Origin of the sequence: Methylobacterium aerolatum, from assembly GCF_022179085.1 — a bacterium.
In the GTDB taxonomy this organism is placed as follows: Bacteria; Pseudomonadota; Alphaproteobacteria; order Rhizobiales; family Beijerinckiaceae; genus Methylobacterium; species Methylobacterium aerolatum.
The window spans coordinates 113,648-154,423 of sequence record NZ_BPQE01000016.1 but is presented as its reverse complement, the minus strand read 5'-3'; the positions used below and the strand labels follow the sequence as shown (position 1 = coordinate 154,423).

Genomic DNA, 40,776 nt, shown 5'->3' with positions numbered 1-40,776 from the left:
GGCCGGAGCCTCCGGCCCCCCCAGCACACAGGAGCGCACACGATGAGCAGCACCACCGACAAGCTCAAGGGTCTGGCCAACGAGGCCGTCGGCAACGTCAAGCAGGCGGTGGGCAACGCCACCGGCAACGACAAGCTCGTCGCCGAGGGCAAGGCCCAGGAACTGAAGGGCGAGACCCAGAAGACCGTCGGCGACGTCAAGGACGGCGCCAAGAACATCGCCGACAAGATCACCGGCAAGCACTGACGCCGGGGCCGGCGCCGGTCACGGCCGGCGCCGCCCTCGTTTCATCAGACGACACAGGAGAAATTCCATGAATCGCGACCAGATCCGTGGCGCGTCCCGTCACCTGAAGGGTCGCGCCCAGACCGCGCTGGGCGGCCTTACCGGCGACCCGGCCCGCCAAGTACGCGGCGCCGTGAACCAAGTTGCCGGCGGCGCGCAATATGCCTACGGCCGCGCTCGGGACCGGGCGGAGGACTTCGCGGAGGACGGCCGCCACCTCGCACACGAAGCCTGGGAGCGCGCCGACGGCCTGATCGAGGACGGGCGCCACTACGCCGGAGAGGCCCGCCGCCGGGTGACGACCCAGGGCCGTCAGGCCCTCCGCTACGCCGACGCCAACCGCGCGACCACCCTCCTCGCCTTCGTGGGCGTGGCCTTCGCCTTCGGCTGGATCGCGCGTTCCTCGCGGTCGGCGTCGCGCTGAGGCGCGGCCCCCGACCTGTTTCTCAGAATCTCCGGGAGATCCCCATGATCCGCAAGCTTCTTACCCTCTTCGTGCTGCCGCGCGTCATCGCCTTCGTCACGCGCCGCCTCACCGGCCGCGCCGCCACCCCGCCGCGCCGGGGCTACTGAGCCCTCCGCCACGCGACTTCCCCCCGATCCACCACCGCCGAGGACGTGACATGAGCAAGGGTTACCCGTCGATGACCGCCCTGCTGGGCCTGCTCGCCGTGGCGGGCTTCCAGAACCGCGACAAGCTCGCGGAACTGTTCAAGACCCACGCGCCCCATCCCCTCGACACGACGCGGCCTCCGGTGGTGCCCGCCCCCGCGCGCACCGGCGGATCGAGCACCGGCGGATCGAGCACCCTTGGCAACCTCGCGAGCCTGCTGGGCGGCGTGAGCGCGGGCGGCGCCGGCGGGCTGATCGCCAGCGGCCTCGGGGAGCTGATCGATCATTTCACCAAGGGCGGTCACGGCGAGACCGCGAAGTCCTGGATCGACCACGGCCCCAACCGGGACATCCCTGAGGAGGACCTCGCCCGGGCGATCGGGCCGGAGACCCTCGATTACCTCACCCAGCAGACCGGCCTGAGCCGGGCCGCGCTGCTGTCGCGATTGTCGCGGGAACTGCCGGGGGCGGTTGATCGCTATTCGCCGGACGGTCGCCTGCCGCTCCACGGCTGAGGCGGTCCCGCCACCGTTCCTTTGTCCGCGGGGCCTTCGGACAGGCCCCGCGGTCGTCCCGGCCGGTGCCCCCGTCCCGAGAGCCCCCAGGTTCCACAAGCCTCCAAAAGGATTGCCCGCATGACACGTCGCCTGTTGCCCGCCTTGCTCGTCGCCGGCATCGTCATGACCGGGCCGGCGCTCGCCAAGCGCGGCAACGACGAACTCAAGCGCTACTGCACGGGCGACGCCACGACCTACTGCGGCGACATCGATCCGGACAGCAAGGACATGGATGCGTGTTTCACCAAGCATCGCGCCGAACTCTCGGAGAACTGCCGCAAGGCGATCGACGCCTACCAAGCCTCGGGTGGCGGCAAATGATCAGGGCGCGGCTCCCCCTCGTGGTGGCCGCCGTGGTGGCCGCGGGCCTTTCCCAGGCCCGCGCGCAGGAGCAGCCGATCACCAGCCCCCAGGACGCGCAGTGCCGCGAGGAGGCGCGCAACCGCGTCTTCTCGGCGCCCAACCCCAAGGGTCTGAGCCTCTACAACCTCGGCTCCGAGATCTACTTCGCCTGCATGCGCCGACTCGGCGCGGACACCCGGCGCCCCTCGCGGCGGCAGTAGCCCGGGCGGAGGTGACGCCTCCCCCGCCCGGATGCCGCGGCCTCAATTCGCCCGCGTGACCTCCACGAGGTTGTCCGAGAAGGACGGGGCGTGGCCCATGTCGGTGAAGGCGGCGGACGAGATGCTGTTGACCGTCCCCTCGTTGAGCTGGCGCCAGTAGCCGAGCGTCGCCACCACGACGCCCGCCTTCACGTCGTCCGTGACACGGGCCACGCCCTTGAAGGCGCCCCGCCCGTTGCCGACCTGCACCCGGTCGCCGTCCACGATGTCCCGCGCCCGCGCGTCGTGCGGGCTGATCATCACGAACTGCTCGCCCTGGCCCCTCTGCTTGTCCTCCATGTTCGCGTAGCAGGAGTTCAGGAAGTAATGGCTCTTGGGCGAGACGATGTTGAGCGGGTAGCGCTTGGCAAGGTCCGGGTCGGCCGTGTGGGATTCCCGGGCGCCGACGTAATCCGGCAGCGGATCGAGGGCCTCGCCGGGCTGGAACGCCTCGTACATCTGGCGGAAGGGTGGAGCGACGAAGTTCGTCGCGCCCTCGACCTTCAACATGCACTTGCCGGTGGGCGTCGGGAAGTTGCCCTCCCGGTGGGGCGCCCGGTCGTCCGGCGTGCCGACCTTGAGCCGGGCGAAGCCGTGCTCGCGCATGTAGGCGAGGTCGATGCCCTCGCAGGCGGGCGAGGACCAATCGACGTAGTGCTCGAGGCACTCGGCGTCGGTCCACCGGAAGTTCTCGTCCTCGAAGCCGAAGCGCGCGGCGAGCCGCCGGAAGATCTCGTTGTTCGGGATCGCCTCGCCCGGCGCCTCGGCGCACTTGGTGTTGTAGGTCAGGTAGAGGTGGCCCCAGGAGAGGATCATGTCCTCCATCTCGGCGCCCATCGCGGCGGGCAGCAGGATGTCGGCGTAGGAGGCGGTGTCCGAGATGAAGTGCTCGGCCGAGACGAGGAACAGGTCCTCGCGCAGCAGGCCCTGGACGATCTTGTCGGTCTCCGGCGCCTGCGTCACGGGGTTCGAGTTCCAGCACATCATCGACATGACCGGCGGGTCCAGCGGCATCTCGCCGGTGAGTGCGCGGCCGATCTGCAGGTTCGAGATCACCCGTGTGCCCTCGGGGATCAGGTCCGGCCGGCACATCACGTCGAACTTGTAGGGGTGCTCCCAGACGGGGAACTGCGTGACGCCGCCGCCCACATGGCGCCACGCGCCGGTGAGCGCCGGGATGCAGGTGACCGCGCGGATGGTCTGGCCGCCGCCGAAATGCCGCTCCAGCGCCACGCCCATGCGGATGCCCACGGGCTGGGCGGTGGCCATCTCGTAGGCGAGCTTGCGGATGTCCTCGGCAGGGACCCCGGTGATGCCCTCCGCCCATTCGGGCGTGCGCGGGGCGGCCCGCTCCTTCAGGTCCTCGAAGCCGACCGTGTGGTTGTCGACGTAGTCCTGATCGACCAAGCCCTGCGCGATGATCGACTGGATGAGCGCCATGGCGAGCGCGCCGTCCGTGCCGGGCTTGGGCGCGATGTGCCAGTCGGCGGCCTTGGCGGTGCGCGAGGCGTAGGCATCGATGACGACGACCTTGGCGCCGAGCTTCTGCGCGTCCTTCACGATCGCCCAATGGTGCAGGTTGGTGCTGACCGAGTTGCAGGCCCAGATGACGATGTACTTGGAGTGGATGTAGCTCTCTGGGTCGAGCCCCGCCGTGGGACCGACGGTGAGGAGCCACGCGGTGCAGGAGCCCTCGCCGCAGAAGGTCCGCTCCGTGACGGTGGCGCCGAGGCGGTTGAAGAAGGCGTCGCCCCCGTTCAGCCCATGCACGAGGCCCTGGTTGCCGAGGTAGCTGTAGGGAACGATGGCTTCCGGGCCGTACTGCGCGATGATCGCCTTCCAGCGGGTGACGATCTCGTCCAGCGCCTCGTCCCAGGTGATCCGCTCGAACTGCTTCGCGCCCTTCGGGCCGACCCGGCGCATCGGGTAGAGCAGCCGGTCCGGGTGGTAGTGCCGCTTCTCGTAGTCCTTCAGCTTCACGCAGAGGCCGCCCCGGGTCATCGGGTGGTCGGGGTTGCCGCGCACGCTCAGGAGTTCGCCGTCCTTTACCTCGAAGAGCATCGAGCAGGTGTCGGGGCAATCGTGGGGGCAGGCGCCGTAGAAGACCTCGGACACGGCCTCGGGCTTGACGAACTCGTTCATGGCTTCCTCCCCGGCCGCGTTGCGCGGTCCCATTATTGTTCATGGATCGCCGGTCGATCCGGAAGGCAGCCTACCCTGGAATGAAAAAAAGTTCTAACGCCGATCGGTGAGGGGCGGCGTCGGACGGCTCACGGCGCCAGGGCGACGAGCTGGGCGGTCCGCTGCGCGGTCAGCACGGCCTTCAGCACCTCCGGCGGCACCGACGGTGCGGCCAGGGCGGCGAAGGCGGCGAAGCGGTCGCGATAGGCGAGCCAAGCCCGCTGCGTGGCGCGGACGTCGTCCCTCGTGACCGTTCCGCCGGAAAAGGGGGCCGGCGCCTTCATCAGGCGGCCGTAGGCGGTGTTGAGCGCCCTGTCGGCGGCCGGAAGGGGTTGTGCGGCGGTGAGCGTGCCGCCGAGGAGCTGCTTGAGCGTGGCCAGGAATGCGTCCGCCTGGGCGCGCTCCGCCTCGATCGCGAAGACCGGCGCCGCCGTGCCCGACCGATCGACCTCGTTCCCGGCCACGGCCGAGGCGAAGGCCCGCGCGCCGTCCCGCAGGATGGCGAGCCGGTCCCGGGCGGGGGCGGAGAGCGTGGCCGCGATGTCGGCGAAGCTGTCCTCGTCACGGGCGGCCCTGTCCGCCTCCTGCCGCACGGCGCAGGCGGTGCCGAGCAAGGCGGAGGTGGCGTGGTCGCAGACCGCGAAGGGGGCTACCCTGCCTCCCGCCGCGCGCATGGCCGCGAGGGCATCGAGCATCCCCTCCTGTTCCGCCTCGGCGAGGCCCGCCCGGCACACGAAGGCGCCGGCCCGGTCGAGGTCGCGCGGCACGCCGAGTCCGTTGGCGTAGAGGGTGGCGAGGATCGCGCTGCCGCCGAGGATCTCCTCGGAGGCCGGATCGGCGGCGGAGGCGCAGGCGAGGGCGGCCTTCGGATCCGGCGGGCGGCCGGAGCGGCCCGGGATGCCGTAGGTCAGGGCGTAGGCGTCGCACGGTCCCTTCGGCGGGGGCAAGGCCGGCGGCAGGGCCGTGCGCGCGGCGATGGCCCGGCAGCGGGCTTCGACCGAGTCCGCCGCCGACGCGGCCGGGAGGACCAGCAACAGGGCCGGAAGGGCCAAACGCCAATGCCGGGAAGAGGTCATCGCTGTCGGATTCCGTCTGATGCGCGGACGCCAGGGTCGGCGGGAGCGGCCGGGATGTCGAGTCCGGCAGGGGTTCGGCTCATCGGGCCGGGTTCACCGGGCCGGGCAACGCCGGACCCGCCCCCGCTCCTGGCTCGCCGTAAGCTCAAGCATCCATCGTCGCCGCGCGCGATCAGGCCGAGACGCACCCCAGTGGCGAAAAATAGTAATGCATGCTGCGAGTGTATTGGCGGCGCCCGACCGGACACCGTCCAGTGGCTAAGACGACGAACCGTGCGAACTTTTCCACGGTTGCGTCGTTCTTATCCCATGGCAAATGCGCGCTCCTCTCTTGACCGGGTCAGTTTACGGCTGCGCCAGCAGATCGCCATGAGCACGCTCATGGACGATCTGGTGGTCGGCGCCCTTGCGTCGGTCGTCGCCACGATGCGCGACGCCGGCCACCCGGATGTCGCCGCCCTGGAGCACGCCATCCGCGCGCACCGCATCGCCACGATGAAGCAGACGGCGCTGTTCGCCGCCGCGGGGATCGACGCGTGAGCACGGCCCGTCGCTTCTACGTCGTGAGCGGCAGGGCCAGCCACGGCGCCATCACCCACAAGTGCCCCACCGCCGGCATGGCCCTCGACACGCTGCGGCGGTTCACGCAGGACGCGGTGCAGAACATCACCATCCTCGACCCCGACGGCCTTCCCCTGTCGGAGGAAGCGCTGACCGTGCTGGGCGAGGAACCCGTCCCTGCGTCCGCCGTGGTGGCCTGAGGGCACCGCCCGCGCGGCGGCCGGACGGCGATCGCCGCTCCGGGAACTTCTCGACCGGTTGAACGTCTGTGATCGATCCAGTCGTTCGAGCGGGGGAAGCTCATGTTGAAGCAGGCAATACTCGTGTTCACCCTCTCCGCCGGGGTCTCGGCTGCCGCCGTCGCGGCGCCCGTCGACACGACCGGCACCGGCGGTGGCCCGGCCTCGACGGCCAAGGCGCCCTACACGACCTCCACGGGGGCCACGGTGCCGCGTCCGGGCGCGATCGACCGTCAGGAGGCCGAGAACATCCAGCGTCCGACCAAGCAGGACCGGATCGACAATTCCATCACCAACGGCATCTGCATCGGCTGCGCGCCGAAATAGCATCAGTCGTCGCCACGGCGTCCGCCGCCCGGTCTACCGGTCGCGGCGGCGGAGCGCGAAATCAGACATCGCAGAGGGCGAATTGAGTTTTCAAGTCATTAGATATTGCTTTGATTTATGAAGGTTCAGTCGAACTGAAAATTCTAATTGAACAGACTATACAATAGATATTCAAAAAATATCAGACCGGAAAATGCCGATCATCGGGCATTCGATCGGTCAGTGACGGATTTTTAGGTCTTGCCATCCTAGACAAGGGACTGTCGGCGCGCGGCGGTGCGGCGCATCGGTGCGTCTGTCTGGGTGATCGAGATGGCGATTACATCGCAGAATGTTGAGCTGAGTTTGCTCATCATCCTCACGGGGGTGATCAGTCTTCTCTATATCCAGTTCAATCTATCGCGTCAGATTGCCAGATCGTGCGATCTGGACGACCGGGCGCCGCGGGGTGCCGAGCCGCCTCGGCCGTCCGGCGCCCGGATTGCCGCGCGGGAGACCACGCCGTCATGAGCACGATCTACCGCCTCGTCTACGCGAGCAAGAACCTGATCGTGGGCCCGGCCGCCGACGCGCGGCGGGAACTCGACGGGATCCTCGCGGTCTCCCGGCGCAACAACGCGCGGATGGGGGTGAACGGCGCCCTCATCTTCAACGGGGCGGCCTTCGGTCATGGGCTCGAGGGTCCCCGCAGGACCCTGGAGGAAACCTTCGAGCGGATCCAGCGCGACATCCGCCACGGCGAGGTGACGGTGCTGGCCTGGGGGCCGGTGGCGGTGCCGGGCTTCCGTCGGCCCCTGGACTTCGTCGGGGGGACCGTCCGGGCCCGCGCGCTGTGGAGCGATCTCCTCTCGGCCAGCGGCTTCGATCTCGCCCGCCTCGACGGGGGGGCGGTCGCCGCGCTGTTGCAGCGCCTCGTGGGCGAGCAGGGGCCGGCGGCCCAAACCTCCGGGCCGGATCTGCCCACGCATCCCGCGCCCTCCGCGCCGCCGGCCCCTCCGGTCGCGGCTGCTCCGCTCACGGATGCGGCGACCAAGGTCTCGCCGCCCCGGCCAGCTGCGCCCAGTTCGGCTGCGTCCATGCCCTCTCCCGCATCGTCCGCCACCGGCGCGGGAACCTGGGACCTCCCGCCGCCGCAGGCCGCGCCCGGCCCGCCGAAGTCCGTCCCGCCTCAGCCGAAGGCCATGGAGCCGCCGTCGCAGAGCCGGAGCGAGCGCCATGCGGCGGTGGCGGTGGCGATCCTGAAGGCGGCGCTGGCCGACGAGCGCAGCCGCACGAGCGCGTTGCGGGCCGAGGTCGATGAATTGCGCATCACCCTCACCGCCGGGCGGGCGGAGATCGCGAGCCTGCGTGCGGAGCGGGATCTGTGGGCCGAGCGGGCACGCCTGATGGCGGCGGCCCTGCGCGACAACCCCAGGGAGATCCGCTCCCTTGTGCGCAGCACGGCGGATGCGCTGATGACCCGCGACGGGGCGGTCCAAAGCCCCCTCCTGGCCTGACCGGCAGGGTCTTGGAGCCTGTCACGACACTTCTGCTGCGCCGTCATGGCCAGTGGGGAGAACTCCCGGTGGTCGGGAGTTTTGTGAGGAACTCTCAGCCGAGGACGCGGCCGCTGCGGGCGCGGACGAAGGCGATGCAATCCCGGCGCGCCTGCGGGTCCGTTACGTCGGCAAAGGCCGCCAGCAGCTCCGCCGTGTCAGAGAGCGTCTCCCGCTCCGTGGAACGGGCTCGACAGCCGTACCCCTCCGCGAAGTCCTGCGGCAGCAGGTTCAGCACGGCCGCGATCTTCTGCAGGGCCTCGTGGGTCCGGTCGTGGTGGGTCCGGTCATGGATCATGCCCCTGCGTGGCCCAGACGGCGCCGGGTGTGAACCCCCAATCGACTCGGCGAATAAAATGTCACGCAATCTTGTTCGTCCCCTGGTCTTCTGGATTTGTACTAGTATAAAATCTTCATCGGCCACGAGGATTGGTTTCGGCGCAAGCGATAGTCCGGGAACGCACCGGCACCCGGCACCCGGGATCCGCGGATCGCGGGGCCGAGTTGGTATCGCGGCGTTCACCGCAGCGTTCCGCGTCGAGCCGGGGCCTGTGCCGTGGAGGGCTGGTCTGGGTGAGGAACGGAATGCCGTCGAACGCCGTGATGGATCCCACGCTCCGGGCGGCCGGCATCATCGGCTTCTGGAGTACGGACGTCCCCGCGGCCTCGTCCATCCTCGACGAGGGGGCGGCGGAGACGATGGCGGGCGATGCGCGGCTCGCTGGCCAGCCGGTCTCCCTGGAGGTCGCCCTGGGCCGGACGCATCCCGAGGACCGCCCCTGGGTGTTCGAGGGAATCCGCCGGGTCCGGCGGACGGGCGGCCCGGTCTCGACGGAGTTCCGGATCCTCACGCAGGGTGGCGACGTGCGGTGGGTGCTGGTCCAGGGCCAGCTCATGGCCGACGAGAACGGGGTAATGCGTGGGCGCGGGGCCTATATCGATACGACCGCCCACCACACCGCGGCGTTCCTCCCGTCCCGGCCGCGCGTTCCGCCCTCCGAGGACGACCCCCTCGTGCTGGCCGCCGACCGGGCCCTGGACGCCCACGCGGCCATCGCCCGCACGGGACATCCGAGCCTGCGGCGGCTGTCCGAACTGATGCTGTTCGAACTCGGCCAGATCCTGGGCCGCAGCCGCCGGGTCTGAGCGCCGTCGCGCCGGGGCCGGCCTGTCTCGGCCGGTTCCGCGACCTATAACCGGGGCATGTCCTCCGCCCGGCCGCCCGAGACTTCGCCCCGATGACGGACGCCATCGCCATCATCGGCGCCGGCATGGCCGGGGCGAGCGCCGCGCGCCTCCTGCGCGAGGCCGGACACCCGGTCGCGGTGTTCGACAAGGGGCGCGGCATCGGCGGACGCATGGCCACCCGCCGCCTGCCCGGCGGCCCGAGCTTCGACCACGGCGCGCAATACATGACCGCCCGCGATCCCGCCTTCGCGGCGGACCTCGCGGCCATGGCGGCATCGGGCGCCGCCGCGCCCTGGGGCGAGGAGGGCTGGTGGGTCGGGGCGCCGGGGATGCCGGAGCCGGTCCGGCATCTCCTCGGCCCGTGCTCCGTCACCACGGGCTGCACCGTCTCCCGCCTCACCCGGGAGGAAGGCGGCTGGACCTTGAGCGACGGCGACGGCCGGCGCCTTCCCGGCCGCTTCCGCAGCGTCCTCCTCACGGCGCCTGCGCCCCAGGCCAAGGCGCTCGCGGGCTCCGCCGGGGCGGGCTGGTCGGCCCTCGACGCGTGGCTCGACCGGGTGCGCTACGCCCCCTGCTGGACGCTGATGCTCTCCCACGAGGGCGGGCCCGCCTTCGCGCAGACCCACCGCAGGGACCGCGATCCCGCCGCGCCCATCGCCTGGATCGCCCGCGACGCGACGAAGCCGGGGCGAAGCGGGGGCCGCGAAACCCTCGTCGTGCACGCCTCGCCCGCCTGGTCGCGGGCCCACCTGGAAGAGGAGCGTCCGGCCATCGCGGAGCGCCTGCTGGCGGAACTGCGGCGGATGCCCGGCCTCGCGCTTCCCCCGCCCGGCGGGCTGGGGGAGCCCCACGTCCACCGCTGGCGCTATGCCATGGTCGAGCAGGCCCTGGACGAGCCGTGCCTCTGGTCGCCGGACCTGCGCCTCGGCGTCGCGGGGGACGGATGCCTCGGCGGGCGCGTCGAGGCGGCCTATCTCAGCGGGCGCGCCCTCGCCGAGCGGGTCCTCGCGGACAGTGACCGGGCGCCGGAGACCTGACCATGCGCCGTCCCGAACCCGATCCCGCCGGTCCCGGCCAGGAGAGCGTCTGGGACTACCCTCGCCCTCCGCGCCTCGAACGGGTGCCCGACCGGCTACGCGTGGTCTTCGACGGCGTCACGGTGGCGGAGACCGTGAGTGGATGGCGCGTGCTGGAGACGAGCCATCCGCCGACCTACTACCTCCCGCCGGACGACATCCTGCCGGGGGCGCTCATCCCCGCCGGGTCGGGCAGCGTCTGCGAATGGAAGGGCCGCGCCGCCTATTTCGACGTCGTGGGTCCGAACCGCCGCGCCCCCCGCGCCGCCTGGGCCTATCCCTCCCCGACGCCGTCCTTCGCGGGGCTCGCCGGGCACGTCGCCTTCTACGTGGCGGCGATGGAGGCCTGTTTCGTCGGCGACGAGCGCGCCCGGCCGCAGCCGGGCGGGTTCTACGGGGGCTGGATCACGTCGCGGGTGGTCGGCCCGTTCAAGGGAGAGCCCGGCACGCAGTTCTGGTGAGGCCGGGCGGTCCGGCCGCGGGCGGCTCAGACGGCCCGGCGCCTGTGGGCGGCCGTGCGCCCGTCGGCCACGCGGTTCTGCGGCGCCGCCCGGTGGTGGGACGTGCGGGGCTCGGAGAGGCGGATCTGCTCGATCAGCAGGGGCTTGGCGTAGTAGTAGCCCTGGGCGCAGCGGATCTGCGTCGCGCCCAGCAGGTAGGCGACCTCCTCGTAGGTTTCGACGCCCTCGGCCACCACCGACATGCCGAGCGCCAAGCCCAGCGACTCGATCGCCTTCAGCACGATCTGGCTGCGCGGGCGCTTGTCGATGTCGGTGATGAAGGAGCGGTCGATCTTCAGCTCGTCGGCGGTGATCTCCGCCAGCGCGGCGAGCGAGGAATAGCCCACGCCGAAATCGTCGATGGACACCTTCGCGCCGATGGCGCGGATGCGCGGCAGCACGTCCCGCTGGAATTGGCTCTTCGTGAAGAAGGCCTCCTCCGTCAGTTCCAGCACGAAGCGGTCGGCCATGCCCGTGGCGCCGAGCGTCTCGCAGAAGGCGGTCATGAACGGCACGTCGCCCGCCTGCTTGGCGGCGATGTTGAGGCTCACCGTCACGTCCGGCCCGAACAGCGCGTCGATGTCGGGGATCGCCTCCACCGTGCCCGTCAGGATCTGCAGGGTGATGTCGTTGATGAGGCCGAGCTCGATGGCGAGCCCGATGAAGTCGCCGGGGGCCTGGATCAGGCCGATCTCGTCGCGCCAGCGCAGCAGCACCTCGACGCCGAGCACCTGATGGGTGCGCATGTCGACCTTCGGCTGGAAGGCGCAGCAGAAGCGGTGGTCGCGGATCGCGAGTCGCAGGCGCTGCTCCACCGCCATGCGGGCGGTCGCGACATGGCCCATCGCCTCCTCGAACAGGCTGACGCCGCCCTTCACCCCGTCCTTGACGCGGTACATGGCGTTGTCCGCCTGGCGGCGCAGGACCTCGTAGGTGGTCCCGTGGTCGGGAAAGATGCTGAGGCCGATGGAGCCGGAGGCGAAGACCTCGTGCCCGTCGATGAAGGAGGGCTGCTTCAGCCGCTCGGAGATGTCCTGGGCGGCGGCGAGGATCGAGGCCGCGTCCTCCACGGGGCTGAGGAGCAGCACGAACTCGTCGCCGCCGATGCGCGCGAGCATGTCCGTGGGGCGCAGGGCGGCGGAGATCCGCTCGGCCACCTTTCGCAGCAGCGCATCGCCCGCCGCGTGGCTGTAGTAGTCGTTGATCTGCTTGAAGTTATCGAGATCGATGAAGGCCAGGGCGAAGCGGTCCGCTGGGCCCGCCCGGGTGACGAGGTCGTCGATGGTCTGCTCGAACAGCACGCGGTTCGGCAGGCCGGTGAGCGCGTCGATGTAGGCGCGGGCCACGAGGTCGCGCTGGATCGCGTGATTCTGCGTCACGTCGGTCAGCGTGGTCACGGTGAAGTCGCTGTCGTCGAGGGACAGTCGCCCCGTCCGCGTCTCCACGACGCGCTCGCCCACCGCCTCGGTGCAGGCGCCGTCCGGCTGGCCGCGGGCCGCCTCCGCCAGGGCGTCGGCCGCCCGGGTGCCGAGCGCCTGGGCCGCCGCGTTGGCCAGAATGCGGTTCCGCCGCCCGTCATGCACGACGATCCCGACCGGAAGGGCCTGGATCGTCGCTTCGAGCAGGGCGGATCGGTGGCTCGGATCGGAGGTGCTCACGCTCAGCCCTGTTGCCACAGGGGCTTGGGGGCACGGGCGGCGGCGTCGGCGGCGGGCTCGGCGCCGTCGAGGGGGCGGCGCAGCAGGCGGCGGTGCACTTGGTCAAGGGCCGCGCCGAGATGGGTCTCGGCCCCCGCCTCGCGGGCGAGGCGCGGCAGGGCGCCCTGGTCGGCCTCGGACCCGCTCATCTTGTTCATGGTCGCCCCGCGCCAGCGCTCCACCACGGCGCCGACGAAGCCGGGGCCGGCCGTTTCGCCGTCCTCCGAGAGGCGCCCGCTCATGTCGTTGCGAGGCTGGAGCGCCGTGGTGAGGTGGTCGAAGCGGATGCGCGCCGGCATCGGCACGCCCTCGCCGAAAGCGATCACCTCGCCGGTCCCGAGGGAGGGCACGAAGGTCAGGAGGTTCACCGCGTCGGAGACCGCCGCCGTCAGGAAGGCTTGGTCGCGCTCGTTGGTCATGCGCATCGCGAACAGCGTGCTGCACTGGGACATGATGGTGGGGTCGAGCTCCGCCGGCCGCTGCGTGACGAGGCCGAGGTAGACGCCGTGCTTGCGGCCCTCGCGGGCGATCCGCGACAGGGCGCGGCGGGTCGGGGTGAAGCCCACGGAGCGATCCGCGGAGGCGTAGCGGTGGGCCTCCTCGCAGACGAACAGGAGCGGGATGGCCCCCTCGCTCCAGATGCCGAACTCGAAGGCGAGGCGGCACAGCACGCAGACCACGGCGTCGACCACCTCCATCGGCAGGCCGGCGAGCTGCATGATCGTCATCGGCCGCCCGTCCGCGTCGAGGCGGAACAGGTGGGCCAGGATCTCGCCCATCATGTCGCCGCCGACGTTGGCGTTCTCGAACATGAAGCCGTAGCGGGGATCGTTGCGGATCGCCTCGATGCGGGTCATCAGGCGGTGGTAGTGCATCCGCGAGACGCGGTTCTCCAGCTTGCCCATCCGCTCGTCGATCAGCGCGACGAGGTCCTGGAGCATGTAGGGAACCGGGGTATCGACCGTATAGCCCGCGCTCTTGCCGATGGAGCGCTTGACGAGCGGGCGGTCACTCGCCTCCTTGTACTGGGTGTACTTGCTCTTGGCCAAGGGAATGACCTCGGCCAGGATCTCCAGTTCCTCGTCCACCGGCGAGCGCCCGCCGTAGATGGCGTCGGCGAACTCCTCGAGGTTGAACAGCCAGAAGGGGAGCTTGAGGTTGCGCGTATTGATCACGCTCGCCCGGCCGCCGAAGCAGGCCGCGTACTCGTTGTGGACGTCGAGCAGGAAGATGCGGACCGCCGGCTTCACCCGCATGATCTGATCGAGGATGACGGCCACCCCGCTCGACTTACCGACGCCGGTGCTGCCGAGGACGGCGAAATGCTTGGTGATGAGATCGTCGACCTTGATGCAGGCGGGCGTCCCGGGGTCCTGGTACAGCGTGCCGATCCCGGCCGTGTTCGAAGCCGACACTTGGTAGACCGTCCGCAGGTCGGCGGGCGAGAGCAGGTCGACCTCGTCGCCGATGGCGGGGAAAGAGACCACGCCCCGGCGGAAGGTCGGGACGCCGCCCTTGTCCTCGATCTCTCCGAGGAGATCGAGGCTGGCGAAGGCGCCGGTTAGCCCCGAGCGGTCGCTGCGGGAGGACAGGGTGGTGATCAGGCCGACGACGGTGGCGCCCCCGGCCCGGATCCGCACGAGGGTACCCACCGTCACCCGCACCTCGGGCCGCCCGTTCCGGGCGAGGAGGGCGAGGTGAACCGTCGAGCCGTCGATGGAGGTGACCGAGCCTATACGGGGCTGAGGGGTATCCCCCTGACCCAAGGGTCCGTTCTCGAGCATGACCGAATCCCTGTCGCGTGGTCCCATCGTTGGCACCAGCCTACAGGTCGGGTTTTAAAAAATCATGAATTAAAGCCGGACTATAAAGTAGTGATCGTAGAAGTATTCATCAGATGGAATTTCAAGATTACAGATCGGCTTAAAGCTGTCAATTTATCTCGCTGTAGCCGAGCATCGCCTGGGAATAGCCAAAGATCACGATCCCCTTGGCCGGCCGGGACCGCTCGGGCGGCCCCGTGGCAATGGCCCGTTCCCTGTCTTTTCGCGCCAGGGAAGGCTGCTCAGGTGGCGGGAAGTTCCCCGGCGATGGCGGTGATGAGTCGGGGATCGCTGGGATCGACCGTGTGGGGGAACGCGGCAAGGATGCCGCCGTCCCGCCCGACGAGATACTTGTGGAAGTTCCAGCCTGGCGTGGAGCCGGGCTTCTCGGTCGCCGCCCAGCGGTAGAAGGGGTGCGCCGCGGGACCCTTCACATGCACCTTCGCGACCACGGGGAAGGTCACGCCGTGGTTCTGGCGGGCGGCCTGGGCGATGGCGACGCCGTCGAGGGGTTCCTGGTTGCCGAAATCGGGGGAGGGGACCGCGATCACGGTCAGCCCCCGCTCGCCGAAGCGGGTCCAGAGCGCCTGGAGGCCGTTGAATTGGCCCGCATAGCCGCAGGCGGTGGCCGTGTTCACCACCAGGATCGGCTTGCCTGACAGTTCGGAGAGGGCGAGGACGCCGCCCTCCGGTTTCTCGAAGGAGAAGGCTCCGGCTTTCAACTCGCCTGCGCGGGCGCGGCCGGTGCCACAGGCGATGGCGGCGCCGAGCATCATCAGGGCGTGCCGGCGCGCCGGCATCGGAACGGGGAACGAGGGCATACGGGGGCTCCCGGTCTCGCGAACGGTGGATACCCGTTTATCTAGGACCGGTCCGGCGAAAGTGCAGGCCACCCCCTACCGCAGCAGCCCGTCGGCGGGTGCGGTGTTGTGGCGCGAGGGGGCTGGTCAGGCCGAGGCGGAGACCGTCCGGCGGCGCCACAGGCTGCGCAGGATGCGGAAGGGGAGAAGCGGAAGCTTCAGCACGGCCCTGACCAGAAGCACGACGAAGACGGTGAACACCGCCATGAGGGAATTGATCAACGCGCGCTCTTTGATGACCGGATCGGCGCCGACAAGACGCCAGGAAGGCGGCGAGACTGTGAACGCGGGACTGCGGCGCATCGTCGAGGCGGGAGCGCGAGCGCGGCGATCCCGCCAGGCGTCCGGGCGTCAGGCACCCTCCGCCCGGCGCAGGCGCATCACGGCACGGTCCAGGGCGCCGAGGAAGGCCGATCGGTCCTTGGGCGAGAAGGGCTTCGGCCCCCCGGTGATGGCGCCCGCCTCCCGCAGGTCCTGCATCAGGTTCCGCGTGGCCAGCGCCAAGCCGACCGACGCATCGGTGAAGGGCTTGCCCGTGGGGGACAGGGCGCTCGCTCCCGCCTTCACGCAGCGGCTCGCCAGGGGCACGTCCGCCGTGACGACGATGGCCCCCGGCCCCGCCCGCTCGGCGATCCAGTCATCCGCCGCGTCGAAGCTGTCCGACACGATGACGCGCTCGATCCAGGGTTCCCGCGGCACGTTGAGGAAGGCGTTGGCCACGACGTAGACGTGGAGCCCGTAGCGGGCCGCGACGCGGTAGGTCTCGTCCTTCACGGGGCAGGCATCGGCATCGATGAAGATCGTGATCGGTGGCGCCACGGGGCTCGCTCTCCTTCGGCCGCCGGCCGGTCCGGGGGCGGACCGCCGGGGCGCCGGGCCCCGGAGGAAACGGATCCGACGGGCATGGGGGGCGACGACGCGGGGATCCTATAGCCGAAGGCCGGGGCGGCGTCCCGCGCCGGGTCGGGACGGCCGGAGCCTCCGGCCCTCCCGCTCGGGCCGTCCGAGTCCGCCTCGACGCGGAACCGTCGCGCCTTACCTCGGCGGGATGCCGGGGAAGGTCCGGGTCGGGGTCAGAGCCATGGAGCAACCGCGTCGCGCCGGGGAGACGGAACTGAGCGTCTACTATGACGGCGGGTGCCCGCTGTGCCGGGCCGAGATCGATCATTATCGCCGCTGCGAGGGGGCGGAGCGCCTGCGCTTCGTCGATGTCGGGCGCGAGGTGGAGGCGCCGTCCCTCGGGCCGGGTCTCGGGCGGGACGAGGCCCTCCGGCGCTTCCACGTGCGGGATGAGCAGGGCCGCCTCGTCTCCGGCGCGGCGGCCTTCGCGCGGCTGTGGCGGACCCTGCCGGGCTGGCGCTGGCTCGGCCGCCTGCTCGACCTGCGCCTCTTCGGGTTCCGGCCCCTCCTGCCCGTGGCCGAGCTCCTCTACCGGCTGTCGCTGCCCCTGCGTCCCCGCCTCGCCCGCCTCGTCGCCCGCCGGGGTCGGTAGGGCCGGAGCCGAACACGTTCGGCCGAAGCCGCCTTCGCCGGCCCTTGCCGGCCGGCCGAGACCGTCCGCATCGGCCTGCTGGCGCGGTGGGGGCGGGTCCCGCGCCGGACGGCGGAGCGGGCGGCAGGGCGCGGTCCCGAATGGCGCGTGCGGGCGGCGCACAAGCCTGATACGCAGGGCGATGTGCGGCCCGCAGCGGGGCATTCACGGGAGTCGGCCGGTGACGGAAAGGGTTATGAGCGCGGCGATCCAGGCGGACACCCATCCCTTCGTGCGCAAGATCGAGACCGTGGCGCTCTTCGACCTGTCCCTGGCGGAGCGGGAGGCCCTCTCGACCCTTCCCGTGCAGGTCACCCGGTTCGACGCCCATCAGGACGTGGTGAAGGAGTTCGACCGGCCGACCCGGTGCTTCGCCGTGCTCAGCGGCCTCGCCGCCACCTACAAGACGACCCCCGAAGGACGGCGGCAGGTCATGGCCTACCACGTCCCGGGTGACGTGCCGGATTTCCAGAGCCTCCACCTCGAAGTGCTCGATTTCAGCATCTCCGCCGTCACCGACCTCTCCATCGGTTTCGTCCCCCACGGGGCTCTGCGCACGATGTTCGAGGACCACCCCCGGCTCGCGGGCGCCTTCTGGCGCACCACGCTGATCGAGGGGTCGCTCGCCCGGGAATGGGCGCTCAACAACAGCCGCCGGGAGGCCTATCCCCGCATGGCGCACCTGTTCTGCGAACTGATGGTGCGTCTCGATGCCGTGGGCCTCGTGCAGGAGGACAGCTTCGCCCTGCCGCTGACCCAGTACGAGCTGGGCGACGCCCTCGGCATCACCTCCGTCCACGTGAACCGCGTCCTGAAGGAATTGCGGGACAGCGGCCTGATCACCCTGAGCGGCGGCCGCCTGACGGTCCACGACGTCGCCGCCCTTCGCACCGTGGCGGAGTTCGACCCCACCTACCTGCATTTGCGGCGCAACGATTCCCGCCGGTGACCCTTTCGACCGCCGCGAGTTAGCGGAGCATCGCGGAGGGTGCGGGCTCGGCATGGCGGGCCCGACGGGATGGCGGCGAGGCGGGCAATGCCCCTGTTCTTCTTCGATACGGACGATGGCCGCCTGCCCCTGCGGGACGAGGAAGGGTGCGAGTTGCCGGACCTGCAGGCGTCGCGGCGCATCGCCCTCGAGGCGCTCACCGAGATGGCGGCCGATCCGCTGCCCGAGGCCGAGGGCCGCCGCTGCACCGTGGCCGTGCGCGACTCCGCCGGGCGGACGATCTATCGCGCGCGCGTCGAACTCACCGGGGAATGGCTGACGTAATCGGTGGGCCTTGGCCCGTCCCTCGCGGCCGCTGCGACGGTCAATGCGCGGAGAATGCTTCGCCGCGCGCCATCTGATCAGATTTGATCGCCTTCATGCGCTTTGATGAACGGGGATACTTCGCAAATTATCCGGTGATTGCGCCGGGATATACGAATTATCTCTCAAACGAGTATTGAAATTGAGCGAACTGAGAGGGTCCGATATCGAGGGCGGCCCCAATCTCCGATCAAGAGCCGATTATCGAATTCGCGTCACGGGGACGAAATCTGATATCAATACGCATTGCGTGCCGGATTTATTGCATATAATGAAAGGTCACGCTTACCTGTGTTGCAGAAATGATCATCGCGAGCCTGTTATGTCTCTTATCGGGCGTGTCACTGACACAGGTGTCCCCGAATCGGCCAGCCTCCCAGGCTCTCGTCGAGAGCACGGCCGGCTGTCTCGTGATTTTCGGGCTGGTGCTGATCGGGTCCGGCTTGCCGCTGTTCCGGTAGGTCATCGCAGATCGCGCCGCTGTGCCGTCAGGGCGAGCGCGGCGACGCGAACCGGGGATGGGGGGCGACGCCCCTGCGGGCCGCCGGACAGGCTCTCGCCGCCCTCGCGAGCGTGAGCGAAGCGTTTCCGCAGCGTCACGATGAGGCAAGGATGGCGAGGCGAGTTCCGTGAGGTGTCGGACCGGTCAGGTGCGCCAGGGATGGGCGGGCAGTTCCGTCCGGCCGATCGCCTTGGCGCCGGCCTCCGCGACGGCATGGTCGTTCTCGACGGTGGAGCCGCTGACACCGATCGCGCCGGACATGACGCCGTCGCCGTCCACGATCGGGATGCCGCCGGGGAAGGTGATCAGCCCGTCGTTGGAATGCTCGATCCCGTAGAGGGGGCCGCCGGGCTGCGAGAGCTGGCCGATCTGCCCGGTCATCATGCCGAAGAACACCGAGGTCTTGGCCTTCTTCTGGGCGATGTCGATGGAGCCGACCCAGGCGTCGTCCATCCGGTGGAACGCCTTCAGGTTCCCGCCGGAATCGACCACGGCGATGCACATCTGCGTTCCCAGCGCGATGGCCTTGTCCCGGGCGGCGGCGATGGCCTTCTCGGCCTGCTCGATGGTCACATGCATGATCCGGACTCCCTGGAACTCTTCGGCAGAGCCATCAGGGTAGTTGCGACGTCCGGTCGCGCAACCCACAATTGAAAATTCAGGCCCCGCGCGCGCCGCAGGGCTTCACGCACGGGGTATTCACCGGTGGCGGGGAATCAGGCGCAGGAACGCGGCCTCAGGATCACGGCCTCGCGCGTGGGTTCCTGGCCGTCCCCGCGCGCGGCCTCGCCGGCGACCGCCCGGCTCGGCCGTCCGAAGGTCTGCTCCCAGGTGAGGGTGATGATCTGCGCGCCACCGCCGTTGGAGGGGTCGCGGTTCGCGCGGATCTCCCTGCGCCGCGTGGCGCCGATCCAGCGTTTGATCAACGCCCCCGTCTGCTTCGGCTCGGCCTCGTCCCACCGGCGCCGCACCCGGCCACCAGCCTGTCCCTTCACGCTGCGCACCATCGAAACCCGTTTAGAGAAGACGGTCCTATGTCGCGCGACAAGGAGGCGGCCGCGATGGGCGGATGTCTCAATCGCTTCAGCGGACGTCCCAATGGTGCGCAACCTGAGAGACGTGGCACCCTGGGCGGGACGCGACTCCCGGTTTGATCACCCGTCCAGGGTCATGACCCAGTCGTAGAAGTCGCCCCAGCTCCCGTCCGAGCCGTCGGAGGCGGTGCGGCGGCCCGCCAGGGCGCTCTCGCTCCGGGCGCCCGCCCGGACATCGGCGGGGGAGACGCCGAACTCCGCCCGGAACGCCTGGGTGAAGCCGACGGGGCTCGCGTAGCCGTAGCGGTAGGCGATCTCCGAGACACGCGGCGCGTGGGGCAGTCCGCTGGCGAGATCGCGGTAGGCCCGGCCGAGCCGGCGGCTGCGGATGTGCTCGGCCACGCCTCCGAGGGGGGCGAACAGGCGATACAGCGCGCTGCGCGAGATGCCGAACCGGTGGCAGAGATACTCGATCCCGAGCTTGGCCGGGTCGGTCTCCGTATCGATGTGCCGCCGGATCGCGAGGAAGAGCGGCACCCGATCGGCGGGCTGCGCCGGCGCGCCGGACCCGCCCGCCGCCCGCCCGGCCATGGCGAGGAGGATCGCGGTGGACTCGACGGCGGCCCGCGCCTCGGCGGGGCTCAGCTTCGCGACGTTCGCCGCCAGGGAGCGCATGTGGTCCTTCACGAGCGTACCGAAGGGCGTGTCGCCGCGCAGGATGGCGCCATGGGCGGAGCCCAGCGCCTCCCCGCTCTCGGGGAAGACGGTCCGGGGCAGGATCATCGTCATGGCGCGGTAGTCGCTCGAATCGACGGCGAGCGGCTGGGACAGGTCGAGGAGGCAGAGATCGCCGGGGCCCATCGGCGCCTCCCGGCCCGCCACGCGCACCTCGGCATGGCCCTCCAGCCGGATCTGCGCCGCCACGTGGTCGACACCCATCCGCGCGACGAGGCCCCGCGACCGTTCGAGGCGCAGTTCGGAGGCGGCGGTGAAGCCGAGGATCGCGTTGCCGAGATGGTAGACCTCGGAGCGGCCCCGGAAATCCGGCGCGTCCTCCCGGCGCACCTCGATGTCCCAGAACGGCGCGACGGCCTCGCGCCACGCCGAGATCTTGCGCGGTCCGAGGGTGGAGCCTTCCAGGCGGAGATGAGGGCCACGGTGGGTCATCGGTCATGCTCGAAGGCGGGACGCGAAGCCCCGCCAGGGTAAATCAACCTGTAATAACTCCTTTGCGCGAGTCCAGGCTCACACCTCGGTAGACTTTGCCGGGGAGCTCCCCCCCCGCCCGAGGCGATACGCCAGATTCGGTTTCGCCTACTGGTTGTGTGGAGGGGATTGGCCGAACGCTCATCGATACAAACTCGAAGAGGCGCCTAAGAAGTCGGGCGGAAACAGATTATGCGCGGGAGAATTTTATACTTATAAAAAATTGGCCGTTGATCTTCCTTGATTGACGCTCTAGGTCAGGTTTCGTACCAAACCGAAAGCGACACCAATGAACGAGTCAACCGGCGAGAAATCCCTCGGTCTCATCGAGATGACTGGCGACATCGTCGCCGCCTACGTCTCCCGCAACCATGTCTCGGTCGCCGATCTCCCGGCGCTGATCGCCAGCGTCCACGGTGCTATCAGCGGCCGCCTGACCGGCGAGTCGGCTCCCGCGCAGGCGAGCGCGGACCGCCCGACCGCGGCCCAGATCCGCAAGTCGGTGACGCCGGACGCTCTCATCAGCTTCATCGACGGGACGCCTTACAAGACGCTGAAGCGGCACCTCACGAAGCACGGCTTCAACCCCGAGACCTACCGCGAGCATTTCGGCCTGCCGTCCGACTATCCGATGGTCGCGGCGAGCTACAGCGAGACCCGCTCCAACCTCGCGCGGTCCCTCGGCCTCGGCCAGACCGGCGGCCGCGGCGCGTCGAAGGAGGCGCCTCGCGCCGCGACCAAAGGTCGCCGCAAGGCCGCCTGAGGCCGCCGGCGCCGGGCGCGCGACATTGCATCACGGGACGAGGGGCGGCTCCAGAAGGGCCGCCCTTTTCCGTTCGCGTGGGCGGCGAGCGAGGCGGCGCGACGTCCCTTCAGGGCGCCCTCCGGCCGGTCTCTGGCCCGACACGGGTGTCCGCGAAGGCGCGGATCAGGACGCGGCGCCCTGTCCCGTCATGAACGTCCACGATCCACCGGGTCCAATCGGCCGTCCCGCCGCGCTCCATCAACGCCAGCGCCACCCGGTCCGCCTGGGAGCGCACCTGCGCCAGGGTCGGCAGCCGGCACCCCCGCCGATCGAACACCGCGTCCTCCGGCCCCACGCAGTGGAACCGGTAAAGCCGTGTCGGCACTCGTTTTCTCCGCCGCCATCCACAGAACTCCACTGCGATCGCACTGCAACCTACGGTTCCGCTTGAACCGAATGGCCCGCTGAGCTTTGTTCCTGTTATGTTCTAGCGAGGAGCCAGCGGAATGCCAGCATCGGCCATCGAACCCCCTGTGGACGTGTGGGCGCCCACCGAAGCGGAAACCGTGGCGCTCGCCTATCTTCGGGAGGCGGGACAGGACCGCTGGACGGCCCTCGTTCGCCTCGCTCAGGACGCGTTGACGGATCTCGAGAGCGCGGAGGCGATCATCCGGGAGCGCGGGCGGCAGATCTCGCACGGCTACGTGCGCGCCGCCCCGCGCTGATCCGGCATCCGGGGCCCGCGTATCCCGCGCCCGTCGCGGCTCGCCGCCCGCGCCGCGACGGGTGCGGCGGTGGCGATCCCGCGATGGAGGGGCAGGGGCCGCTCGCCCCAGCAATTGATCACGACCGGGACGAGGGGCGCCACCGGGATGCTCTGGACCAGCAGGGTCAGCATCTCCCGGCGGGATTCCAGCATGATCGCCGGTGGTTCGCCGGTGATGACCCGCCAGCGGGACACGAAGGCGGCCAGCGGCATCAGCGCGAGCGGACCGGGCTCGGCCACATCGATACCGTCCGGGGAAAGGCCCATCGTATCCATGGGCCACAAACGGCGGGAGGGGCGAATGGGTTCGTCCAGCAGTGTCCCATCGTTAACGGAACGTTGTTTCGCCTAAACGTTCAAGTCGAGGGGTAAGGTGGAGTGTTCCGGACGCGCAATACGCGGGAGGATACGACCTTGCCGCCGCGGGGGTCGGCCCGGAATTACTGTGCTGGCCAGGGGTAGATCTCGTGCAGGCTGTCGCCCTGGCGGAACCAGTGCACGCCGGTGCCGGAGTGCTGCCCATGGTCCCGGTAGGAGCGCGCGATGCTCGACACGAGGGAGCGGGCCTGTTGCAGGCCGTCGATGTCGTAGGCGAGCAGGTGAGGTTGCGACGCGTCGGCCTGATCGACATTTCGGAGGTAGATCGCGTATTTTCCCATCGTCTGCACCATCGAAAGCCAATGATGGACGACAATTCGGCTTTCGGTGCAATGTTTCGGATAGGATACTGGAATGCTTAATGAAATTTAACCGGATTTCTTGCATTTGCTTATAGGCTTCGAAACGCCGCCCCGTCGATCGCGCGGAATCTGGTCCGCCGATGGAGCCCTGGGTCGCCGTCGCGAGCGCAAGCCCGCGTGATCCAGGGATGCGCGCCGTTCGGCTGAGTCCCGCTGCCCTCGATCGCCGCGCCCACGATGGCGGAGGTTGGCGAGCCCACCCGGTCGGCTCCCGCGCCGGAGGAGGGCGGGCCGGAATGGGATCCGGCCCGCCCGCGACGGATCCCGTCAGATGCCGCTTCCGGCGCCGGGATAGCTGCGCACCCGCGTCCGCCCCTCGGGCAGGACGGTCGGAGCGGGGGCCGGCGTGATGCTGTCCGAGCCGGAGCTGGCGAGGGGCGTCCAGCCCTCGCGGGTCCAGGCCGCCGACTTCTGATCGAGGTCCACCGAGCCGTGCTCCTCCAGCACGTCCATCACCATCGCCGCACGGCTTTCCTCCGCCTTGACGGTCACCAGGGTGCCGCCCCGGCGGACGCCTTCCCCGTAGGCATGGGCGTCCGTCTCGCTGATCCCCGCTCCGGTGAGCGCGCCGGCGAGACCGCCCGCCGCCGCACCGACGCCGGCGCCGGTCAGCGTCGCCACGAGCCAGCCTGCCGCCACCACCGGGCCGACGCCCGGGATCGCCACGAGGCCGAGGCCGGCGAGCAGGCCCGCCGCGCCGCCGACCACCGTGCCGAGGGTGGCCCCGGCGCCGGTCCCGTCCTTGGCCTTCTGGCCCGTCTCCGCACCGAGCGCGCCGCCGCCCTGGCCGAGCAGGCCGGAATGCCGGTCGCCCTCGTTGTTGCCGACGAGGCTGATGTCGCCGTGGGGCACGCCCCCCGCTTCCAGCTTCGCCACGGCGGCGCTGGCATCCTCGTAGCGGTCGAACAGTGCCGTCACCGTGTGATGGGCCATCGTAGATCTCCTTGTGTCGAGGGGGGGACGTGACGTCACTGCGCGGCGACGTTGCCCTTAAAGTCGAGGCCGACCGGGACGGACTTGCCGCCGTGCATCGCCGTGCCGCGCCAGATCCCGTCCTGGTCCTTCTTCAGGTTCTGGGCGTCGGTGAACCCGGCCTTCTCCAGCCGCGAGCGGACCTCGCCCTCGGTGAAGCTGTTGGCGCCGCGCTCCAGCTTGGCGTTGGTGTGGGCGCCCGCGGGCATCCCCTCCGGCGTCGCCTTGTCGGTGTTGGGCCGGGTGACGCTCTGCTGCCCCCCGGAGTTCTGGCTCGTCCCCGCGTCTGGGGCGGCGGGCCGCCCGGTGGGGGTGGTCTGGGCGGACGCGCCCGTGGCAACCACGGTGGCGAGGACGAGGGCGGCGGTGAAGGGACGCATGGCGGACTCCGATGATCGTTCGGTGTCCTGTAATCAAACCGAACAAAGAACCGTTCCGAGTGATATCATCCGGCCAAGCTGCCGCGATCAACGAAAGTCTTTGCAAGAAAAGACAAATCGTCCTCTCCGATTATTTGCCCCGTTTTTGTGAAACAACATATGTGTATGGTTTGCGGGCGGGCGGTCGGGTGGGATGGCCGCGGCGGGACGGGCGGGGTTTCACGGCGTGCGGCGGGGACCGGCTGCGACGTCCTGGTCCGAACCTTGCTGTGGGCACAACTTCCGGGCGATTTGCCGCCACACTTTGCCCGGTCTAATCCTCAAAGCCCCGCGTCTCGCGTTCGAGCGGTGCGTCCTCTCCCAGGTCTCGGAGGTCCGTTTGTCCCGTTTCCCCCTGAAGGCCCTCGTCCGCGGCGTGGCGGCTGGCGCGTTCGCGTCGCTGGCCGTAGCAAGCCTGCCCGCGCAGGCGGCGAACGTCTTCCGTTTCGCCTTCCAGGGCGACATCAAGTCCCTCGATCCGTACTCGCTGAAGGAGACGTTCACGATCGGGATGCACGGCGCGGTCTACGAGCCGCTGGTCATGCGGGACAAGGAGATGAAGTTCGCGCCGGCGCTGGCCGAGTCGTGGGAGACGCCGGAGCCGACCCGCTGGCGCTTCCATCTGCGCAAGAACGTGAAGTTCCACGACGGCTCGCCCTTCACCGCCGACGACGTGATCTTCTCCGCCCAGCGCGTCCGGGCGCCGGGCTCGAACTTCACCACCAACGTTCCGGCCGACGCCGAATTCGTGAAGGTCGACGACTTCACCGTCGACATGCTGCTGAAGAAGCCGAACCCCATCGCCATCGCGCAGTTTCCGACATGGTACATCATGTCGAAGGCCTGGGCCGAGAAGAACGGCGCCGTGCAGCCCACCGCCCCGACCGCGGCCAATCCCGGCTACGCGACGCTCCACGAGAACGGCACCGGCCCGTTTACGATCACCGAGCAGCAGCCCGGCGTCCGGACCGTGTTCAAGAAGTTTCCCGGCTACTGGGGCAAGGTCGAGTCGAACCTCGACGAGGCGGTGTTCACGACCATCGGCAACGATGCCACCCGCGTCGCCGCCCTGCTTTCGGGCGAGGTCGATTGGGTCGATCCGGTGCCGCTCCAGGACCAGAACCGCGTGAATTCCAGCGGCATCGCCACGGTGATGGCCGGGCCGGAACTGCGCACGATCTTCCTCGGCATGGACCAGAGCCGTGACGAGCTGAAGGATTCGAGCGTCAAGGGCAAGAACCCGTTCAAGGATGCGAAGGTCCGCGAGGCGTTCTACCTCGCCATCGACGAGGACACGATCGCCAAGCGCGTGATGCGCGGGCAGGCCACGCCCTCCTCGATCCTGATCGCCCCCGCCCTGTTCGACCGGGCCTCCGAACTCAAGCGCCCGGCCACCGACCTGAAGAAGGCCAAGGAGCTGATGGCGCAGGCGGGCTACCCGGACGGGTTCTCCCTGACCATGGATTGCCCCAACGACCGCTACGTCAACGACGAGGCGATCTGCCAAGCGGTGGTGTCGATGCTGGCGCGGATCAACGTCAAGGTGAACCTCAACGCCCAGCCCAAGGCCAAGTACTTCGCGAAGGTGCTGGCGCCGGGCTACGACACCTCGTTCTACCTCGTCGGCTGGACCCCCTCGTCGCTCGATAGCCACAACATCCTGTTCGAGATTGCCGGCTGCCGGAAGCCGGGCGACAAGTCCGGGCGCGGCGGCTGGAACATCGGCGGCTATTGCGATCCGAAGATCGACACGATTGCCGACCAGGTCGAGTCCGAGACCGACAAGGCCAAGCGCGATGCCCTGATCAAGGAGGGCTTCGAGACCATCCAGGCCGATTGGGGCTACATCCCCCTGCACCAGCAGGCTCTGGCCTGGGGCGTCTCGAAGAAGGTCCACGTCGTGCAGCGGCCGGACAACTACTTCTATCTCTATTGGGTCTCGAAGGATCCCCAGTAAGGAGGGGCGGGCGTGCTCGCTTTCCTCCTCCGGCGGTTGTTCCAGGCGGCCGCGGTCCTCGCGGTCGTCGGGCTCATCGCCTTCGCGATGTTCCGGTTCGCGGGCGACCCCGTGAACCAGATCGTCGGGCCGGACACGACGCAGGCCGAGCGGGCGGAGATCCGCAAGAGCCTTGGCCTCGACGAGTCCGTCCTCTCGCAGTTCGGCCGCTACGTCGCCAACGTGGCGCAGGGGCGCTTCGGCATCTCGTACCAGTTCCGCCAGCCGGTCTCGCAGCTCCTCGCGGAGCGGATGCCGGCGACTCTGGAACTCGCCTTCTGCGCCACGGTCTTCGCCCTGGTCGTCGGCGTACTGATGGGGGTGTTCTGCGCCCTCTACCGGGAATCCTGGCTCGCCTCCCTGTTCCAGGCGGTCTCGCTCATCGGGATCAGCCTGCCGACCTTCCTCATCGGCATCCTGCTCATCTACCTCTTCTCGGTGACGCTGGGCTGGCTGCCCTCCTACGGGCGGGGCGACACGGTGCGCCTCGGCTGGTGGACGACGGGCTTCCTCACCGCCTCGGGCCTCAAGGCGCTGATCCTGCCCTCGGTGACGCTCGGCCTGTACCAGATGACCCTGATCATGCGGCTGGTGCGCGCCGAGATGCTGGAGGTGCTGCGCACCGACTACATCCGCTTCGCCCGGGCGAGGGGCCTTTCCACCCGCGCCGTGCACCTGCGCCACGCCCTGAAGAACACGCTGGTGCCGGTCATCACCATCGCCGGGCTCCAGCTCGGCTCGGTCATCGCCTTCTCGATCATCACCGAGACGGTGTTCCAGTGGCCCGGCATGGGCCTGCTGTTCATCCAGGCGGTGCAGAACGTCGATATCCCGATCATGTCCGCCTACCTGCTGCTCGTCGCGCTGATCTTCGTGACGATCAACCTCGTGGTCGACATTCTCTACACGGTGGTCGACCCTCGCCTGCGGCTCTCGACGGGGCGGGCGGCATGAGACCCATCGCCAAGAGACCCATCGCCAAGAGACCCATCGCGATGAAGAGCCGGCGATGAGCGGAACCGACCTCGATACGGGCGACGCCCCGCCCGTCCCGCTGCCGGAGGCGGCGCCCTCGCGCCTCGCGAGATGGCGGGACTCCGATCTGCTCGCGAACTTCCTGCGCTCGAAGACCGCCATGGCGGCGCTCGTCGCCACGGTGATCATGATGGTCCTGGCCTTCGCCGCGCCGCTGATCTCGCCGCAGAACCCCTACGATCCGGCGCAGCTCGACCTCATCAACTCCAATCTGCCGCCGATCTGGCAGGCCGACGGGCAGGCGCCCTTCTACCTCGGCACCGACGACCAGGGCCGGGACGTGCTCTCGGCGGTGCTCTACGGCCTGCGCCTGTCGCTGATCGTCGGCATCCTCGGCGTACTCGCCTCGGGGGTGATCGGCGTGACCCTCGGCCTCGTGGCGGGCTACGCGGGCGGGGCCCTCGATACGCTGATCATGCGCGTCGCCGACGTGCAGCTCACCTTCCCGGCGATCCTCATCGCCCTGGTGGTGGACGGCGTGGCCAAGGCCGCCTTCGGCAGCGCGCTGGATGTCGGGCCGCTGATCGCGCTGATCGTGGTCTCGATCAGCCTGTCCTTCTGGGTGCAGTACGCCCGCACCGTGCGCTCCTCCGTGATGGTGGAGAAGGGCAAGGATTACGTGCAGGCGGCCCGGCTCATCGGCCTGTCCTCGCCCGTGATCCTGGTGCGGCACGTGCTGCCGAACGTCACCGGCCCGGTCTTCGTGATCGCGACGATCAACTTGGCCCTCGCCATCATCACCGAGGCGACCCTGTCCTTCCTCGGCACGGGCCTGCCCGAGACCATGCCCTCGCTCGGCACGCTGATCCGCACCGGCAACCGCTTCCTGTTCTCCGGCGAGTGGTGGATCGTCGCCTTCCCCGGCGTGGCGCTGGCGAGCCTCGTCATCGCCATCAACCTCCTGGGGGATTGGCTGCGCGACGCGCTCAATCCGAAGTTGCAGTGATGGACTCCGTACTGCGCGCACCTCCGCCCTCTCCCACCCTTCACCTCATCCTGAGGTGCCGGAGCGCAGCGGAGGCCTCGAAGGAGGGCTCCAGAGATCGCGCGGCCTCTGGTGCCCTCCTTCGAGGCGCGCGGCGCGCGCGCCTCGGGATGAGGTCGCGGGTGGGAGAACGCTCTGTCATCGGACCCCGCACCCCATGACCGACACCGTCCTCTCCGTGCGCGACCTCACGGTCGCCTTCGACACGCGGCGCGGGCCGCTCACCGCCATCGACCGGGTGTCCTTCGACATCGGCCGGGGCGAGATCCTGGGCGTGGTCGGTGAGTCCGGCGCGGGCAAATCGGTGACCGGCGCGGCGGTGATCGGGCTGATCGACCGGCCGGGCCGGATCGCCGGGGGCGAGATCCGCCTGCGCGGCGAGCGCATCGACAACCTGCCCCCCGAGGCGATGCGGCGGATCCGCGGCCAGCGCATCGGCATGATCTTCCAGGATCCGCTGACGTCGCTCGATCCGCTGTTCCGGGTGGGCGACCAGATCGTCGAGACGCTGCGCACCCATACCGGCCTGTCGGCCAAGGCGGCACGCGCCCGCGCCATCGATCTGCTGGCGGAAGTGGGCATTCCCGCTCCCGAGCGGCGGATCGACGGCTATCCGCACGAGTTCTCCGGCGGGATGCGCCAGCGCGTGGTGATCGCCCTGGCGCTCGCCGCCGAGCCGGAACTGATCATCGCCGATGAGCCGACGACGGCACTCGACGTCTCGGTGCAGGCGCAGATCATCACGCTGCTGAAGCGCCTCTGCCGGGAGCACGGCACGGCGGTGATGCTGGTGACGCACGACATGGGCGTGATCGCCGAGGCCGCCGACCGGGTGGCGGTGATGTATGCCGGGCGGGTGGCCGAGATCGGCCCCGTCGCGTCGGTGATCGCCACACCGCACCACCCCTACGCCACCGGCCTGATGGGCGCGATCCCGACGCTCTCGCAGGACGCGGAACGCCTGAGCCAGATCCCCGGATCGATGCCCCGCCTCACGGCCATCCCGCGCGGCTGCGCCTTCAACCCCCGCTGCCCGAAGGTCTTCGCCCGCTGCCACGTCGAGCGGCCGGAGCCGATCCCGGTGGGGGAGAGCCGGGTGGCGTGCCACCTGTACGATGCAGCGGAGAAAGCCGCGTGAGCGCCTACGTCGAAGTCACCGACCTGCGCCGCCGGTTCGACGTCTCGAAGCCCTGGCTGAATCGGGTGATCGAGCGCGAGCCGAAGAAGTATCTCACCGCCGTGGACCGGGTGGGCTTCACGATCGCGAAGGGCGAGACCTTCGCCATCGTGGGGGAATCGGGCTCCGGCAAGTCCACCGTGGCGCGGATGGTGGTCGGCCTGCTGCCACCTTCGGGGGGCGAGGTGCGCATCACCGGCGTGTCGATGACCGACCCCCGCGAGGAGACCGCCCGGCGCCGCCTGCGCTCGCGCATCCAGATGATCTTTCAGGACCCCTACGCCTCCATGAACCCGCGCTGGCGGGTGGGCCGGATCATCGCGGAGCCGATCCGCGCCTTCAACCTGATTCAGGGAGAGGCTGCGATCCGCGCCCGCGTCGGCGAGCTTCTGGGACTCGTCGGCCTCCACGCGGACGATTCCAAAAAGTACCCGCACGAGTTCTCCGGCGGGCAGCGCCAGCGGGTGGCCATCGCCCGGGCGCTGGCGAGCCAAGCGGAGTTCCTGGTGGGCGACGAGCCGACCTCGGCGCTGGACGTCTCGGTCCAGGCGCAGATCCTCAACCTGATGCGCGATCTGCAGGACCGGCTGGGGCTCACCTACCTGTTCATCTCCCACAACCTCGCCGTGGTACGCCACATGGCGAGCCGGGTGGGCGTGATGTATCTCGGCCGCCTCGTGGAGGTCGCCGCCGCCAAAGACCTCTTCGCGACGCCGCGCCACCCCTACACGCGGATGCTTCTCGACGCGGTGCCCGACCTCGCCCATGTGGGCCGCGCCCGCGTGCCGGTCTCGGGCGAGATCCCGAACCCGATCGACCCGCCCCCCGGCTGCACCTTCCACCCCCGCTGCCCGCTGGCGAACGACCGCTGCCGCGCCGAGGTGCCGGAGTTGCACGCGGGCGTCGCCTGCCATGCCGTGCAGGAGGGGCGGGCGTAGGGTGGTCCTCGGAGCCTGGCCGGAAAGGTCACGACGGAGCGTCTCATCCACCGTCATTGCTTCGCTGACGCTCGCAATGACGACGTGTGGTCGAAAGGCCGTCGTGACCGTTCCGGCCAGATTCCTGCGCCGAAAGGCGCGCGACCTCAGAAAATCCCGAGGGCTTGGTGGAGGATCGCCCGTATCTCGGTTCTGTGGAAGTAATGACAACATGCTCGATCCGATTGATCGAGAAATCGTTTCACGATGTGCTCGCCGAGGGCGCGATACACCTCGAATTGCTCCTCGCTGAAAAACTGGTCCGCCGTACTCTCGTGGGGGAACGACGGGTTGCGAGCCTTGTATGCCATCACGTAGGACGCCTCATCCCCGCTCAGCGAAGCCTTGACGTAGACCAGCACGCCCACTTCGCGGGCCCCCACCCCGCTGGGTGGAGGATAATCGATCAGGCCGAGGGCGACGTGAGGCCCTGCCTCGGTCCTGACCGTCCTGTCGCGGACGCGCTGAGAGGTGTCCCGCGTGCGATCCGCGATCGCGCCCCAATCGATGATGATCCGCGTTCCGAGGTCGATGCGGGCGAAGCGTTCGAGCTGGGTGAGGGAGGCACCCCGGAGATCGGGATCGGCCTCGCCGTCGATGGCGACGATGACACGGCACCGACGCTTGAGCAGTTCGTAGATTCCGAGGTTCTCGATGTGCCCGCCATCGGTCAGGAAGACGAATTCCTGTTTGGTGGAGAGGGCTTCATCGGCCGTTTTCCCGAAGTCGAACCCGGTTTTGCTGAAAGCCTCCTGTAAGAGATACCACGGACCGGGCTTGGCCCCGTAGGACGGGCGCTTCCTCTGCGACGCTGCACGAGGCCGTCTGCGTTTCTTCGCCATGGCATCCCTGGCCTCCTCGGCGATTTTGCGAGGATGCAACAACCAGCGCCCGAGACGGACATTGAACAGCGCGATCGTCGGCGAGAGCGGCTGAACGGAGGCCATCCCCATGTTCGGCGCGGCGGCCGCTCCGGAAATCGCCATCGCGGTCCCCGTGGTCAGGAGATAGACGGCCTTCTCGGCACAGGGCGTCGAGACGTAGCCCGTCAGATCGCTGCCCACGAAGCGTCGACTGAACACGAAGAAGTCCGCGTTGCGACCGCGCCTGTTGGCGTAGGCGGAGCCCGGGACGTTCAACGCGGCATTGATGAGATGGTACGGGCCGCGATCCGGCGCGAGAGCGGACAGTTTGTGATCGTCCATGAAGGCGATCCCCGGCTCCGGATCGGAGGCGTCATCAACGGGGGGCTCCTTCACGAGGAAGGTTCGTCCGAGCCGGTCCCGGTAGAGCTGATGCAGGGAGTTCGCGTTGACGCTGAGGGAAAGCCAGGACACGAGGATCGCGAGGGCCGCCAACAGGTAGACCAGTGCGCCCCCCAGGTGGCACCACGGATCGGGCAAGGTCTGCAGCCAGGACTGCCCCCAGCCGAACATGGCCGCCAGGAATCCCGGAGCTGCCGGCCAACCCCGGGCGATGTCCACCGTGGCCCAGAAGGCCAGATGCATCATGCAGAGCCAGAGGATTGCCGGAGCGGCCGCTGCGAGAAGGAGCAGCAAGGCCCGGCTCGCTAGGATCTTGAGGAATCCCCCCCAGGTTCCCGTCACCTCCGTCACGGCCTGTTCGGCGATGCGGCGGACGAAGGGCAATGCGGCGACCGGGGCAAGGAAGGCCACGAGATGCGTCAGCCAGCCGAAGCCCACGGTGAATCCGCCACCCCCCGCTCCAGGGGAGGCGGCCGCCGTATCGGACGGCAGGTACAAGGCCTTGAGAAGGAGCGTATGGACTTCGATGATCGGAAGGATCGCGAGGCCGATCAAAATGCAAGCGAAGATCGCGACTGAGAATTCACGCCGCTTCGCATTGGGTGTCAGCCTGATCGATGCGGCGATGGCATAGCCGATCCACACGATTACTCCGAGAATGAACACAATGATGGTCACGGACCAGTCGAAACGATCGGGCAGGATGCCGAGGATCTTTCCTGGCCATTTCGCCCCTTTGAGATGGTCCATCGTTGGAGTGAAGAAGACCATGACCGCCGCCGACGCCAGCATGACCGGCAGGACGACGAGCAGGTTCATCGCGAGGCCGCGCAGGTAGACGACGAGGGCCGTGACGATGGACGAGAATCCGTTGGGGAAGAGGTAGCGGGTGTTGTCCCGGATATGCCGCGTGATCGGGGTTTCACCCGCCTCGGTACTGCCTCGTCCGAACGGGAAGCCCCTACCCTCCGACAGGCCGATCGAGAGCGTCGTCCCGATGTAGCCGCCGCCGGACACGGTCGAGAGGTAGTCGAAGCGCTTGATGAGGTCGCGGTTGCCCAGCGCCTGGAGCACTCCGAGGGAGAAGGCGGCGGACCGGATGCCGCCGCCCGACAGGGCGAGACCCACGAACCCGTTCTCGACCGTCGGCGGACCGCCCTCGGGGAGGCGGCCGGCGCTGTCGCCCAGCAAGTTCCGGCGACGTTGCGCGATGTCGGCGCATTCGCCCGCGAAGACTTGCGTGAAGGTCTCGACAACCGGCTCCGCAGGCTCGGGCATTGTGGGCGGTGGCGTGTTCAGTTCGGAATCCACGCAAACCATGGCAAACCTCTCCCGTTGCCGTGGCCGCTGTGTTCAGCCACGGCTGCAATGCCTGTCCGGCTCGTCCGTCGGCGGGGGCGACTCGTTCAGATCGGCCGGTTGGCCTTCTTCAGCGTGCTCTGCAGGACCTGGCGGCAGAAATCCCTGGTCAGGAGACGATTGCCGACTGAGGGCTCACGCGACCGGTCGAAGGTGCTCAGGCAGGTGACGAGGAGCGCGGCCACCGCGTCGTTGCCCCTCACCGCTCCGCCGGCTGTCGCCACGGCCTTGGCGATCGCGGCGGCAGTCGCCGCGCCCTTGCCGGTCGCGTCGGCCGGGACACTGACCGTCACGCTCGCGGGCGCCCCGGCCAGGGCCACGAGCAGGTTGCCGTATTGGCTCAGGATCAACGCGTAGGCGTCGTGGCCGATCACGCCGTTCACGTAGGCTTGGCAGGCGGTGTAGAGCCCGTCGCGCAGGGCGAGCACGCCCGCGTTGCGGCCTTCGAGGGCCGTGATCTGCTCGCTGCGCTCGAAGGTGCCGCCGCCTTCGCCTTCGCCTGAGCCGGTGATGCTCACCCTGGCGTTGGCGGTGGCCTTTGCTCCGAAGGCCACGGCGTAGTCCGGGCTCGGCTCTGTGCACATGACCATCGTCCGGGTACCGTCGACGAGGCGGGCCCGTTGGGTGATCAACCTGAGATTTCCTGTCGTGCTGAGGACATCCGTCTCCCCGAACGACAGGCGATCGATATGGGCACTGGGGGAATCGCACGCCTGGAGGGCGGTCGCGAGCGTCAACGCGAGCAGAATTCGCTGCACGAGGACAGTCTTCACCATGCGTGCCCCCTCAAGGCAGCCGTTCCGGCAAGTTCTCGGCTGATTCGCCGCACCGAGCGCCTTATGAAGAATGATTAAGCTATCGCGGAACTGTGCGCAACCTAAGGTTATTGAATCACCGTGTGAAAAACCCTGCGCCAATAAAGAATTGGTATCGTCTGGACGTCGAGGGTAAGGCCGGGCCGGAGCCGCCGGCTGAGTGCCAACGGGGGCACCGACGTCGATTGGCCGTGCACCGACCTCCGCAGGAACGGCATCACGCCCGTCATCCCGAGCAAACGCGGCCGCAACCGCGGGATCCGTCATGCCAGGTCCCTGTCTCGGGAGCGCTGGCCCATCGAAGGGATGGTCCAGCCCTCACCCTGGTCGCCGCCGAAGTTTCTGGTGCTGACCGAGTCCGGAGCCTCGGGTTGCCGCCATGCTGTGCGCCGTGAGCCGGGCTTCGAAGTCGCAACTTTTCGTGAAATTGACGGTGTTATAGATCAATCTGAAGTAGAGATCCTGAATAAATCTGCAAAATATCGGATTGTTCACTTCAAGTCCCGCCAAAAGATCGCTAAGGATGCACGAATCACGGGTGTTTAACCTGAGCGACTCAGGTGATTCCCCTTGAAGTTCGAGGCCTGATCCGAAGGACACTGCGATGTCCCTCGGTTTGCGGGATGTTGCATGCATTGGACGAGACGAGGGCAATCGCGGGACGGTGGTCCTGTCGCGGCATGTGGAGAGCCTTGGGTGTCGTCCCGCTGCTGGCCGTGGCGACGGTCGGCCCCGTGATGGCCGAGGACGGCATGGCCCCGGCATCCTCGCCCGCGCAGCCGGAGATCCGCCGGTTCGGGGATTGGGAGGTGATCTGCGAGGGCAGGGCGCCCGCGTCCTTGCCAGCTGACGGCAAGGCGGCGCCCCGGGCCTGCAAGGCGATGCAGCGGCAGGTCGCCAAGGAGACGGGTCAGACGGTGTTCCTCGTCACCGTGCTGCCGGCCGGGCATCCGAACCGGTTCGCCGTGATCGTCTCGACCCCTCTCGGGGGCTACCTCGCACCGGGAATGGTGCTGAGCGTCGATCGCGGCCGGCCGTTCAAGGTCCTCTTTGAAACCTGCAACGCATCCGGCTGCCACGGCGGCTTCGACCTCTCGGGCCGGATCGCGCGCGAACTCCGGCAGGGGAGGGGGCTCAGCGTCCGCCTCTGGACCGGCAAGGGACAGGCCGCCGACGTCGCGGTCCCGCTCGCGGGCTTCAACACGGCGCTCGCGAGCCTGGGTGAGGTCCGATGAGGCCGGCGGTCCTCCTTGCGGCCGCGGCCCTCGCGGCGATCGTGGTCCGGCCGGCCTCGGCCCAGACGCCGGCCGTCGTCCCGAGCGGCGCCACGGCGACGACAGTCTCCACCGCCGCCTCCGGCCGGATCACCGTCGGCATCGCGCCGGCGTCGAGCCGGGGGACGAGCTTCAACCAGTACTCCGCCTTCTCGGTCCCCGCGGCGGGGGTGCAGCTCGACAACCGGTCGGTCGGCGCTAACACCATCGTCAACAGCGTGACCGGAACCGGACGCACGGTCTGGACCGGGCCGCTCGCGGTGCTGGGCTCCCGCGCCCATGTCATCGTCGCCAACCCCAACGGCATCGCCATCGACGGCGGCAGCGTCGTCAATGCCGGGGGCGTTGCGCTCTCGACGGGGCCGGTGTCCACCACGGCCTCCGGCAACGTCATCCTGGGCAGCGGCGGCGGCGACATCGCGGTCGGGCCCGGCGGCTTCACCGGGACCATGACCTCCCTGCAGCTCATCGCGGGGCGGCTCAAGATCGACGGGCCCGTGGTCAACGGCTCGGCCAGCCCGAACGCGGACATCGCCCTGCTCGCCGGCAACCACGAGGTCACCCTCGACGGGACGGTGCCGGCCAACAGCACCCTGCGGCCCTGGGCGTCCGCCAAGGCGCTGGGCGGCCAGTCCGACGAGGTCCTCGTCGACGTCACGCCCCGTGGCGCGCTCTCGGCGAGCCGGGTGCGGATCGCCGTCTCCGCGCAGGGGGCCGGCGTCGCCTTCGCGGGACGGGGCCTCGCCTCCATCGGCGAGTTCGCCATCACGGCGGACGGCAAGGTCAGCGTCCGGGGTGGGCAGATCCAGGCCGAGAAGGCCCTGACGATCGTCGCCCCGTCGATCGAGGTGTTGAACGCCCCGGCCGGGCAGGGCAGCCTCGCCTCCCTCTCGGGGGCGGTCACGCTGAAGGCGACCGGCGGCGACCTCGACCTGCGCGGGATCGTGACGGGCACCCGCCGGGACGGCGCCGACCCGGATTCGAAGGGCGCGGTCACCCTATCGGCGACGGGCGACATCCGGCTCCTCAGCGAAGGCGCCGACCGGCTCGCCATCGCCTTCGCCTCGGAGGGCGACCTGTCCGTCACCGCCGGCGGTACCGTCTCCAACAACACGGGGAGGCTGCTCTCGAACGGTGCCGTTGCAATCAACGCCGCCAGCGTCTCGAACACGGTCGATGTCGTCGGTGCGGTCGATGGCGGGGCACCGCGGCTGGTCTTCGTCCGCAGGAAGCGGATGGGCTGGCTCGGCTCGAAGACCGTGCGGGTCTGGCGCATCGATGCCGGCGACCTGCGGATCCCCGGCCAGCTCGCCTACATCGTCGGCCGATCGGTGGCGATCTCCGCCGACCAGGTGGTCAACTCCGGCGAGATCGACGCGCAGGACGGCGCCCTGACCATCGCTGCCGGCTCGATCCTCAACGCGGCGAAGACCTCCGGCAGCCTCGTCTTCAGCAAGAGCTGCTGGATCCTGTGCCGGAGGCGGGGCCTCTCCACGGTCTCGACGGCGGGCGGGGTCATGAACGCGGCCAACGGCCTCCAGCTCACCGCCGCGCGCTCCATCGTCAACGACGGCGGGGTGATCACCGCCTACGGCAACATGGCGCTCGAGGCGCCCTCCATCACCGCCACGGCGCGAGACCTCCCGGTGGTCGTCGCCCGGCCGGCGGGGTTGAGCACCCTGTTCGCCGGACCGCAATCCTCACTCCAGCTCGTGCCGCAGGGCGGCCTGTTCCTGGCGCCCGCTGGCGCCCTGACGGTCCGCGCCGCGTCCCCCGTCATCCTGAACGGCGGCGACCTCCAGGCCGGGCCCGGCGGCCTCGACAACCCCGCCGGCGTCGAGCGGCATGACCTGAGCGACGACCAGAGCTGGATCGGCCACCGGCACGGCGGCGTCCTGGCGCCCTGGTTCGAATGAAAGGGCCGGCAGTGATCTCCGTCCCTCGTGGCCGCGTCCCCCGGAGCCGGCTCCCCTGCTTGGCACCGGCCTGCCTCGCCGTGCTCCTGGCTGTGCTCCTGGCTGTGCTCGGATCGGCCGAGGCTGAGGCCGGAGCCGCTCCGGCCGCCGCGGGGCAGACGGTGGAGATCGCCACCGACCCCGCCATGGCGGGCAAGTCCGGCGGCGAACACGAGCCCTGCGTGGCGGTCGATACGGTGGTCGTCTCCGGGATCACCCTCGTGAGCCCGCAGGCCGTGCGGGAGGCCGTCGCGCCCCGCGCCGCCGTCTGCCTCGGCAACACCTCCGCCGGGGCCATCGTCGGCGCCATCAACGAAGTCTACGCCGGACAGGGCTACGTCACCACCCAGGCCTACGTCCCGCCCCAGGACCTGCGGGCGAGCCGCGCCCTGCGGATCGAGATCGTCCCCGGCCGGGTCGGCCGCATCGCCTACCGGGAGACCGAGGCCGATGAGACGCCGGCCCAGGCTTGGGCCAACCTGTGGACCGCCACCGGGCCCTGGGACGGCGCCAAGAAGGTGTCCGCCCTGCTCGCCACCCTCGACAACGGGCTCGACCGCTTCCAGCTGATCCCGCCGGACACGGCCGGCGGCCTCAAGGCGTGGCTCGCCGTGCCGCTCGACCCTGGCGACGTCCTGCAAATCGACCGCCTGCAACAGGGCATCGACCAGCTCAACCGCGTGCCCTCGCAGAAGGCCAGCGCCAAGCTCGAACCGGGCGAGGAGCCCGGCACCTCGACGGTCGTGCTGGCCAACCCGCGCGCGGATTCCTTCCGCGTCTTCGCGGGCTACGAGATGAACGGCAACACGCTGAACGGCAACGGCACGCTGCCGGCCGAGCGTGCCCGGCTCGACGTCTTCAAGGACAACCTGATCGGCCTCAACGACGCCTGGGCCACCTCCTATGCCGGGGGCCTGGACAGCAACGAGCTGCGCGCCAGCGTGGCGCTTCCGGTGCGCTGGCTCACCCTGTCCCTCGACGGCGGCTACTCGGAATACCTGACGCCCATCGGCCGCTACGCCGACCTGTTCACGCAGCTCTACACGGGGGCGCTCAACGCGAGCGTCATCCTCTCCCGGGACCGGACGCAGCAGACGAGCCTGGACGCCGGTTTGAACTGGCGCCGCCTCGACCGCTTCATCAACGACGGCGCCCTCACGCCGCAGACGGTCAGCGTCCTGCGCGGCGCGGTCACCCACCAGCACTTCTACGACGCCGCGCAGCTCGTCGCCTCCCTCGGCGTCAGCCACGGGCTCAGGATCCTCACCGCCACCCGCGATCCCATCGACCCGCCCTTCGACGTGCCGAGGGCGCAGTTTCTCAAGGTCGATGGCCTCCTCAGCTTCGCGCAGGCCTTCGACGGCGTCGGGTCGCTCAAGCTCGACCTGTCCGGCCAGTGGACGAACGCCCCCCTCTACGCCGACGACCAACTGATCCTGGGCTCCGTCACGACCGTGCGCGGCTTCACCCGGATGCCGTTCCGGACCGACCGCGGGGCCGTGGCCCGGGCCGAGTTCGCCACCGGCCTGCCGATGGCGTGGCTGCTGGGCGCGCACCGGGGCGACCTCGTGTTCCTCGACGAGGTCGGCGGCGCCACGCAGGTCTACGCCTTCGCGACGGTCGGCGGCGGCCGCGCCATCGCCGAGCAGGTGCTGGGCGCGCGCGGCTCGGTCGGCGGCGGCGTCCGCTACCGGCAGGGCCGCTTCAGCCTCGACCTGACCGTGGCTCAGCCGGTCTTCCAGGCGGGACTCCCGGCCCGCCGGGACACCTACCGACCCGAACTGTACCTCACCGCCTCCGCCCAACTCTTCTGATGGATCCCCGACCGATGGCTCATCATGCGCGCCGCCTGATCGCCGCCCTCGCGGTGCTGCTGGGGGCGACGTTCAACGATGGTCCGAAGCCGCTCGCCGCCGAGGCGAAGAAGGCGCCCACCGCCGCCACACCCGCCACGACACCCCCGGCAGCGGACAAGCCAGCCCCGACCTTCCAGGCGACCCAGCCCAACCCGGACAAGGCCGACCCGGCCGAGGGCGCGAGCCGGGTCGCGGCCGGGCTGAAGGCCCTGGAGGACCGCCGGTACGACGAGGCCCTCAAGGCCTTCGACGAGGCCTACGGCTACGGCGACCCGGACGGCGCCTTCTACCTCGGCCGCATGGCCGAGCTCGGCGTCGGCGTGCAGGCCGACTTCGACAAGGCCCGGATCCTCTACCTCGCCGCCGCCGAGAAGGGCAGCGCCCGGGCGATGAATCGCCTCGGCCTGATGCACTACCGCGGCGAGCGGGTGCTGCAGGATTACGCGGCCGCCTTCGAGCTGATCTGCAAGGCCGCCGAGAAGGGCGATGCCGACGGCGCCTTCAACTGCGCCGGGCTGTACGCCGACGGGCGCGGCACGCCAAAGGACCTGGGCAAGGCGATCGCCCTGTACGAGCAGGCCGCCGCGAAGGGACATATCGGGGCGATCAACGCCCTGGGCTTCGCCACCCGCGACGGCCTCGGCGTGCCGGCCGACCCGGCCAAGGCACTGGCCTTCTTCGAGCGGGCGGCGGCCAAGGGCAACCCGGTGGCGCTGTTCGAGCTGGGCGCGGCCTACGAGGCCGGGCGGGCGGTGCCCCGGGACTTCACCAAGGCGCACCTTTACTACAACCTCGCCTCCGCCCGGCAGCATCCGGGCGCCGCCGCCGCACTCCAGCGCGTCACCGCGCAGCTCTCGGACGATCAGGTCGCGAAGGCGCAGGCGGCGGCCAAGGCCTGGAAGGCCGAGAACTGACCGCCCGACCCTCCCGCATACGCAAGCCGACCCGACGGCCCGCGCCCGCAGCGGGGTGGGCCGTCACGACGATGGGATTGGGGATGACGCGCCCGACCTCCGACCACACCGCCCCGCCGGCCGATCTCGCCTCGCCCTGCGGCCTGCCCCGCCCGGTCCGGCGGGCGGTGAGCGTCGTCGCGGCCCTGGTGCTGCTGGTGCAGCCGCCGCTGGCAACCCTCGCGCAGGCGCAGCAGATCGCCGATCCCCGGGCGCCGATCCAGTTCCGGCCGGGGGTCGGCGTCTCGGGCAACGGCACGCCGGTCATCGCCATCACCACGCCGAGCTTCGGCGGGGTCTCGCACAACAAGTTCCAGCGCTACGACGTCGATACCCGCGGCGTCATCCTCAACAACTCCGGCGTCGGCGGCACCTCGGTGATCGGCGGCGCGGTCGGCGCCAACCCCAATCTCGCGCACAGCCGCCCGGCGAGCGTCATCGTCAACGAGGTCACCGGCACCGGCACCTCGACGCTCAACGGGCCGACCGAGGTGTTCGGCGGCCGCGCCGACGTGGTGGTGGCCAACCCCAACGGGGTCGGCTGCGTCGGCTGCACCTTCATCAATGCCGGCCGGGTGACGCTGACGACCGGCGTGCCGAGCCCGGACTATACCGCCGGCACGGTGAGCTACGCCGTCACCGTGGGCACGGTCTCCGTGGGCGGGGCGGGCCTGTCGGGCGGCAACGGCGAGACCATCAGCCGGATCGACCTGATCGGGCGCCAGCTGCGCCTTGACGGCCCGGTGGTGGCCCAGGGCGCCGTGCGCCTGCGCGCCGGGGCGA

Annotated in this window: 46 protein-coding genes and 1 pseudogene (1 of these 47 running past the window's edge); 29 read left to right on the top strand and 18 right to left on the bottom strand. The window is 69.6% G+C overall.

The window, feature by feature from the left end; translation table 11 throughout:
- The first annotated feature begins 42 nt into the window (after positions 1-42).
- The 5 genes from MFF06_RS11915 to MFF06_RS11895 all read left to right on the top strand — a co-directional run bounded on the left by MFF06_RS11915 (position 43) and on the right by MFF06_RS11895 (position 2,017).
- Positions 43-246 (top strand): CsbD family protein, encoded by a 204-nt coding sequence (locus MFF06_RS11915; protein WP_238204013.1) that lies wholly within the window; start codon positions 43-45, stop codon positions 244-246.
- Between the two features lie 67 nt (positions 247-313).
- Positions 314-709: a CsbD family protein gene (locus MFF06_RS11910; protein ID WP_238204012.1), complete on the top strand. Its 396-nt coding sequence runs from the start codon at positions 314-316 to the stop codon at positions 707-709.
- Positions 710-908: 199 nt separating this feature from the next.
- The gene (locus tag MFF06_RS11905) at positions 909-1,412 is read left to right on the top strand and encodes a YidB family protein (protein WP_238204010.1); all 504 of its coding nucleotides are present in this window, start codon (positions 909-911) and stop codon (positions 1,410-1,412) included.
- A 120-nt stretch (positions 1,413-1,532) separates the two neighbouring features.
- Positions 1,533-1,775 (top strand): 3',5'-cyclic-nucleotide phosphodiesterase, encoded by a 243-nt coding sequence (locus MFF06_RS11900; protein ID WP_370876752.1) that lies wholly within the window; start codon positions 1,533-1,535, stop codon positions 1,773-1,775.
- Positions 1,772-2,017: a hypothetical protein gene (locus MFF06_RS11895; RefSeq protein ID WP_238204009.1), complete on the top strand. Its 246-nt coding sequence runs from the start codon at positions 1,772-1,774 to the stop codon at positions 2,015-2,017. The genes MFF06_RS11900 and MFF06_RS11895 overlap by 4 nt, the downstream gene beginning before the upstream one ends.
- 42 nt (positions 2,018-2,059) lie before the next feature.
- On the opposite strand, the gene MFF06_RS11890 is transcribed toward MFF06_RS11895, so the two are convergent.
- Both MFF06_RS11890 and MFF06_RS11885 read right to left on the bottom strand, forming a co-directional pair.
- Entirely contained in the window at positions 2,060-4,198 is a 2,139-nt protein-coding gene (locus MFF06_RS11890; RefSeq protein ID WP_238204008.1) for a molybdopterin-containing oxidoreductase family protein, read from the bottom strand.
- A 128-nt stretch (positions 4,199-4,326) separates the two neighbouring features.
- Positions 4,327-5,313, bottom strand: a complete 987-nt coding sequence (locus MFF06_RS11885; protein WP_238204007.1) for a lysozyme inhibitor LprI family protein — start codon at positions 5,311-5,313, stop codon at positions 4,327-4,329.
- A gap of 369 nt (positions 5,314-5,682) precedes the next feature.
- On the opposite strand from MFF06_RS11885, the gene MFF06_RS11880 reads away from it, so the two are divergent.
- From MFF06_RS11880 to MFF06_RS11865, 4 genes are all read left to right on the top strand, one after another.
- Positions 5,683-5,853 carry a hypothetical protein gene (locus MFF06_RS11880; RefSeq protein ID WP_238204006.1) on the top strand — a complete coding sequence of 57 codons (171 nt, stop codon included), beginning with the start codon at positions 5,683-5,685 and terminating at the stop codon, positions 5,851-5,853.
- Positions 5,850-6,074 carry a hypothetical protein gene (locus MFF06_RS11875; RefSeq protein WP_238204005.1) on the top strand — a complete coding sequence of 75 codons (225 nt, stop codon included), beginning with the start codon at positions 5,850-5,852 and terminating at the stop codon, positions 6,072-6,074. The genes MFF06_RS11880 and MFF06_RS11875 overlap by 4 nt, the downstream gene beginning before the upstream one ends.
- 102 nt (positions 6,075-6,176) lie before the next feature.
- The gene (locus tag MFF06_RS11870; RefSeq protein ID WP_238204004.1) at positions 6,177-6,440 is read left to right on the top strand and encodes a hypothetical protein; all 264 of its coding nucleotides are present in this window, start codon (positions 6,177-6,179) and stop codon (positions 6,438-6,440) included.
- 506 nt (positions 6,441-6,946) lie between these two features.
- Positions 6,947-7,936, top strand: coding sequence for a BLUF domain-containing protein (locus tag MFF06_RS11865; RefSeq protein WP_238204003.1), 990 nt, complete (start codon positions 6,947-6,949; stop codon positions 7,934-7,936).
- 94 nt (positions 7,937-8,030) lie between these two features.
- Here MFF06_RS11865 and MFF06_RS11860 read toward each other — a convergent pair whose 3' ends face one another.
- Complete coding sequence (locus MFF06_RS11860; RefSeq protein ID WP_238204001.1) at positions 8,031-8,273, bottom strand: hypothetical protein; 243 nt, start codon at positions 8,271-8,273, stop codon at positions 8,031-8,033.
- A gap of 287 nt (positions 8,274-8,560) precedes the next feature.
- Between MFF06_RS11860 and MFF06_RS11855 the strand changes: the two genes are divergently transcribed.
- The 3 genes from MFF06_RS11855 (at position 8,561) to MFF06_RS11845 (ending at position 10,700) form a co-directional block, all read left to right on the top strand.
- Positions 8,561-9,121, top strand: coding sequence for a PAS domain-containing protein (locus MFF06_RS11855; protein ID WP_238203998.1), 561 nt, complete (start codon positions 8,561-8,563; stop codon positions 9,119-9,121).
- A gap of 92 nt (positions 9,122-9,213) precedes the next feature.
- Entirely contained in the window at positions 9,214-10,200 is a 987-nt protein-coding gene (locus MFF06_RS11850) for an NAD(P)/FAD-dependent oxidoreductase (protein ID WP_238203995.1), read from the top strand.
- Between the two features lie 2 nt (positions 10,201-10,202).
- Positions 10,203-10,700: a DUF427 domain-containing protein gene (locus MFF06_RS11845; RefSeq protein WP_238203994.1), complete on the top strand. Its 498-nt coding sequence runs from the start codon at positions 10,203-10,205 to the stop codon at positions 10,698-10,700.
- Between the two features lie 26 nt (positions 10,701-10,726).
- Here the strand turns inward: MFF06_RS11845 and MFF06_RS11840 are convergent, their stop codons facing one another.
- From MFF06_RS11840 to MFF06_RS11825, 5 genes are all read right to left on the bottom strand, one after another.
- Positions 10,727-12,397 carry a putative bifunctional diguanylate cyclase/phosphodiesterase gene (locus MFF06_RS11840; RefSeq protein ID WP_238203992.1) on the bottom strand — a complete coding sequence of 557 codons (1,671 nt, stop codon included), beginning with the start codon at positions 12,395-12,397 and terminating at the stop codon, positions 10,727-10,729.
- A 2-nt stretch (positions 12,398-12,399) separates the two neighbouring features.
- Positions 12,400-14,220, bottom strand: a complete 1,821-nt coding sequence (locus MFF06_RS11835) for an ATP-binding protein (RefSeq protein ID WP_238203990.1) — start codon at positions 14,218-14,220, stop codon at positions 12,400-12,402.
- 281 nt (positions 14,221-14,501) lie between these two features.
- Positions 14,502-15,080 carry a glutathione peroxidase gene (locus MFF06_RS11830; protein WP_370876751.1) on the bottom strand — a complete coding sequence of 193 codons (579 nt, stop codon included), beginning with the start codon at positions 15,078-15,080 and terminating at the stop codon, positions 14,502-14,504.
- A 126-nt stretch (positions 15,081-15,206) separates the two neighbouring features.
- Positions 15,207-15,341 carry a hypothetical protein gene (locus MFF06_RS22660; protein ID WP_283207266.1) on the bottom strand — a complete coding sequence of 45 codons (135 nt, stop codon included), beginning with the start codon at positions 15,339-15,341 and terminating at the stop codon, positions 15,207-15,209.
- Between the two features lie 129 nt (positions 15,342-15,470).
- Positions 15,471-15,938, bottom strand: coding sequence for a YaiI/YqxD family protein (locus tag MFF06_RS11825; protein WP_238203988.1), 468 nt, complete (start codon positions 15,936-15,938; stop codon positions 15,471-15,473).
- Between the two features lie 262 nt (positions 15,939-16,200).
- Here MFF06_RS11825 and MFF06_RS11820 point away from each other — a divergent pair, with 262 nt between their 5' ends.
- From MFF06_RS11820 to MFF06_RS11810, 3 genes are all read left to right on the top strand, one after another.
- Complete coding sequence (locus MFF06_RS11820; RefSeq protein WP_238203986.1) at positions 16,201-16,611, top strand: thiol-disulfide oxidoreductase DCC family protein; 411 nt, start codon at positions 16,201-16,203, stop codon at positions 16,609-16,611.
- Between the two features lie 235 nt (positions 16,612-16,846).
- A complete protein-coding gene (locus MFF06_RS11815) occupies positions 16,847-17,599 on the top strand; it encodes a Crp/Fnr family transcriptional regulator (protein ID WP_238203984.1) in 753 nt (250 codons plus the stop codon).
- Positions 17,600-17,686: 87 nt separating this feature from the next.
- Positions 17,687-17,923, top strand: coding sequence for a DUF6894 family protein (locus MFF06_RS11810; RefSeq protein WP_238203982.1), 237 nt, complete (start codon positions 17,687-17,689; stop codon positions 17,921-17,923).
- Between the two features lie 685 nt (positions 17,924-18,608).
- On the opposite strand, the gene MFF06_RS11805 is transcribed toward MFF06_RS11810, so the two are convergent.
- The 3 genes from MFF06_RS11805 to MFF06_RS11795 all read right to left on the bottom strand — a co-directional run bounded on the left by MFF06_RS11805 (position 18,609) and on the right by MFF06_RS11795 (position 20,665).
- On the bottom strand, positions 18,609-19,043 hold the full coding sequence (locus tag MFF06_RS11805; protein ID WP_238203980.1) for a GlcG/HbpS family heme-binding protein: 435 nt from the start codon (positions 19,041-19,043) through the stop codon (positions 18,609-18,611).
- 137 nt (positions 19,044-19,180) lie between these two features.
- Positions 19,181-19,459 carry a hypothetical protein gene (locus MFF06_RS11800; protein WP_238203979.1) on the bottom strand — a complete coding sequence of 93 codons (279 nt, stop codon included), beginning with the start codon at positions 19,457-19,459 and terminating at the stop codon, positions 19,181-19,183.
- Between the two features lie 159 nt (positions 19,460-19,618).
- Positions 19,619-20,665: an AraC-like ligand-binding domain-containing protein gene (locus tag MFF06_RS11795; RefSeq protein WP_238203978.1), complete on the bottom strand. Its 1,047-nt coding sequence runs from the start codon at positions 20,663-20,665 to the stop codon at positions 19,619-19,621.
- Positions 20,666-20,993: 328 nt separating this feature from the next.
- Between MFF06_RS11795 and MFF06_RS11790 the strand changes: the two genes are divergently transcribed.
- Positions 20,994-21,467 (top strand): Ros/MucR family transcriptional regulator, encoded by a 474-nt coding sequence (locus tag MFF06_RS11790; RefSeq protein ID WP_238203977.1) that lies wholly within the window; start codon positions 20,994-20,996, stop codon positions 21,465-21,467.
- Positions 21,468-21,576: 109 nt separating this feature from the next.
- On the opposite strand, the gene MFF06_RS11785 is transcribed toward MFF06_RS11790, so the two are convergent.
- Entirely contained in the window at positions 21,577-21,834 is a 258-nt protein-coding gene (locus MFF06_RS11785; protein ID WP_238203976.1) for a DUF6894 family protein, read from the bottom strand.
- 121 nt (positions 21,835-21,955) lie between these two features.
- Between MFF06_RS11785 and MFF06_RS11780 the strand changes: the two genes are divergently transcribed.
- A complete protein-coding gene (locus MFF06_RS11780; RefSeq protein WP_238203975.1) occupies positions 21,956-22,174 on the top strand; it encodes a hypothetical protein in 219 nt (72 codons plus the stop codon).
- Here MFF06_RS11780 and MFF06_RS11775 read toward each other — a convergent pair.
- The 4 genes from MFF06_RS11775 to MFF06_RS11760 form a co-directional block, all read right to left on the bottom strand.
- Positions 22,150-22,482, bottom strand: a complete 333-nt coding sequence (locus MFF06_RS11775; RefSeq protein ID WP_238203974.1) for a hypothetical protein — start codon at positions 22,480-22,482, stop codon at positions 22,150-22,152. The two genes, MFF06_RS11780 and MFF06_RS11775, sit on opposite strands and share 25 nt — an antisense overlap.
- Positions 22,483-22,655: 173 nt before the next feature.
- Positions 22,656-22,886, bottom strand: a complete 231-nt coding sequence (locus tag MFF06_RS11770; protein WP_238203972.1) for a hypothetical protein — start codon at positions 22,884-22,886, stop codon at positions 22,656-22,658.
- A 336-nt stretch (positions 22,887-23,222) separates the two neighbouring features.
- Positions 23,223-23,888: a hypothetical protein gene (locus MFF06_RS11765; RefSeq protein ID WP_238203971.1), complete on the bottom strand. Its 666-nt coding sequence runs from the start codon at positions 23,886-23,888 to the stop codon at positions 23,223-23,225.
- Positions 23,889-23,923: 35 nt separating this feature from the next.
- Positions 23,924-24,307, bottom strand: coding sequence for a hypothetical protein (locus MFF06_RS11760; RefSeq protein WP_238203969.1), 384 nt, complete (start codon positions 24,305-24,307; stop codon positions 23,924-23,926).
- A 379-nt stretch (positions 24,308-24,686) separates the two neighbouring features.
- Here MFF06_RS11760 and MFF06_RS11755 point away from each other — a divergent pair, with 379 nt between their 5' ends.
- The 5 genes from MFF06_RS11755 to MFF06_RS11735 all read left to right on the top strand — a co-directional run bounded on the left by MFF06_RS11755 (position 24,687) and on the right by MFF06_RS11735 (position 30,477).
- Positions 24,687-26,303, top strand: coding sequence for an ABC transporter substrate-binding protein (locus tag MFF06_RS11755; protein WP_238203967.1), 1,617 nt, complete (start codon positions 24,687-24,689; stop codon positions 26,301-26,303).
- Positions 26,304-26,315: 12 nt separating this feature from the next.
- Positions 26,316-27,296 carry an ABC transporter permease gene (locus tag MFF06_RS11750; protein WP_238203966.1) on the top strand — a complete coding sequence of 327 codons (981 nt, stop codon included), beginning with the start codon at positions 26,316-26,318 and terminating at the stop codon, positions 27,294-27,296.
- A gap of 55 nt (positions 27,297-27,351) precedes the next feature.
- Positions 27,352-28,323: an ABC transporter permease gene (locus MFF06_RS11745; RefSeq protein ID WP_238203964.1), complete on the top strand. Its 972-nt coding sequence runs from the start codon at positions 27,352-27,354 to the stop codon at positions 28,321-28,323.
- A 196-nt stretch (positions 28,324-28,519) separates the two neighbouring features.
- Positions 28,520-29,500: an ABC transporter ATP-binding protein gene (locus tag MFF06_RS11740; protein ID WP_238203961.1), complete on the top strand. Its 981-nt coding sequence runs from the start codon at positions 28,520-28,522 to the stop codon at positions 29,498-29,500.
- A complete protein-coding gene (locus MFF06_RS11735; RefSeq protein ID WP_238203959.1) occupies positions 29,497-30,477 on the top strand; it encodes an ABC transporter ATP-binding protein in 981 nt (326 codons plus the stop codon). Before MFF06_RS11740 ends, MFF06_RS11735 begins: the two co-directional genes overlap by 4 nt.
- 146 nt (positions 30,478-30,623) lie before the next feature.
- On the opposite strand, the gene MFF06_RS11730 is transcribed toward MFF06_RS11735, so the two are convergent.
- Together MFF06_RS11730 and MFF06_RS11725 are read right to left on the bottom strand one after the other, a co-directional pair.
- A complete protein-coding gene (locus MFF06_RS11730) occupies positions 30,624-33,101 on the bottom strand; it encodes a patatin-like phospholipase family protein (RefSeq protein ID WP_238203957.1) in 2,478 nt (825 codons plus the stop codon).
- 86 nt (positions 33,102-33,187) lie between these two features.
- A complete protein-coding gene (locus tag MFF06_RS11725; protein ID WP_238203955.1) occupies positions 33,188-33,772 on the bottom strand; it encodes a hypothetical protein in 585 nt (194 codons plus the stop codon).
- A 321-nt stretch (positions 33,773-34,093) separates the two neighbouring features.
- Here MFF06_RS11725 and MFF06_RS11720 point away from each other — a divergent pair.
- The 7 genes and pseudogenes from MFF06_RS11720 to MFF06_RS11690 all read left to right on the top strand — a co-directional run.
- Positions 34,094-34,258: pseudogene (locus MFF06_RS11720) on the top strand (IS5/IS1182 family transposase); the annotation flags it as partial.
- 42 nt (positions 34,259-34,300) lie between these two features.
- The gene (locus MFF06_RS11715) at positions 34,301-34,501 is read left to right on the top strand and encodes a hypothetical protein (protein ID WP_238203953.1); all 201 of its coding nucleotides are present in this window, start codon (positions 34,301-34,303) and stop codon (positions 34,499-34,501) included.
- A gap of 146 nt (positions 34,502-34,647) precedes the next feature.
- Positions 34,648-35,190 (top strand): invasion associated locus B family protein, encoded by a 543-nt coding sequence (locus MFF06_RS11710; protein ID WP_238203951.1) that lies wholly within the window; start codon positions 34,648-34,650, stop codon positions 35,188-35,190.
- On the top strand, positions 35,187-37,145 hold the full coding sequence (locus tag MFF06_RS11705) for a two-partner secretion domain-containing protein (protein WP_238203950.1): 1,959 nt from the start codon (positions 35,187-35,189) through the stop codon (positions 37,143-37,145). The genes MFF06_RS11710 and MFF06_RS11705 overlap by 4 nt, the downstream gene beginning before the upstream one ends.
- A 59-nt stretch (positions 37,146-37,204) precedes the next feature.
- On the top strand, positions 37,205-38,998 hold the full coding sequence (locus MFF06_RS11700; protein ID WP_238203949.1) for a ShlB/FhaC/HecB family hemolysin secretion/activation protein: 1,794 nt from the start codon (positions 37,205-37,207) through the stop codon (positions 38,996-38,998).
- Between the two features lie 14 nt (positions 38,999-39,012).
- Positions 39,013-39,954 carry a tetratricopeptide repeat protein gene (locus MFF06_RS11695; RefSeq protein ID WP_238203948.1) on the top strand — a complete coding sequence of 314 codons (942 nt, stop codon included), beginning with the start codon at positions 39,013-39,015 and terminating at the stop codon, positions 39,952-39,954.
- 83 nt (positions 39,955-40,037) lie between these two features.
- Positions 40,038-40,776 carry the start of a hemagglutinin repeat-containing protein gene (locus MFF06_RS11690; RefSeq protein WP_238203947.1) on the top strand. Its footprint extends 7,904 nt past the window's final position, so the window shows 739 of its 8,643 coding nt (coding positions 1-739); it begins with the start codon at positions 40,038-40,040; its stop codon lies off the right edge, out of view.

Coding starts and splice junctions, on each gene's coding strand:
- MFF06_RS11915 (WP_238204013.1), top strand. CDS start 43: ATGAGCAGCACCACCGACAAGCTCAAGGGTCTGGCCAACGAGGCCGTC.
- MFF06_RS11910 (WP_238204012.1), top strand. CDS start 314: ATGAATCGCGACCAGATCCGTGGCGCGTCCCGTCACCTGAAGGGTCGC.
- MFF06_RS11905 (WP_238204010.1), top strand. CDS start 909: ATGAGCAAGGGTTACCCGTCGATGACCGCCCTGCTGGGCCTGCTCGCC.
- MFF06_RS11900 (WP_370876752.1), top strand. CDS start 1,533: ATGACACGTCGCCTGTTGCCCGCCTTGCTCGTCGCCGGCATCGTCATG.
- MFF06_RS11895 (WP_238204009.1), top strand. CDS start 1,772: ATGATCAGGGCGCGGCTCCCCCTCGTGGTGGCCGCCGTGGTGGCCGCG.
- MFF06_RS11890 (WP_238204008.1), bottom strand. CDS start 4,198: ATGAACGAGTTCGTCAAGCCCGAGGCCGTGTCCGAGGTCTTCTACGGC.
- MFF06_RS11885 (WP_238204007.1), bottom strand. CDS start 5,313: ATGACCTCTTCCCGGCATTGGCGTTTGGCCCTTCCGGCCCTGTTGCTG.
- MFF06_RS11880 (WP_238204006.1), top strand. CDS start 5,683: ATGAGCACGCTCATGGACGATCTGGTGGTCGGCGCCCTTGCGTCGGTC.
- MFF06_RS11870 (WP_238204004.1), top strand. CDS start 6,177: ATGTTGAAGCAGGCAATACTCGTGTTCACCCTCTCCGCCGGGGTCTCG.
- MFF06_RS11865 (WP_238204003.1), top strand. CDS start 6,947: ATGAGCACGATCTACCGCCTCGTCTACGCGAGCAAGAACCTGATCGTG.
- MFF06_RS11860 (WP_238204001.1), bottom strand. CDS start 8,273: ATGATCCATGACCGGACCCACCACGACCGGACCCACGAGGCCCTGCAG.
- MFF06_RS11855 (WP_238203998.1), top strand. CDS start 8,561: ATGCCGTCGAACGCCGTGATGGATCCCACGCTCCGGGCGGCCGGCATC.
- MFF06_RS11850 (WP_238203995.1), top strand. CDS start 9,214: ATGACGGACGCCATCGCCATCATCGGCGCCGGCATGGCCGGGGCGAGC.
- MFF06_RS11845 (WP_238203994.1), top strand. CDS start 10,203: ATGCGCCGTCCCGAACCCGATCCCGCCGGTCCCGGCCAGGAGAGCGTC.
- MFF06_RS11835 (WP_238203990.1), bottom strand. CDS start 14,220: ATGCTCGAGAACGGACCCTTGGGTCAGGGGGATACCCCTCAGCCCCGT.
- MFF06_RS11830 (WP_370876751.1), bottom strand. CDS start 15,080: ATGCCCTCGTTCCCCGTTCCGATGCCGGCGCGCCGGCACGCCCTGATG.
- MFF06_RS11820 (WP_238203986.1), top strand. CDS start 16,201: ATGGAGCAACCGCGTCGCGCCGGGGAGACGGAACTGAGCGTCTACTAT.
- MFF06_RS11815 (WP_238203984.1), top strand. CDS start 16,847: ATGAGCGCGGCGATCCAGGCGGACACCCATCCCTTCGTGCGCAAGATC.
- MFF06_RS11810 (WP_238203982.1), top strand. CDS start 17,687: ATGCCCCTGTTCTTCTTCGATACGGACGATGGCCGCCTGCCCCTGCGG.
- MFF06_RS11805 (WP_238203980.1), bottom strand. CDS start 19,043: ATGCATGTGACCATCGAGCAGGCCGAGAAGGCCATCGCCGCCGCCCGG.
- MFF06_RS11795 (WP_238203978.1), bottom strand. CDS start 20,665: ATGACCCACCGTGGCCCTCATCTCCGCCTGGAAGGCTCCACCCTCGGA.
- MFF06_RS11790 (WP_238203977.1), top strand. CDS start 20,994: ATGAACGAGTCAACCGGCGAGAAATCCCTCGGTCTCATCGAGATGACT.
- MFF06_RS11780 (WP_238203975.1), top strand. CDS start 21,956: ATGCCAGCATCGGCCATCGAACCCCCTGTGGACGTGTGGGCGCCCACC.
- MFF06_RS11775 (WP_238203974.1), bottom strand. CDS start 22,482: ATGGGCCTTTCCCCGGACGGTATCGATGTGGCCGAGCCCGGTCCGCTC.
- MFF06_RS11770 (WP_238203972.1), bottom strand. CDS start 22,886: ATGGTGCAGACGATGGGAAAATACGCGATCTACCTCCGAAATGTCGAT.
- MFF06_RS11765 (WP_238203971.1), bottom strand. CDS start 23,888: ATGGCCCATCACACGGTGACGGCACTGTTCGACCGCTACGAGGATGCC.
- MFF06_RS11760 (WP_238203969.1), bottom strand. CDS start 24,307: ATGCGTCCCTTCACCGCCGCCCTCGTCCTCGCCACCGTGGTTGCCACG.
- MFF06_RS11745 (WP_238203964.1), top strand. CDS start 27,352: ATGAGCGGAACCGACCTCGATACGGGCGACGCCCCGCCCGTCCCGCTG.
- MFF06_RS11740 (WP_238203961.1), top strand. CDS start 28,520: ATGACCGACACCGTCCTCTCCGTGCGCGACCTCACGGTCGCCTTCGAC.
- MFF06_RS11730 (WP_238203957.1), bottom strand. CDS start 33,101: ATGGTTTGCGTGGATTCCGAACTGAACACGCCACCGCCCACAATGCCC.
- MFF06_RS11705 (WP_238203950.1), top strand. CDS start 35,187: ATGAGGCCGGCGGTCCTCCTTGCGGCCGCGGCCCTCGCGGCGATCGTG.
- MFF06_RS11695 (WP_238203948.1), top strand. CDS start 39,013: ATGGCTCATCATGCGCGCCGCCTGATCGCCGCCCTCGCGGTGCTGCTG.